The 57,671-nt window shown below is 60.1% G+C and carries 48 protein-coding genes and 5 pseudogenes (2 of these 53 only partly in view); 37 read left to right on the top strand and 16 right to left on the bottom strand.

Going from position 1 to position 57,671, the window contains the following annotated elements; all coding sequences use genetic code 11:
- Nucleotides 1-373, top strand: partial view of a LysR substrate-binding domain-containing protein gene (locus tag BSK43_RS09705; protein ID WP_077469600.1) — the final stretch only. 575 nt of this gene lie to the left of the window's left edge; only the last 373 of its 948 coding nucleotides appear in the window; the start codon falls outside the window, past its left edge; the stop codon is at nt 371-373.
- A 22-nt stretch (nt 374-395) separates the two neighbouring features.
- On the opposite strand, the gene BSK43_RS09700 is transcribed toward BSK43_RS09705, so the two are convergent.
- A complete protein-coding gene (locus BSK43_RS09700) occupies nt 396-1,205 on the bottom strand; it encodes a DeoR/GlpR family DNA-binding transcription regulator (RefSeq protein ID WP_077469601.1) in 810 nt (269 codons plus the stop codon).
- 315 nt (nt 1,206-1,520) lie between these two features.
- Between BSK43_RS09700 and BSK43_RS09695 the strand changes: the two genes are divergently transcribed.
- Both BSK43_RS09695 and BSK43_RS09690 read left to right on the top strand, forming a co-directional pair.
- Complete coding sequence (locus BSK43_RS09695) at nt 1,521-2,399, top strand: choline/ethanolamine kinase family protein (RefSeq protein WP_077469602.1); 879 nt, start codon at nt 1,521-1,523, stop codon at nt 2,397-2,399.
- A gap of 9 nt (nt 2,400-2,408) precedes the next feature.
- Complete coding sequence (locus BSK43_RS09690; RefSeq protein WP_077469603.1) at nt 2,409-4,856, top strand: FAD-dependent oxidoreductase; 2,448 nt, start codon at nt 2,409-2,411, stop codon at nt 4,854-4,856.
- 173 nt (nt 4,857-5,029) lie between these two features.
- Here the strand turns inward: BSK43_RS09690 and BSK43_RS09685 are convergent, their stop codons facing one another.
- Entirely contained in the window at nt 5,030-5,569 is a 540-nt protein-coding gene (locus BSK43_RS09685) for an AAA family ATPase (RefSeq protein ID WP_077469604.1), read from the bottom strand.
- Nucleotides 5,570-5,801: 232 nt separating this feature from the next.
- Between BSK43_RS09685 and ung the strand changes: the two genes are divergently transcribed.
- From ung to BSK43_RS09670, 3 genes are all read left to right on the top strand, one after another.
- Nucleotides 5,802-6,503, top strand: a complete 702-nt coding sequence (ung, locus tag BSK43_RS09680; RefSeq protein WP_077469605.1) for a uracil-DNA glycosylase — start codon at nt 5,802-5,804, stop codon at nt 6,501-6,503.
- Between the two features lie 144 nt (nt 6,504-6,647).
- Nucleotides 6,648-7,580 (top strand): VOC family protein, encoded by a 933-nt coding sequence (locus BSK43_RS09675; RefSeq protein WP_077469606.1) that lies wholly within the window; start codon nt 6,648-6,650, stop codon nt 7,578-7,580.
- Nucleotides 7,581-7,594: 14 nt separating this feature from the next.
- Nucleotides 7,595-8,206 carry an alpha/beta hydrolase gene (locus tag BSK43_RS09670; RefSeq protein WP_077469607.1) on the top strand — a complete coding sequence of 204 codons (612 nt, stop codon included), beginning with the start codon at nt 7,595-7,597 and terminating at the stop codon, nt 8,204-8,206.
- 50 nt (nt 8,207-8,256) lie between these two features.
- Here the strand turns inward: BSK43_RS09670 and BSK43_RS09665 are convergent, their stop codons facing one another.
- The gene (locus BSK43_RS09665; protein WP_077469608.1) at nt 8,257-8,682 is read right to left on the bottom strand and encodes a hypothetical protein; all 426 of its coding nucleotides are present in this window, start codon (nt 8,680-8,682) and stop codon (nt 8,257-8,259) included.
- A 246-nt stretch (nt 8,683-8,928) separates the two neighbouring features.
- Here BSK43_RS09665 and BSK43_RS09660 point away from each other — a divergent pair, with 246 nt between their 5' ends.
- The 5 genes from BSK43_RS09660 to BSK43_RS09640 all read left to right on the top strand — a co-directional run bounded on the left by BSK43_RS09660 (nt 8,929) and on the right by BSK43_RS09640 (nt 12,448).
- Nucleotides 8,929-9,828, top strand: a complete 900-nt coding sequence (locus BSK43_RS09660) for a DMT family transporter (RefSeq protein ID WP_068401567.1) — start codon at nt 8,929-8,931, stop codon at nt 9,826-9,828.
- Nucleotides 9,829-9,889: 61 nt separating this feature from the next.
- On the top strand, nt 9,890-10,279 hold the full coding sequence (locus BSK43_RS09655; RefSeq protein WP_077469609.1) for a RidA family protein: 390 nt from the start codon (nt 9,890-9,892) through the stop codon (nt 10,277-10,279).
- 17 nt (nt 10,280-10,296) lie between these two features.
- Nucleotides 10,297-10,785 carry a VOC family protein gene (locus BSK43_RS09650; RefSeq protein ID WP_077469703.1) on the top strand — a complete coding sequence of 163 codons (489 nt, stop codon included), beginning with the start codon at nt 10,297-10,299 and terminating at the stop codon, nt 10,783-10,785.
- Between the two features lie 128 nt (nt 10,786-10,913).
- The gene (locus BSK43_RS09645; RefSeq protein ID WP_077469610.1) at nt 10,914-11,642 is read left to right on the top strand and encodes a class I SAM-dependent methyltransferase; all 729 of its coding nucleotides are present in this window, start codon (nt 10,914-10,916) and stop codon (nt 11,640-11,642) included.
- A gap of 299 nt (nt 11,643-11,941) precedes the next feature.
- Nucleotides 11,942-12,448 carry a flavin reductase gene (locus tag BSK43_RS09640; protein ID WP_234906253.1) on the top strand — a complete coding sequence of 169 codons (507 nt, stop codon included), beginning with the start codon at nt 11,942-11,944 and terminating at the stop codon, nt 12,446-12,448.
- Between the two features lie 9 nt (nt 12,449-12,457).
- Here the strand turns inward: BSK43_RS09640 and BSK43_RS09635 are convergent, their stop codons facing one another.
- Together BSK43_RS09635 and BSK43_RS09630 are read right to left on the bottom strand one after the other, a co-directional pair.
- Nucleotides 12,458-13,462, bottom strand: a complete 1,005-nt coding sequence (locus tag BSK43_RS09635) for an NAD-dependent epimerase (RefSeq protein ID WP_077469704.1) — start codon at nt 13,460-13,462, stop codon at nt 12,458-12,460.
- A gap of 72 nt (nt 13,463-13,534) precedes the next feature.
- A complete protein-coding gene (locus tag BSK43_RS09630; RefSeq protein WP_077469612.1) occupies nt 13,535-14,857 on the bottom strand; it encodes a UDP-glucose/GDP-mannose dehydrogenase family protein in 1,323 nt (440 codons plus the stop codon).
- A gap of 327 nt (nt 14,858-15,184) precedes the next feature.
- Between BSK43_RS09630 and BSK43_RS09625 the strand changes: the two genes are divergently transcribed.
- The 4 genes and pseudogenes from BSK43_RS09625 (at nt 15,185) to BSK43_RS09610 (ending at nt 20,937) form a co-directional block, all read left to right on the top strand.
- Nucleotides 15,185-16,039, top strand: a complete 855-nt coding sequence (locus BSK43_RS09625) for a GNAT family N-acetyltransferase (RefSeq protein WP_077469613.1) — start codon at nt 15,185-15,187, stop codon at nt 16,037-16,039.
- A 191-nt stretch (nt 16,040-16,230) separates the two neighbouring features.
- Entirely contained in the window at nt 16,231-17,028 is a 798-nt protein-coding gene (locus BSK43_RS09620; protein ID WP_246662525.1) for a class I SAM-dependent methyltransferase, read from the top strand.
- Nucleotides 17,029-17,232: 204 nt separating this feature from the next.
- Complete coding sequence (locus BSK43_RS09615; RefSeq protein WP_077469615.1) at nt 17,233-18,528, top strand: adenylosuccinate synthase; 1,296 nt, start codon at nt 17,233-17,235, stop codon at nt 18,526-18,528.
- A gap of 61 nt (nt 18,529-18,589) precedes the next feature.
- Nucleotides 18,590-20,937 (top strand): annotated as a pseudogene (locus tag BSK43_RS09610) (hypothetical protein).
- 82 nt (nt 20,938-21,019) lie between these two features.
- On the opposite strand, the gene rpoH reads toward BSK43_RS09610, so the two are convergent.
- Nucleotides 21,020-21,928, bottom strand: a complete 909-nt coding sequence (gene rpoH, locus BSK43_RS09605) for an RNA polymerase sigma factor RpoH (protein ID WP_068401550.1) — start codon at nt 21,926-21,928, stop codon at nt 21,020-21,022.
- 370 nt (nt 21,929-22,298) lie between these two features.
- Entirely contained in the window at nt 22,299-23,324 is a 1,026-nt protein-coding gene (locus BSK43_RS09600) for an RluA family pseudouridine synthase (RefSeq protein WP_077469617.1), read from the bottom strand.
- A gap of 50 nt (nt 23,325-23,374) precedes the next feature.
- On the opposite strand from BSK43_RS09600, the gene BSK43_RS09595 reads away from it, so the two are divergent.
- Complete coding sequence (locus BSK43_RS09595; RefSeq protein WP_077469618.1) at nt 23,375-23,752, top strand: hypothetical protein; 378 nt, start codon at nt 23,375-23,377, stop codon at nt 23,750-23,752.
- 9 nt (nt 23,753-23,761) lie between these two features.
- Nucleotides 23,762-24,592: an RNA methyltransferase gene (locus tag BSK43_RS09590; RefSeq protein ID WP_077469619.1), complete on the top strand. Its 831-nt coding sequence runs from the start codon at nt 23,762-23,764 to the stop codon at nt 24,590-24,592.
- 21 nt (nt 24,593-24,613) lie between these two features.
- On the opposite strand, the gene BSK43_RS09585 is transcribed toward BSK43_RS09590, so the two are convergent.
- On the bottom strand, nt 24,614-25,807 hold the full coding sequence (locus BSK43_RS09585; RefSeq protein ID WP_077469620.1) for a hypothetical protein: 1,194 nt from the start codon (nt 25,805-25,807) through the stop codon (nt 24,614-24,616).
- A gap of 185 nt (nt 25,808-25,992) precedes the next feature.
- Nucleotides 25,993-26,604: an EipA family protein gene (locus BSK43_RS09580; protein WP_068401540.1), complete on the bottom strand. Its 612-nt coding sequence runs from the start codon at nt 26,602-26,604 to the stop codon at nt 25,993-25,995.
- Between the two features lie 305 nt (nt 26,605-26,909).
- On the opposite strand from BSK43_RS09580, the gene BSK43_RS09575 reads away from it, so the two are divergent.
- Together BSK43_RS09575 and BSK43_RS09570 are read left to right on the top strand one after the other, a co-directional pair.
- Complete coding sequence (locus BSK43_RS09575) at nt 26,910-27,557, top strand: histidine phosphotransferase family protein (protein WP_068401537.1); 648 nt, start codon at nt 26,910-26,912, stop codon at nt 27,555-27,557.
- Between the two features lie 204 nt (nt 27,558-27,761).
- Nucleotides 27,762-28,124 (top strand): response regulator, encoded by a 363-nt coding sequence (locus tag BSK43_RS09570; RefSeq protein ID WP_077469621.1) that lies wholly within the window; start codon nt 27,762-27,764, stop codon nt 28,122-28,124.
- Nucleotides 28,125-28,360: 236 nt separating this feature from the next.
- Here the strand turns inward: BSK43_RS09570 and ctrA are convergent, their stop codons facing one another.
- Nucleotides 28,361-29,062, bottom strand: a complete 702-nt coding sequence (ctrA, locus tag BSK43_RS09565) for a cell cycle two-component system response regulator CtrA (RefSeq protein ID WP_068401532.1) — start codon at nt 29,060-29,062, stop codon at nt 28,361-28,363.
- A 441-nt stretch (nt 29,063-29,503) separates the two neighbouring features.
- Between ctrA and BSK43_RS09560 the strand changes: the two genes are divergently transcribed.
- The gene (locus tag BSK43_RS09560) at nt 29,504-29,860 is read left to right on the top strand and encodes a flagellar export protein FliJ (protein WP_068401784.1); all 357 of its coding nucleotides are present in this window, start codon (nt 29,504-29,506) and stop codon (nt 29,858-29,860) included.
- 230 nt (nt 29,861-30,090) lie between these two features.
- Here the strand turns inward: BSK43_RS09560 and BSK43_RS09555 are convergent, their stop codons facing one another.
- The 4 genes and pseudogenes from BSK43_RS09555 to cysQ all read right to left on the bottom strand — a co-directional run bounded on the left by BSK43_RS09555 (nt 30,091) and on the right by cysQ (nt 32,583).
- Nucleotides 30,091-30,372 (bottom strand): GNAT family N-acetyltransferase, encoded by a 282-nt coding sequence (locus tag BSK43_RS09555; protein ID WP_068401529.1) that lies wholly within the window; start codon nt 30,370-30,372, stop codon nt 30,091-30,093.
- A 76-nt stretch (nt 30,373-30,448) separates the two neighbouring features.
- Nucleotides 30,449-31,015 (bottom strand): hypothetical protein, encoded by a 567-nt coding sequence (locus BSK43_RS09550; RefSeq protein WP_136686822.1) that lies wholly within the window; start codon nt 31,013-31,015, stop codon nt 30,449-30,451.
- A gap of 212 nt (nt 31,016-31,227) precedes the next feature.
- A complete protein-coding gene (locus BSK43_RS09545) occupies nt 31,228-31,503 on the bottom strand; it encodes a DUF1153 domain-containing protein (RefSeq protein WP_034476390.1) in 276 nt (91 codons plus the stop codon).
- A gap of 286 nt (nt 31,504-31,789) precedes the next feature.
- Nucleotides 31,790-32,583: pseudogene (gene cysQ / locus BSK43_RS09540) on the bottom strand (3'(2'),5'-bisphosphate nucleotidase CysQ).
- 330 nt (nt 32,584-32,913) lie between these two features.
- Between cysQ and BSK43_RS09535 the strand changes: the two are divergent.
- The 12 genes and pseudogenes from BSK43_RS09535 (at nt 32,914) to BSK43_RS09480 (ending at nt 47,654) form a co-directional block, all read left to right on the top strand.
- Nucleotides 32,914-34,164: a sarcosine oxidase subunit beta family protein gene (locus tag BSK43_RS09535; RefSeq protein ID WP_077469623.1), complete on the top strand. Its 1,251-nt coding sequence runs from the start codon at nt 32,914-32,916 to the stop codon at nt 34,162-34,164.
- A 13-nt stretch (nt 34,165-34,177) separates the two neighbouring features.
- Entirely contained in the window at nt 34,178-34,453 is a 276-nt protein-coding gene (locus tag BSK43_RS09530; protein ID WP_077469624.1) for a sarcosine oxidase subunit delta, read from the top strand.
- Nucleotides 34,450-37,406: pseudogene (locus tag BSK43_RS09525) on the top strand (sarcosine oxidase subunit alpha family protein). Before BSK43_RS09530 ends, BSK43_RS09525 begins: the two are co-directional and overlap by 4 nt.
- Before the next feature lie 7 nt (nt 37,407-37,413).
- Nucleotides 37,414-37,968, top strand: a complete 555-nt coding sequence (locus tag BSK43_RS09520; protein ID WP_068401522.1) for a sarcosine oxidase subunit gamma family protein — start codon at nt 37,414-37,416, stop codon at nt 37,966-37,968.
- A 218-nt stretch (nt 37,969-38,186) separates the two neighbouring features.
- Entirely contained in the window at nt 38,187-40,613 is a 2,427-nt protein-coding gene (locus tag BSK43_RS09515) for an FAD-dependent oxidoreductase (protein WP_077469625.1), read from the top strand.
- A 303-nt stretch (nt 40,614-40,916) separates the two neighbouring features.
- Nucleotides 40,917-41,819 carry a branched-chain amino acid ABC transporter permease gene (locus tag BSK43_RS09510; protein WP_068401518.1) on the top strand — a complete coding sequence of 301 codons (903 nt, stop codon included), beginning with the start codon at nt 40,917-40,919 and terminating at the stop codon, nt 41,817-41,819.
- 4 nt (nt 41,820-41,823) lie between these two features.
- Nucleotides 41,824-43,248, top strand: a complete 1,425-nt coding sequence (gene livM / locus BSK43_RS09505) for a high-affinity branched-chain amino acid ABC transporter permease LivM (RefSeq protein WP_077469626.1) — start codon at nt 41,824-41,826, stop codon at nt 43,246-43,248.
- The gene (locus BSK43_RS09500) at nt 43,248-44,120 is read left to right on the top strand and encodes an ABC transporter ATP-binding protein (RefSeq protein ID WP_068401515.1); all 873 of its coding nucleotides are present in this window, start codon (nt 43,248-43,250) and stop codon (nt 44,118-44,120) included. Before livM ends, BSK43_RS09500 begins: the two co-directional genes overlap by 1 nt.
- On the top strand, nt 44,120-44,848 hold the full coding sequence (locus tag BSK43_RS09495; protein WP_068401508.1) for an ABC transporter ATP-binding protein: 729 nt from the start codon (nt 44,120-44,122) through the stop codon (nt 44,846-44,848). The genes BSK43_RS09500 and BSK43_RS09495 overlap by 1 nt, the downstream gene beginning before the upstream one ends.
- Nucleotides 44,849-44,872: 24 nt before the next feature.
- A complete protein-coding gene (locus tag BSK43_RS09490) occupies nt 44,873-45,226 on the top strand; it encodes a DUF6867 family protein (protein WP_068401507.1) in 354 nt (117 codons plus the stop codon).
- A 184-nt stretch (nt 45,227-45,410) separates the two neighbouring features.
- Nucleotides 45,411-46,532 (top strand): branched-chain amino acid ABC transporter substrate-binding protein, encoded by a 1,122-nt coding sequence (locus BSK43_RS09485; protein ID WP_077469627.1) that lies wholly within the window; start codon nt 45,411-45,413, stop codon nt 46,530-46,532.
- Nucleotides 46,533-46,682: 150 nt separating this feature from the next.
- Nucleotides 46,683-47,654, top strand: coding sequence for a D-glycerate dehydrogenase (locus tag BSK43_RS09480; RefSeq protein ID WP_077469628.1), 972 nt, complete (start codon nt 46,683-46,685; stop codon nt 47,652-47,654).
- 43 nt (nt 47,655-47,697) lie between these two features.
- Here the strand turns inward: BSK43_RS09480 and BSK43_RS09475 are convergent, their stop codons facing one another.
- Together BSK43_RS09475 and BSK43_RS09470 are read right to left on the bottom strand one after the other, a co-directional pair.
- Entirely contained in the window at nt 47,698-48,621 is a 924-nt protein-coding gene (locus BSK43_RS09475; RefSeq protein ID WP_077469629.1) for a response regulator, read from the bottom strand.
- Nucleotides 48,614-52,002 (bottom strand): annotated as a pseudogene (locus tag BSK43_RS09470) (ATP-binding protein). The gene BSK43_RS09475 and the pseudogene BSK43_RS09470 overlap by 8 nt, the downstream one beginning before the upstream one ends.
- A 230-nt stretch (nt 52,003-52,232) precedes the next feature.
- Here BSK43_RS09470 and urtA point away from each other — a divergent pair.
- From urtA to urtE, 5 genes and pseudogenes are all read left to right on the top strand, one after another.
- Entirely contained in the window at nt 52,233-53,522 is a 1,290-nt protein-coding gene (gene urtA / locus BSK43_RS09465; protein ID WP_077469631.1) for an urea ABC transporter substrate-binding protein, read from the top strand.
- A 129-nt stretch (nt 53,523-53,651) separates the two neighbouring features.
- Complete coding sequence (urtB, locus tag BSK43_RS09460; protein ID WP_246662544.1) at nt 53,652-55,220, top strand: urea ABC transporter permease subunit UrtB; 1,569 nt, start codon at nt 53,652-53,654, stop codon at nt 55,218-55,220.
- Nucleotides 55,217-56,284 (top strand): annotated as a pseudogene (gene urtC / locus BSK43_RS09455) (urea ABC transporter permease subunit UrtC); the annotation flags it as partial. The gene urtB and the pseudogene urtC, both read left to right, overlap by 4 nt.
- A gap of 97 nt (nt 56,285-56,381) precedes the next feature.
- A complete protein-coding gene (gene urtD / locus BSK43_RS09450) occupies nt 56,382-57,137 on the top strand; it encodes an urea ABC transporter ATP-binding protein UrtD (protein ID WP_077469634.1) in 756 nt (251 codons plus the stop codon).
- Nucleotide 57,138: 1 nt separating this feature from the next.
- On the top strand, nt 57,139-57,671 hold the 5' portion of the coding sequence (gene urtE / locus BSK43_RS09445; protein WP_077469635.1) for an urea ABC transporter ATP-binding subunit UrtE. The gene runs 163 nt beyond the window's last position; 533 of the gene's 696 nt are visible here — the first part of the coding sequence; the start codon lies at nt 57,139-57,141; the stop codon falls past the right edge of the window.

Raw genomic sequence — 57,671 nt, 5'->3', positions numbered from 1 at the left:
GGTGATGCGCGAGGAGGGCTCGGGCACCCGCTCCGAATTCGAGAATGCGATTGCCAAGCTCGGCGCTCCGTCAGCCGATCTCAATGTTGCACTCGTTCTGCCGTCGAACGAAGCCGTGCTGTCGGCGGTATGCCTGGGCCAAAGCGCAGCCGCTATTTCCAGCGCGGCGGCGAAAGCCTATCTCGGGCAGGGATTGCTGGTTCAGGCCAGTTTCGATCTGCCGGCGCGCAGCTTCCGATTGCTGCGCCACAAGGAGCGCCACGCCAGCAAGGCGGCGCTGACCTTGGAGGCCATGTGCAAGAGCTATCGCAAATTCGCCAGTTTCGATCCGGATGAGCGGAGCGAACCGGCTGGCGCTGAGAATGCTGGGTAACCCCGATCTCCGATGAGTTCGCCTAGCGCCGCTCGACCCGTTGTCGGTTGGCGACGACGAGTTCGATCGCGTTGCGCTCCAGCATGGCGTTGATGTCGGCGGGTGGGGCCTCGTCGGTGACGAGGACGTCGAAGGTTTCCGGCTCGCTCAGAATGATCGGGGCGCTGCGCCCGAACTTGGCACTGTCGGCAACGATGATGCAGCGTTCAGCCCGGCTCACCGCTTCGCGCGAATATTCCGCCTCTTCGAGATCATGCAGCATGAAGCCTGAGGTGGCATTGATGGCGCCGACCGAGAGGATGGCATGGCGTATGTTGAAGCGCCGCAGAAAATTGGCAGCCTCCATGCCGAAGGCGCCACCATCATGACCGCGCAGTTCGCCGCCGGCGAAGAAGATGCGGTTACCGTTGCGGGTGGCGAGCGCATGGGCCACTGACAGGGCATTGGTGACGACGAAAAGGTTCTGGTGCTTCTGCAGCGCGACGGCGATGAAGGCGGTGGTAGAGCCGACATCGAGGAAGAGGGTATCGCCGTCTTCGATCATCGAGGCGACGGATGCGGCGATCATCCGCTTGGCCTCGGCATTCTCGTTCATGCGCAGGTGCAACGGCGGCTCGATCATCGAGTCCTTGATATGAACGCCGCCATGGACCTTGGTGACGAGACCGTTGGTTTCCAGGCTGCGGATATTACGGCGGATCGTCTCTTCCGAGACGCCGAGACGCTCGGCAAGAAATTGGATGCGGCTTGCGCCGCCGGCCAGCCGGAGTTCCTCCAGAATCTCGCGCTCGCGATGATTGGAGTGAAGCGGTGGCTGGGATATGCCCGACATGATCCTGATCCTATTGAGGGTATCGATCCCAAGATATGCAAATGGCTTCCGGATCGAGCAGGTGCCTGTGCCAAGGGGGCAGCAAGCTCTCTGCGAGATGAATCCGATCGCCTCACGCTGGAGTTTTTAAGACAAATCTCACCTACGGTGAAGCGCCGTGTTAGACTATCCATAGCTCATTCGATTGGGAATTATTCGCAAATCCAACAAAAAGCCAAAAATCTGTTTGATTTTGTGGATCGGTTCTTGACAGTTTTGCCTTTGTAAGGAACCTTTCCCGTCCAAAGGATGCTCGATAGAGGCACCGGAGGGGGAATGATCGTAACGCCGGAAGACAGGATACAGTCTCTCGATATTTGGCGCGGGCCGATCGATATCGCCCCGCTGGTGGGTGGCATTACCAATCGCAATTATCTGGTCGGCAATGGCGGCCGGCGCTTCGTGGTCAGGCTTGGGTCTGACATTCCGGTTCATCATATCAGCCGCGGCAATGAGGTGGCGGCGAGCAGGGCTGCGCACGCGGCTGGCCTTTCGCCAGCTGTCATTCATCATCAGCCCGGTATCATGGTGCTTGACTATATCGACGCGAAGCCGCTCTCCGCCGACGACATTCGCCAGCCGGCGACGATAGTGCGCGTCGTGCGCCTAGTCCGCTCCTGTCATCGCGATATTGGCAGGCATTTTCGCGGGCCGGTGGCGATTTTCTGGGTCTTTCATGTGATCAGAGACTATGCGGCCACGCTCGATGCCGGCGGCAGCCAGCACAAGCCGCTATTGGCTTCCTTTCTCGATATTGCCGAGCAGCTTGAGCGCGAAGCTGGGCCTTTCGAGATCGCCTTCGGCCACAATGATCTGCTGGCGGCGAATTTCCTCGATGATGGCAGGCGGCTCTGGCTGATCGATTGGGACTATGCCGGTTTCAACACGCCGCTCTTTGACCTCGGCGGCCTCGCCTCCAACAATGAATTTTCCGAGCAGCAGGAAGAGGCGATGCTGGAGGCCTATTTCGAGGCGCCGGCAAATGACGATCTGCGCCGCCGTTATCAGGCGATGAAATGCGCGTCTCTCCTGCGCGAGACGATGTGGAGCATGGTTTCGGAAATCCATTCCGACATCGAATTCGATTATTCTTCCTATACAGCTGAAAATCTCAGGCGTTTCGAGAGCGCCTGGCAGAGCTTTCGCAATTCTTGAGGTGACGCAATGAAGGACCTGCCTGCTACCGCAAAGACCGTCGTCATCGGCGGCGGCATCATCGGCTGCTCGACGGCCTACCATCTTGGCAAGCTCGGCTTCACCGATACGGTGCTGCTGGAGCGCAAGAAGCTGACCTCGGGCACGACGTTTCACGCCGCCGGTCTCGTCGGCCAGCTGCGCACCAGCGCCAATATCACCCAGATGCTCGGCTATTCCGTCGATCTCTACAAGAAGCTTGAGGCCGAGACGGGGCTTGCCACCGGCTGGAAGATGAATGGCGGGTTACGCCTTGCCTGCAACGAGGAGCGCTGGACAGAGGTCAAACGGCAGGCGACGACGGCGCAATCCTTCGGCCTGCAGATGCATCTGCTGACACCGAAGGAGGCTTTCGATCTCTGGCCGCTGATGGATGTCGACGATCTGGTCGGGGCTGCCTTTCTGCCGACCGACGGGCAGGCCAATCCTTCCGATATCACCCAAGCCTTGGCCAAGGGCGCGCGCATGAGCGGCGTCTCGATCTTTGAGGATACCGAGGTTCTGGATCTCGAAATCGACAAGGGTCGGATTCGCGCCGTCATCACCGATAGGGGACGCATCGAATGCGAGCGCGTCGTCGTCTGTGCCGGGCAATGGACGCGGACCTTTGCTGGCCGCTTCGGCGTCAACGTGCCGCTCGTCTCCGTCGAGCATCAATATCTGATCACCGAATCCTTCGGCGTCCCCTCCAACCTACCGACGCTGCGCGATCCCGACAGGCTGACCTATTACAAGGAAGAGGTCGGCGGGCTGGTCATGGGCGGCTATGAGCCGAACCCGATTCCCTGGGCGCTCGATGGCATCCCCAAGGATTTCCACTACACGCTGCTCGACAGCAATTTCGACCACTTCGAGCAGATCATGGAGCAGGCGCTGGTGCGCGTGCCGGCGCTGCAGACGGCCGGCGTCAAGCAGCTGCTGTGCGGCCCGGAGAGCTTTACGCCCGATGGCAACTTCATTCTCGGCGAAGCGCCGGAGCTGAAGAATTTCTTCGTCGGCGCCGGCTTCAACGCATTCGGCATTGCGTCTGCCGGTGGCGCGGGTATGGCGCTCGCCGAATGGGTCGCCAAGGGTGAGCCACCCTACGACCTGTGGCCTGTCGACGTCAGGCGCTTCGGCCGTCCGCATTTCGACACAGACTGGGTGCGGACCCGCACGTTGGAGGCCTACGGCAAGCACTACACCATGGCCTGGCCCTTCGAAGAGCACTCCAGCGGCCGACCCTGCCGCAAATCGCCACTCTACGACCGCCTGAAAGCTCAGGGCGCTTGCTTCGGTGAAAAGCTCGGCTGGGAGCGGCCGAACTGGTTTGCCGATCTCTTTGCCGGCGAGGAGCCGAAGGATATCTACACCTATGAGAGGCAAAACTGGTTCGGCGCCGTCGGCCGCGAGCACAAGGCCGTGCGCGAAGCGGCCGTCATCTTCGACCAGACCTCCTTTGCCAAGTTCTTGCTGAAAGGCCGGGATGCCGAGGCAGCGATCTCGTGGATCGCAGCCAACGACGTCGCCAAGCCCGTGGGCGCGCTAACATATACGCAAATGCTGAACGACCGGGGGGGCATCGAATGCGACGTCACCGTCGCCCGTGTCGCTGAAAACGAGTTCTACATCACCACCGGCACGGGCTTTGCCACCCACGATTTCGACTGGATCGCCCGCAATATTCCGGCCGACCTGCATGCCGAACTGGTTGATGTGACTTCAGCTTACTCGGTGCTATCGCTGATGGGGCCAAAATCGCGCGAGATATTGCAGGCGGTGACATCGGCTGACGTTTCGAATGGTGCGTTCCCCTTCGGCAAAGTGCGGACAGTCGGCATTGCCGGCTGCCCGGTGCGGGCGCTGCGCATCACCTATGTCGGCGAACTGGGCTATGAGCTGCATGTGCCGGTGGAATATGCCGGCACTGTCTATGACGTGCTGATGGCGGCCGGGCGCGAGCACGGCCTCATCAATGCCGGCTATCGCGCCATTGAAAGCTGCCGGCTGGAGAAGGGTTATCGCGCCTGGGGCTCCGATATCGGGCCGGATCATACGCCGGTCGAAGCCGGGCTCGCATGGGCGGTGAAGATGAAGAAGGACATTGCATTCCGTGGCCGCGAGGCGATCGAGCGGCAGCTGGCCTCCGGCGTCAAGAAGATGCTTGCCTGCTTCGTGCCGGACGACCCCGAGACCGTGCTGCTCGGCCGCGAGACGATCTATCGCGACGGCCAGCGCGTCGGCTGGCTTTCGAGTGGCGGTTACGGCTACACGATCGGCAAGGCCATCGGCTACGGCTATGTCCGCGATCCCAGCGGGGTGACCGCGGATTTTGTGCTCTCCGGCCGTTACGAACTCGATGTGGCGCAGCGGCGCGTGCCCTGCCAGGTGTCCCTGAAGCCGCTCTACGATCCGCAGATGATGCGGATCAAGGGGTGATTGCGGAGGACGATGATTTGAGAAAGGTGGCGCAGCTTGGCCAGCCGCCAATCTCATCACGGATGGATATAGTGGCCGGAGCTTTTGGCGAATAAACTGAAAAGCTGCAGCTAATGAGATCGGCGCAACGTGGGGGCCGATCGCAGAAGTCCGGTGCCATTCGCACAAAACCCCTATCGTCGGTCCGGCAAGTCCCACGCCCGATAGAGATTATTGAGCGCCTCCGCCGTATGACATTCTATGAGCGGCAGGCCGGATTCCTGGAGCATTTTTGCATATTTGACGCCGCTATTGCGGGTCTTCACCAGTATCCATTGAATCATTTCCCATTTGACGCTGTCCTTCGCACCTTCGAGATGTCCCGCGCGGTTCGAACGGTTGATGAGCGTGCGTTTGAGATAGCGGGAAAAGCGAAGCCAATGGTTGGAGCTTATGAGGATGGCACCGGTGGCCCGGGCGAAGCGCTGCGGCATCAGGCGCGAATAGTTGCCTTCTATAACCCACCGCTCTTCAAGAATAGCCGCATCATGGAGTGCGGCGAACTCAACTTCAGGGCGTTGCTCCCAGTCTGTATTTGGCAGGTGGTGAAGCTGATCGAGATGCACGGCCGGGAGGCCGAGTTTTTTGGAAAGGGCGACAGCAAGGGTTGACTTGCCGGCATTGGAAGGGCCGAGCACAACGATGCGCTCGCCAAGGGAATGCAAGGGAAGCATAGGGGCACCGGTCGGAAAATTGGGATGGCTTCCATTGGCCGAAGTAAACGAGATTGTCAACGATTGGGGTCGTTTGCTGCGGCCATTGCCGCCATTTCCCATATCAGCCTGGGCCAGGCAGCGCCGTTCTTCGAAAACTGTGATCTCCCCGCCGCTGCATCAGCCATTTTCTTGACACGCCGCCGCTTTCATCCTCAATCGGCATGCTGACAACAGACGGAGGCGAGAGACGATGGCGGAAGCGGGTATCAAGCTGGAAGAGAGCTGGAAAGAGGCGCTGTCTCCGGAATTCGAAAGCCCCTATATGCAGCAGCTCAAATCCTTTCTCGTCGAGGAGAAGCAGCGCGGCAAGGTGATCTTTCCGCGCGGCAGCGAATATTTCCGGGCGCTGGATCTGACGCCGCTCGATGAGGTTCAGGTCGTCATCCTCGGGCAGGACCCGTATCATGGCGTCGGCCAGGCGCATGGGCTCTGCTTCAGTGTTCGCCCCGGCGTGCGCATTCCGCCGTCGCTGGTCAATATCTACAAGGAGCTGGAAACGGATCTCGGCATTCCGCCGGCGCGTCATGGCTTCCTGGAAAGCTGGGCGAAACAGGGCGTGCTGTTGCTCAACAGCGTGCTGACCGTCGAAGAATCTCAAGCCGCCTCGCATCAGGGCAAAGGCTGGGAGAAATTTACCGACGCGGTCATCCGCAAGGTCAACGACGAATGCGATGGCGTCGTCTTCATGCTCTGGGGCTCCTACGCGCAGAAGAAAGCCGCCTTTGTTGATACCGAGCGCCATCTCGTGCTGAAATCGGTGCACCCATCGCCGCTGTCGGCTCATAACGGGTTCTTTGGCTCCAAGCATTTTTCTCAGGCCAATGCCTATCTTGCTGAGCAAGGACGAGAGCCGATCGACTGGGCACTGCCGAGCGATCCAGGTAATAGTTGACCTCATATTGAACGACATCCATCTGTCGTTCAATAATTGAAGACAATCCGTTTGGCACTTGAGGGCTATCGAAACAAGGCTTTGCGGACCATCTTCTGCCCATGAGAAACGCCTGCCGTTGCAAGCGAAACAAAGGGGTTAGAGATGCTCAACCAGATCAAGGGTCTTCACCACGTTACCTCGATGGCGGAAGACGCCCGTACCAACAATAAGTTCTTCACCGACACGCTCGGCCTGCGCCGCGTCAAGAAGACGGTCAATTTCGACGCGCCCGATGTCTACCACCTCTACTATGGGGATGAGATCGGCACGCCCGGCACGATCATGACCTATTTCCCGTTTCCGAAGATGGCTCGTGGCCGTCCGGGCACCGGCGAAGTCGGCAATACCGTCTACTCCGTTCCGGAAGGTGCGCTCGGCTACTGGACCGAGCGGCTCAGCAAGCAGGGCGTCGAAGGTCTGAAGGCCGACGAATCCTTCGGTCAGAAGCGCCTGCATTTCGCCGGCCCGGATGGCGATGGCTTCGCTCTCGTCGAGGTCAAGGATGACAAGCGTCAGCCCTGGACGCATGGCGGTGTGGATGCCGAGCATGCCATCAGGGGCTTCCATTCCGTCGCCATGCGGCTGCGGGACGAGGGTGCCACGGCAGAACTGTTGAAATATATGGGCTATGAGGTCGTCGATACACATGAAGGCGTCAAGCGGCTCGCCATTCCCGGTGGCAACGGTGCCGACTATGTCGACCTCGAAACCATGCCGAACATCAACCGCGCGCTTCCGGGCGCCGGCTCCGTCCACCATGTCGCCTTTGCCGTCGAGAACCGCGCAACACAGCTTGAAGTGCGCAAGGCGCTGATGGACACGGGATACCAGGTAACGCCGGTCATCGACCGCGATTACTTCTGGGCGATCTATTTCCGCACGCCGGGCGGCGTTCTGTTCGAAGTCGCCACCAATGAACCGGGCTTCAACCGCGATGAGGACACGGCGCATCTCGGCGAAGCGCTGAAACTGCCCGGCCAGCACGCGCATCTGCGCGAGCTGATCGAGCGGAACCTCGAGCCGCTGGAAGGCTAATCGGGAGAGGGATCATGATGGATACGAATTATGTGCACCGGCTGAAGGCCGGTGCACCGGGAAAACCCATTTTCTTCACCTTCCATGGCACCGGTGGTGACGAGAACCAGTTCTTCGATTTCGCTGCGCGGCTCTTGCCTGAAGCGACGATCGTGTCGCCGCGCGGCGATGTGTCGGAACATGGGGCGGCGCGATTCTTCCGCCGCACGGGTGAGGGTGTCTACGATATGGCCGATCTCGCCCGGGCGACGGACAAGATGGCTGCCTATGTCTCGGGGCTTGCGGCCGAGCACGGCGCGTCGCAGGTGCTTGGCCTCGGTTTTTCCAATGGGGCCAATATCCTTGCCAACGTGCTGATCGAGCATGGCAATCTCTTCGACGCAGCGGTGCTGATGCATCCGTTGATCCCGTTCCAGCCGAAGGATAATTCAAGGCTGGAGGGGAGGCGCGTGCTGATCACGGCGGGCGAACGCGACCCGATCTCGCCGGCTCCCGTTACCCAGGCGCTCGCCGATTATTTCGCACGGCAGGATGCGCAGGTGACGCTCGAATGGCATCCGGGCGGCCACGATATCAGGCCGAACGAGATCGAAGCGATCCGTACATTCCTCGCGCCCTACGCCTGAATTTGAACAGGACCTCGCCGCAGGGCCGCCATTGGCTGTTCTGCGGCCGGCTATTTGCCGATCAGGCGCAACATGGCCTTCGCCTGGGATGCGGCTGCAAGCTTGGCGTTGTCGTCGATATAATCATTCCCGCAGAAGCGGCTGAGATTGGTCGCGTCTGTACTGTCGGACTGAGCGTGTTTCGCATCGGCAATAACAATGCGCCATGCGCAGCCGAGCATCTTGTCGGGCTGGATCGCCATGTCGCAGCCTGTACTGAGGCACAGGGCGACATGTTTCTGGGCTCGATACCCGCCCGCGATGGCCTCCTCATACTCAGCCTTCCACGTCTCGCGGTTATGCTGGCAACGGGCTGGATTGCTGCTCTGGCTGCATTGCACTGTCGTGTCGACATAGGTTTGCGCCGGCGGCCACAGAGGGCCATCCACCAGGCTGACGCAGCCGCATGCGAACAAGGTGGCCGACAGCAGGCGCAACTGATTCTCCCTTAACCGAAATTCACGCGAACCGTAGAGCCGCGGAGAATATCTGCAAGACGAATGTCGCCGGAACTGCCTTCGGGGTGACTTCGATCATCCTTCGCTCAACCACGGGGCCTGGGGCGTGGCCTTCCTGCAACCCTCAGCATCTTCCGACGTCCACGACATGAGAGGGCGCAAGCTTTGCTTGTGGGTGGCATGGCCGCTCGCTATGGATCTGCCACAACAGGACGGGGGGAGTTGATGGTAACGCTGGCGGAACAGCAGCAATACAGGCTGGGCGTCACCTATGTGGCGCTTTCGGCGCTGGCCTGGTCGACCTCGGGCCTCTTCGTGCGGGCGATCCACGCCGACCTCATGACCATTCTCTTCTGCCGCGGGATCGTTTCCGGCCTCGGCGTCTTCACGCTGTTTTTCTACATCGAACGCCGCAATGCCTGGCGTATCCTGCGCTCTATGCGTGGGCCTTCGCTGGCGGCGACGGTCTTTTCGACGGCTTCAATGATCAGCGGTATCGGCTCGATCTATTATACGTCGGTTGCCGACGCCATGGTCATCTATGCGACGGTGCCGTTCGTCACCGCCGGCGTTGCCTTTCTCTTCATCGGTGAGCGTCCCAATATGAGGACGCTGATCGCCAGCGGCATCGCTTTCATCGGCGTGCTCGTCATGCTGTCCGGCCATTCAGGCGATGGTGGCAGCTGGCTCGGCAAAGGGCTGGCGGCGATCATGACGCTGACGGTGGCCGCACTCGCCGTCGTCATGCGCCAGCATCGCAATGTACCGATGCTGCCGGCGATGGCGCTGTCGGCGTGGCTCTGCTCCTTCATTACCTTCTGGTTTGCCTCGCCGCTTGCGATATCCGGCCAGGATCTTGGCCTGATCATCGCCTTCGGTATCATCCAGAACGCAATGGGCCTCAGCCTCTATACATTCGGCTCGCGGCTCGTTCCCGCCTCCGATGCAGCCCTGCTGACGGCGCTCGAAGTGCCGCTGACGCCGTTATGGGTGTGGATGGTTTTTGCCGAGCGGCCGTCGACGGCGACGCTGATCGGCGGACCGATCGTGCTTGCAGCACTTTTCGGGCACATCCTGTTGGAGGTGCGTCGAAATAGGGTGGTTACTTCAGCAAGAACGCATTGAACGGCTTGTCGGCCTGGCCTCAAAATGTTGAAATCGCTCCGATCACGAGGAGTCGATATTGATGAAGAAGGTATTCAATCCACCGTCTGTCCGACGCCCCTTCGGCAATTACAATCACGGCCTGCTGGTGCCGCCTGGCGCCAGTCTTCTGGTCACGTCGGGCCAGCTCGGCATCGGCCTCGATGACCGCATCCCGCACGATGTGACTGCCCAGGCAGAGATGTGTTTTCAGGCGATCAACGCCATTCTCGACGATGCCGGCATGAGCTTCGCCGATGTCATCCGCATCGCCGGTTTCGTCACCACGCGCGAGGATTTTCCTGCCTATATGGCGGTGCGCGACCGCTATACGCTTGATCCCAAACCGGTTTCGACGCTGTTGATCGTCAGCGGATTTACCCGGGCCGAATTTCTGGTCGAGGTCGAGGTCACGGCCGCGAAGGTGGTGTGATGATGACGGGCAGCCCGATGCAATCCGTCGATCCGCAAATGCCTGACATAACGGGGCTTTACGAAACGCATCTGACTGTTTCCGATCTTCAGCGCTCCATCGGATTTTATCGCGATATCCTGAAGCTCGAGGTTGCGATGATTATCGAGAGCAGGAATGTCGCCTTCCTTTGGATCGGGGACAAGCGCACGAGCATGCTGGGCCTCTGGGAAACGGGCAGCGCGCCTCTTCGCATGCGTCTTCATATCGCGTTGAGAACCTCTCTCGACGATGTCATTCGCTCCGCAGCCGCCTTGAAGGCTAACGGCGTGCAGCCGAAGGGCTTTCATGGCGAGCCGCTCGATGAGCCGGTCGTTGTCGGCTGGATGCCGGCAGTTTCGCAGTATTTTTCCGATCCTGACGGGCATTCGATCGAGTTCATCCATGTGCTTGAAGAGGCCGCCGATCCGGGCTTCGGCGTGAAGCCCTATTCGCAATGGCTGGCGCGGCCGAAGACGGCGGTTTGACAGCCGCCAGCCGTCTTACTTTCCTTCCCCCGACTTTGCGCCGGCTTCGTTATGGTCTATGCGGGGGAGATTCGACCGATATTGCCGATGCGGGTAGTCGCACACCGCGGAGAGCCTAGGAGACTGCCATGACCCAGAATATTTACGACGATCCAGGCTTTTTCGAAGGCTATAGCCGGCTTCAGCGGTCTGTCGAAGGGTTGGCGGGGGCAGCGGAATGGCCGGCGATACGGGCGTTGCTGCCGGATCTGCATGGCCTCGATGTCGTCGATCTCGGTTGCGGTTTTGGATGGTTCTGCCGCTGGGCGGCAGAGCAGGGTGCCGCCGGCGTGCTGGGGCTCGATGTGTCCGACAAGATGCTCGAGCGCGCCCGCGTCGAGACGAAGGATGAGCGTATCCGCTACGACAGGGCGGATCTGGAGAAGCTGGAGCTTCCCAAGGCGAGCTTCGATCTGGTCTACAGCTCCCTGGCTTTCCATTATATCGAGGACTTTGCCGGGCTTCTGGCGAATATCCGCCAGTCGTTGAAGTCCGGCGGCCGGCTGATCTTTTCGATCGAACATCCGATCTACATGGCGCCGCGTCAGCCGGAGTGGTTGACCGATGCGGACGGCGGCAAGACCTGGCCGCTCAGTGCCTATCAGATCGAGGGAAAGCGGTTGACCAACTGGCTCGCTGAAGGCGTCGTCAAACAGCATCGGACCATGAGCACGACCCTCAACCTGCTGATAAAATCGGGCTTCGCCATCGCCCATGTCGAGGAGTGGTCGCCGAGCGACGAGGATCTGGCCCTTCATCCGGATTGGGTGATCGAGCGCGAGCGCCCGATGTTTCTGCTGATCTCGACGCGGACCTAACGGCGGAAGCAGCGCCAACTCGTGCCGATGCCGTCAAGGAAACGTCCCGTCGTCTCGCCGATGGGACGGCCAACCTGATGCTTCGGATTCGGTCGGCAGTAATAGGCGCAAATACCCCAGATGCTCTCGGCCGGGATTGCTTTTCCTATTGTTGATAGATTTTATAGAAAACTAATTGCTCCCGGGATGCGGCTTTCGGGAAATGCCGTTGCTTGAGATCGTCGCTTCGACCCGATACGTTGGGTCATCCGGCTGAGCTTGTAGGGATAGTGGGAATGAATATGAAAACGTCCGTGGCGATGGAGAAGGCGGTGCCCGTCGCCGATCCCGATGCTGTGCGAACCGAATTTCGCAACGCCATGGCGCGTATGGCGGCAGCCGTGAATATCGTCACGACCAACGGTCCGGCAGGGCTTGCCGGTTTTGCCGCGACTGCTGTCTGCAGCGTCACCGACAACCCTCCGACCTTGCTCGTCTGTCTCAATCGCGGTGCTTCGGTTCATCCTGCCGTGACCGAGAATGGCGTGCTCTGCGTCAATGTTCTGTCCGAAGGTCACCAGGACCTGTCACGTCTCTTCGGCGGCAAGACGCCTGTCGCCGAGCGCTTCGCCGCGGCCGCATGGTCGGAACTGTCGACCGGTTCGCCTGCGCTCGAGGATGCACTTGTTTCGTTCGACTGCCGTATCGTGCGCCAGGCCGATGGCGGGACGCATGACATTTTGATGTGTGAGGTCGATGCCATCCGGCTGCGCGATGGCGGGCAGGGGCTCATCTATTTCGACCGGGCCTATCACCCGGCCGGATAACCCTTTTCCTCAGTAGTTTTCCTGATACCACTCGACGAAGCGGCGCACGCCGACATCGACGTCGATCTGCGGCTTGAAGCCGGTGAGCGCCACCAAGAGGTCCGGCACGGCATAGGTATTGTGAACATCGCCGGGCTGCATCGGCAGCATATGGCGGATCGCCTTCTTGCCGAGCATCGTCTCGATGGTTTCGACGAAGGTCATCAGCCCCACCGGCTGGCCGCCGCCGATATTGACCACGCGGAAGGGCGCGTTCTTCGACAGCGTATCGGTGATCGTCTCCGATACCACCCGGTTTTCTTCTGATGGAATGACGCCGATGAGCCTGATGATGCCTTCGACGAGATCGTCGATATAGGTGAAATCGCGGCTCATCTTGCCTTCGCCGTAGATCTCGATCGGCCTGTCATTCCTGATGGCATCGACGAATTTGAACAGCGCCATGTCCGGGCGGCCCCAGGGGCCGTAAACGGTGAAGAAGCGGAAGGCGGTCGTCGGGATATTGAAGAGATGGGCGTAGCTATGCGCCATCAGCTCCATGCTCTTCTTCGTCGCCGCATAGATCGTCATCTGCTCGTCGGCCTTGTCGCTTTCGGCGAAAGGGATCTTTTCGTTGGCGCCATAGACGGAGGAGGTGGAAGCCAGCAGCAGGTGCTTCGGCTGCAGGTTTCTCGCCAGTTCCAGGATATTGAATGAACCAATGAGATTGGAATCGACGTAGGAGCGCGGATTTTCGAGGCTGTAGCGAACGCCAGCCTGGGCCGCGAGATGGACGATCACGTCAGGCTCGGCAAGCTCGGCGGCGTGATCGAGCGCGGCCTTGTCTTCAAGCATCCCGGTGACAGCTTTGAAGCCGTTGGAACGCGCGAGAATGGCCGTGCGCTTCTCCTTGAGCCTGACGTCGTAATAGGGCGTCATGCCGTCGAAGCCGACGACGAAATGGCCCTCGTCTAGCAGGCGCCTGGCGAGGTGAAACCCGATGAAGCCGGCTGTGCCGGTGATGAGATAACGCAATGGATCGGCCTTTGCTTGAAGCATTTCCAGGAAAGTGCGCAGCGGTTTTCCGCCCGGAAATACGTAGACGTTCTAGAGTTCGGCGCCGTTCATCGGTCGGCCGATGCTGGTATAGGCAAAGCCGTGCTTTGTGACCTCGTCATGGCGATAGATGTTTCTGAGGTCGACAAGGACGGGCGATTTCATGACGGATTTCAGCCGCGCGAAATCCAGCGCGCGGAACTGGTTCCATTCGGTGACGATGACGAGGGCATCGGCGCCGCGAGCGGCGCCATAGGCGTCATCGGCATAGGTGATATCGTTCAGAACAAGCTGGGCATTGTCCATGCCCTCCGGATCATAGCCGCTGACGGTTGCGCCGGCGTCCTGCAGGGTCTGGATGACCGAGATCGCCGGGCTATCGCGCATGTCATCGGTGTTCGGCTTGAAGGTCAGGCCCAGGACCGCAATCGACTTGCCCCTGATATCGCCGCCCATCGCCGCGATCACCTTGCGGCCCATAGCGCGCTTGCGGTTGTCGTTGATGGAGATCGTGGTTTCGATCAGGCGCACGGGCGCGTCGAAATCCTGCGCGGTCTTTGCCAGCGCCAGCGTATCCTTCGGAAAACAGGAACCGCCATAACCGGGGCCGGCATGCAGGAATTTCGAGCCGATGCGGCCGTCAAGGCCGATGCCGCGCGATACCTCCTGCACATTGGCGCCGACCTTCTCGCAAAGATCGGCCATCTCGTTGATGAAGGTGATCTTCATAGCGAGGAAGGCGTTGGCGGCGTATTTGATCAGTTCCGACGTCCGGCGGGCGGTGAAGAGCAGCGGCGCCTGGTTGAGATAGAGCGGGCGGTAGACTTCGGTCATGACGCCGCGGGCGCGGTCGTCATTGAGGCCGATGACGATGCGGTCCGGACGCTTGAAGTCCTCGATGGCAGCACCCTCGCGCAGAAATTCCGGATTGGAAACGATGGCGACATCGGCCTGCGGATTGGTTTCGCGCACGATGCGCTCGACTTCGTCGCCGGTACCGACCGGGACGGTCGATTTCGTGACGATGACGGTGAAGCCCTTGACGTGCTCGGCGATTTCGCGGGCAGCGGCGTAGACATAGGATAGGTCGGCATGACCGTCGCCGCGCCTTGACGGCGTGCCGACGGCGATGAAAACGACATCGCTGTCGGCGACGCTCGTCTCGACATTTGTCGTGAAGGAGAGGCGGCCGGCGCGAACATTGTCTGCGACAAGCTGCTCCAGGCCGGGTTCGAAGATCGGGATCTCGCCGCGTTGCAGCGCCTCGATCTTGCTTGCGTCCTTGTCGACGCAGATGACGTCATGGCCGAAATCGGCAAAACAGACGCCGGACACGAGCCCTACATACCCGGAGCCGATCATCGTGATGCGCATGAAACTTCAATCCTCTTGCTGGCGCAGGCTCCGGCGTCGGGACGCGGAGCCTGCATGGGCGATCGCCTGCGCTTATACACAGGATCAATGGGCACGCCTATATCCGATGCTCCCGCCAAAGGAATTGCGACAGAAGTGTCATAAAGAGCTGATCGTGCCCGCGTCATTCTACTGCACCTTTACCTGTGCCCCAAATGAAACGAAGCCTTTGTACTTTAAGGCTATCATTGCCTATCGCTTGTGATTGGCATCATGTTGCCGCATGATGAATTGGGCGCAATCGTTCCTTTCGGAGCGGTTATATAATGGGTGGTTCGGGACTATTGCATGAAGTCGACTTTTGCCGTGCGTACAATGCGGGCCGGGGAATTGGAGCTCGCTCTCGAATGGGCTCGGCAGGAGGGATGGAATCCCGGCGTCGATGACGCCCATGCATTCTGGGAGGCGGATCCGTCAGGTTTCCTGATCGGCGCGATCGGCGAGGTGCCTGTGGGTTGTATCTCGGCGGTGCGCTACGGCGAGAGCTTTGCCTTCATCGGTCTTTACATGCTGCATCCGGAGTTTCGCGGCAAAGGATATGGCAAGCAGCTCTGGAACAAGGGCATGGCGCTTGCCGGCAATCGTACCGTCGGGTTGGACGGTGTCGCCGCGCAGCAGGGCTATTACCGCCAGCACGGCTTTGAGGTAGCCTACCGCACAGTGCGTTACGGCGGCATCCCCAAGGTGCTGGATGCAGGGGAGCAGGCGACACAGGTAACGCCGGTCACGCATGGCAAGCTTCAGGGACTATTGCAATACGATGCCACAATTTTCCCCGGTTTGCGGCACTCCTTCATCAGAGTCTGGTGCGATGCGCCGGAAAGACGCAAATCCTTCATGGTCGGCGGCGGCAGCAGAGTTCGTGGCTATGGCACCATCCGACGCTGTTTTCACGGTTACAAGGTCGGCCCGCTATTTGCCAACAAGCCGGAGATCGCGCGCGCTTTGCTGGCGCGCCTGGCCGCCGAGGCGAAGGGAGCCCCGATCTATCTGGATGTGCCGGTAGACAATCTTCACGCCGTCAGGCTTGCCGAGGAATTTGGCCTGTCGCCGGTGTTCGAGACGGCGCGGATGTATCGTGGTCAGGCGCCGGAAATACCACTTGATCGCGTGTTCGGCGTCACCACGCTGGAACTCGGCTAGTCGGGACCGCGCCGCGTTAGTCACGGGCGCGATTTTAACCTTAACAAACGATTAATCGCCAGATCAGGGCCTTAACCGGCCTCGTGATGCTGCATGTTCGACGCCGCCGTTATATAGATTATCCGGGGCGCCAAGGGGGAATTGAGCATTGAAATGCTCACTTTCTGTATTGGAGTCGGGTTATGCATGTAATGGAAACTATTAACCGCCAGACCTGGCGTAATCCTTGGGCTTTGCGGGATTATCGTCGCAGTAGCGGCTATCTCAACGAAGGCGAGCGTGCCGCCTTTGCTATCGCTGCTCCGCAAATGGGCAGGGGACGCATTCTCGATATTGGCGTCGGCGGGGGCCGTACAGCCGGTCTCTTGCGTGCGATTGCGAGTGACTATGTCGGTGTGGACTACACACCCGAGATGGTCGAGCTTTGCCGTCATAACCATCCGGATCTCCGTTTCGAGGTCATGGATGCGCGTGATCTGTCGGCTTTCGGGGACGCCAGCTTCGATCTGGTCGTCTTCAGCTATAACGGCATCGATTCCGTCGACGCATCCGGCCGGCTTGCCGTTTTGCGCGAGGCAGCGCGTGTGCTTGCCTCCGGCGGCGCCTTCGTCTTCTCGACATTTCATCGCAGCTGGCATGGTTTTGAACATCAGGTCGATTATCGCCGCCTGGAGTGGACACCTAATCCGGTGCGGCTCGGCCTCAGGACGCTCCGTTACGTTGAGGGCCGCATCTCCGGCACGCTGCGCCAGCGCCGCCTCAAACCTTTCGAGCAGCGTGACGGCGAGCATGCCGTTCTGTTGCACGGGGCTCATGATTTCGGTGTCATGGTCTATGCGACGACGCCATCACAGGTGCAGTCGCAACTGGCCGAGGCCGGCTTCGCCATGCCGGCATTGCTGCTCGATCTGGACGGAAACGCGATCGGCGATGTCGCATCGCCCGACCATGAATATTTCCATGTCGTCGCGCACAAGCCAGGTCCCTGAGAGGCGATCGATCCTGGCCGGGCAAAGCCAGTCCTTGGGCTTGTCCGGCCTCCTTGCGGGAAAAATCCTGTTGGGGGCGCTGATTCGTCATGCAAAAAGCCGATTCTCCTGAGACAACAGGGTCGCTTTCCCAAAAACAAAGCTTTATAGATGCGCGGGTTTGAGCAAGGCGCGCCTCCGTGCGCAGGAAGCGGGAATCGAGAAATGACGAATGTGGTAGTGATCGGCTCGCAATGGGGCGATGAAGGCAAGGGCAAGATTGTCGACTGGCTTTCGGAACGCGCCGATGTGATTGTACGCTTTCAGGGCGGCCATAATGCCGGTCATACGCTTGTCGTCGACGGCGTCAGCTACAAGCTCGCGTTGCTGCCCTCCGGGCTGGTGCGCGGCAAGTTGAGTGTCATCGGCAACGGCGTCGTGGTCGATCCGCATCATTTCGTTGCCGAGGTCGACAGGCTGCGTGCCCAGGGCATCGCCGTCACGCCTGACGTGCTGCGTATCGCCGAGAATGCGCCGCTCATTCTGTCGCTGCACCGCGATCTCGACGCCTTGCGCGAAGATGCGGCCTCCAACAGCGGCACCAAGATTGGCACGACGCGCCGCGGTATCGGCCCGGCCTACGAAGACAAGGTCGGCCGTCGCGCCATCCGCGTCGTCGATCTGACCGAGCCGGAAACGCTGCCTGCCAAGATCGATCGGCTTCTGACCCACCACAATGCCCTGCGTCGCGGCATGGGTCTGGATGAAATCTCGTTCGATGCCCTGCACAACGAGCTGACCTCGGTTGCGGAGCACATTCTTCCTTACGTCGATCAGGTTTGGCGGCTCCTCGACGAGCAGCGCAAGGCCGGCGCCCGCATTCTGTTCGAAGGTGCGCAGGGCGCATTGCTTGACAACGACCACGGCACCTATCCGTTCGTGACCTCTTCCAACACGGTTGCGGGCCAGGCTGCCGCCGGCTCCGGTCTCGGCCCGACGGCGCTCGGCTATGTGCTCGGCATCACCAAGGCCTATACGACCCGCGTCGGCGAGGGACCGTTCCCCTGCGAACTGCATGACGAAATCGGCAAGCATCTGTCGGTCGTCGGCCGCGAAGTCGGCGTCAACACCGGCCGTCCGCGCCGCTGCGGCTGGTTCGATGCCGTGCTGGTGCGCCAGACGGTCAAGACCTCGGGTATCACGGGCATTGCGCTTACCAAGCTCGACGTGCTCGATGGCCTTGACGAGCTGAAGATCTGCGTCGGCTACAAGCTCGACGGCAAGGAAATCGACTATCTTCCGTCCAGCCAGGCAGCTCAGGCGCGTGTCGAGCCGATCTACATCACGCTTGAAGGCTGGAAAGAGTCGACTGTCGGTGCGCGCAAATGGGCAGATTTGCCGGCGCAGGCGATCAAGTATGTCCGCCAGGTGGAAGAGCTGATCGGCGCGCCGGTGGCCATGCTTTCGACCAGTCCGGAGCGCGAGGACACCATACTTGTGACAGACCCCTTTGAGGGCTAAAGTCCCGAACCTATGACGAATCCCGGCCCGGCTGCCCGCCGGGCATCATGAGAAAGTACTGATGGCGGATTTTGTAGCAGTCATTCGACGGGCCGTTGACGGCCTGACGGAAAATAATCCCGAGATGCGGGTCAAGGTTTACGATCGAGCTCGTGGTGCCGTTCAGCGGCAGCTCGAGAGCATGAAGCCGCGCCCGCCCGAGGAAATGCTGCGCCGCCAGCTCGATAAGCTTGAAGCCGCGATCATCGAGGTTGAAGCCGAACATGCCGAGGCGCTGCCGGCGGGCGAGGAGCCCGTGGCCGAAGCGCCCGTCGTGCATGAGGAGATTGCTCCCGAGCCCATCCAGGAAGCTCATGTCGCCGAGGAGCATCATCCGGAACCACATGCGGAAGAGCCGGAGCCGGTTGCTGCCGAAGTTCATGTCCATGCGGAACCGGCCGTCGAGCAGAGCGTGCCATATGAGCACGCTCCCGCAGAGCAGTGGAGCGAGCCTTACCAGGACGAGCAGCACGCTCCGGCAGAGCATCATGCTGTTGCCGAACCTCATGTCGAGGTTCACGAGGCTGCCGCTCCCGAGGCTGCCTATCACGATGAGCCGCAACACCATCCGGAAGAGCCGCAGCATTATGCGGAGGAGGCGCCGGAGGTTGCCGCCGAGCCCGTCCATGCTGCGCCTGTGCGGCCAGCGGCAAGAGCGCCGGTTGACGATGTCATAAACCAGGTCGAACAGATCTGGGCCGAGGTTGACGCACCGGCTCGTCAGGCCGCGCCGGAGCCGGCGGTTTCATATCCCAACGAGCCGACAATGCCGGCCGCGGCCTTTGCCGAAACACCCTTCGGGCATGCCATCGAGACGCCCGAAACCACGAAGGCGCCAGCACCGGCGGCCAATAAGGGCTTCGTCTGGGATGCGGATGTCTTCGAAGAGATCCAGCCTGCGCCGTCTGTCTCGCAACCGGTGCAGCCCACGAGCCGGCAGATGCCGGACAATGCCTTTGAGGACGTCGATCTCTTCGCCGATGTCCATTCGTCGCGCAAGGCGGCACCCGAGGCCGATGCTGCCAATGACGGATGGCGCGAGCTTAAGGAACTTGCCGGTTTCGACAAGCGTGCTGACGATGGACGAAGCGGTGCGTCTTCCATTCCGCCCGATCTTGATCAGGCCATGGCCGCGAAGCTGCAGGGCAAAAGCTTCCGCATGGAGCCGAAGCGCCGCCGCGTCAATGTCGCCGGTATCGTCATTACGCTTGTGGTCCTGGCTATCGCCGGCGGTGGTGGCTATGCGGCATGGCTGAACCGCGAAGCGCTCAACAATATGGTGACGAAGCTCGTCAGCTCCGCGCCGAAGAGTGCAGCAACGCCTCCTGCTTCGGATACGGCAAGCAACAGCGCGGCGAAGACCGCCCCTGCCGCGGCTCCCGCCCAATCTTCGACGGCGCCGGCGCCGAACAACACGGCTGCCGCCCAGCCGCCGGCAGCTGGCAATACGGATGTTGCCGCGCTGAATAGCGATCCGAACACGGTCAATACGAAGTTCACCCAACGGCTTCGCGCGGATGGCACGGAAGAGGACGAAGGCCCCGCCGCAAACGGCCAGCCGGGTGTTGTTGAGGGCAAGTCCATAGCCGAACAGAATGTGGCTTCCACGGCCCCTGCAGCCGCAGCGGCGACGTCTCCGGCCGCCACACCTCCGCCTGCAAACAATGCAGCCGTGCCGCCGCAGGCCAGACACCTGCTGCGACGGCTCCGGCCTCGACGGCCCAACAACAGGCCCCGGCCGCCAATCAACAGCAAACTGCTGCCAATCAGCCGCCGCCCGCGACACAGCAGACGGCTCCGGTTACCGACGGCCAGAAGGTTTTCCTTTATGAGGAACGCCTTGGTCAGACGTCGCCGACCGCCTTCCAGGGTACGGTCAGCTGGTCGGTGCAGGAAGGCAAGGGTGCCGATGGGCGGCCTGAGCCCTCCGTTCAAGGTCTGATCAGCGTTCCTGAGCGCGGTTTGACGGCAACCATCACCGTTTCCAGAAACGGGGACCCCTCGCTTCCGGCGAGCCATCTGATCGAACTGGCTTTCCAGGTACCTCCGAATTTCGAGGGCGGCGCGATCGATAATGTCCAGCGCGTTGCGCTGAAGGCGACGGAACAGGATCGCGGTGATGCCCTCATTGCCGTCCCGGCCAAGGTCACCGACGATGTCTATATGGTCGCGCTCAACGATTTCCCGGATGCGCGCAAGACCAACCTTGATCTCCTGAAAACCCGCAACTGGATCGACATTCCGGTCGTCTATCGCAATGGCCGCCGCGCCTTGCTGACGATGGAGAAGGGCCAGACCGGCACGGATGCCTTCAACAAGGCCATCACCGAATGGCAGGCGCTAGGCGGGGTTGCTTCGAGCGGACAGTAAGATTTCCCTGACAGGGATACGAAAAAGGCGGGCTTGCGGCCCGCCTTTTTTATGTGTTTATCAATTTTAGAAATCGAGACCGTCAGGCTGTCGCTTCAACGACGCGGAGCGCCTTGGCGCGCTCCAGGGCGTCCTTCTGCACGGCCTCCTGGACCTTTTCGAAAGCACGGACCTCGATCTGGCGAACGCGTTCGCGGCTGATGTCGAACTCGGACGAAAGATCTTCCAGCGTGACCGGATCTTCGGCGAGGCGACGTGCCTCGAAGATGCGGCGTTCGCGGTCGTTCAGCACACCCAGCGCGCGAGAAAGCATCCGGCGGCGCGTGTCGAGTTCGTCCTGTTCGATCAGTACGTCTTCCTGGCTGTCGTGATCGTCGACAAGCCAATCCTGCCACTGGCCGGAATCGCCTTCGGAAGCCTTGATCGGCGCGTTCAGCGAAGCGTCGCCGGAGAGGCGGCGGTTCATCGAAACGACTTCCTCCTCCGAGACGTTCAGCTTGGTGGCGATCTCGGTGACATGTTCCGGCTTCAGGTCGCCGTCATCAATGGCCTGGATACGGCCCTTCAGCCGGCGCAGGTTGAAGAACAGGCGCTTCTGATTGGCGGTCGTACCCATTTTCACCAGCGACCAGGACCGCAGGATATATTCCTGGATCGAGGCCTTGATCCACCACATGGCATAGGTTGCCAGGCGGAAGCCGCGTTCCGGGTCAAACTTCTTGACAGCCTGCATCAGGCCGACATTGCCTTCGGATACGACTTCGCCGATCGGCAGGCCGTAGCCGCGATAGCCCATGGCAATCTTCGCCACGAGGCGCAGATGGCTTGTGACGAGCCTGTGCGCGGCCTGACGGTCGGCATGTTCCGCATAGCGCTTGGCGAGCATGTACTCTTCCTGCGGTTCCAGCATCGGGAACTTGCGGATCTCGTCCAGATAACGATTGAGGCCGGCTTCTCCGGCAGCGATGGACGGTAAGGTATTACGGGCCATGAATGTGCACCCTCCTATTCGAGATTTGGTACCTTCTGGGGGCGTATTGCGCCTTCTGCGAAGCGGACCAAGGCGTGCGAGCCACAAGGACCCCGCACTGAACCTATGTAAAGATAAGTACGGCGAAACGGTGATTCAAGGATATGGTCACGCAAGTGTTACGGCGACGTGACCTGATTGGCCCCGTCGTGAAATCGCCCTTGGGATTCTCCTCCCGAATAACCCCGTCCCACAAAGTCTGGCCATATCAGCCTCCAAAACGAATAAGCGTTTCGACAACTGAGGGCGCGCCGGGGGTTCGGACCTCTGGCTGACACTATAGGGCGATAAGGTACGGGCGTCCAGCAACCTTTGCCGGGGAGACGGTCGCCTATGCTCTCAAGGCTGCCGCCAATTCTTCCATATCATCGGGCAATGGCGCCTCGAAATGCATGACCTCGCCAGTGCGCGGATGCTCGAATTGCAGCATGTAGGCATGCAAGGCTTGGCGCGTGAAGCCATTGAGAACTTGCCTGGCCGCCTCGGGCAGGAGATTGGCCTTGGTCTTGAAGCCGCCGCCATAGACGGCGTCGCCGAGCAGCGGATGGCCGATATGGGCCATGTGCACGCGGATCTGGTGTGTGCGGCCGGTTTCAAGATGGCAGTCGACCAGCGAGGCCAGGGCAAGCGCGTCCTGCCCTTCGTTGAAGCGCTCCAGCACTTCATAATGCGTGATGGCTTCATCGGCGTCCTGTGAACCAGGACGCTTGACGGCGCGGCGTGTCCGGTCGGCGGTTGAGCGGCCGAGCGGTGCGTCGACGGTGCCGATGAGCTGGCGGGGGCGGCCCCAAACGATCGCCTGGTAGGCGCGTTCCAGCGATGTCGTCCGGCCGTGATCGGCAAATTGCAGAGACAGGTGACGGTGCGCGGCATCGTTCTTGGCAACGACCATCACGCCCGTCGTATCCTTGTCGAGCCGGTGGACGATGCCCGGTCGGCGTACGCCACCAATGCCGGAAAGGCTATCGCCGCAATGGTAGATCAGCGCGTTGACCAGAGTGCCCGTCCAATTGCCGGCAGCGGGATGGACGACGAGCCCGGCGGGCTTGTCGATGACGATCACGTCCTCGTCCTCGTAGAGCACGTCGAGCGGAATATCTTCGCCCTGTGGTGTCGGGTCCTCCGGCTCAGGCAGCGCGATCTCATAGACGTCGCCAGGGCGCACCTTTTTCTTGGCGTCGGTCACCGGCTCGCCGTTCAGCAGCACGGCTTCCGCTTTGATCAGCGCCTGGATGCGGCTGCGGGAAAATTCCGTCCCGAACTGTGCGGTCAACCATGCATCAAGCCGGCCTTCGGCGCTTTCGTCAGCGGTTAGGACTTTTCTATTGCTCTCGGCTTCTTTAAAGGGGTCGCTCAAACGTATTTCTCCGGCGCCTCTGGGCGCGCTCAATCAGCAAGGACGCATCGATGACAAATCTCGAGCCAGACGATCAAGAGGAAAAGCCCCTCGATCCGGCCCTGGAGAAAGTCCGACGCAAGATGATCCGCCTGCAGATCGTCTCCGCGGCCGTCATGGTGGTGAGCCTTATGGCCGTCTTCGGTGCTGTTGTCTACAAGACGATGAAACCATCGGCAAAGCCGGCAGGGCAGGCGACCGCCAACATTCCTTCGGATGCACCGGTTGCCGTGACGGCTCTGCTGCCGGCGGGCTTTATCGTTCAGTCCACCGCCTTGTCGGGAAATCAGGTGCTGTTCTACGGCACGCTCGCCAGCGGTCAGCGGCAGGCTATCGTCTTCGACTACGGTATCGGCCGTATCGTGGCGACCATATCGCTGCCGAACTGACGCCTGACGATGACGAGCGATCGGCTCATCGAGATCACGCATCCCGACGATCCGCGCATCGCCGAGTTTCGTGATATCCGCGAACGTGACCTGACGGGCCGCGAGAGCCGTTTCATCGCCGAAGGCACCGTCGTGTTGCGACTTCTTGCCGGCGCACATGCGGTAGGGGGCGATTTTATCGCCGAGAAAGTGCTATTGCTGCAGAACCGCGTTGCCGGACTGAGGGATATCGTGGACGCGTTACCAGCCGATGTTCCGATCTATGTCGCGACATCGGAGGTGCTTGACGGCATCGTCGGGTTTCATCTGCATCGCGGCGTTCTGGCACTCGGTCGCCGTAAGGCGGAAGCCGAACTCAGCGCCTTCCTCGACCGCCTGCCGCAACAGGCACTCGTGCTTGCCGGGTGCGGCATCTCCAATCATGACAATATGGGGTCGATGTTCCGCAATGCGGCCGCCTTCGGAGCCGATGCGGTGCTGCTCGACGAGAGCTGCTGCGATCCGCTCTATCGAAAATCGCTGCGCGTTTCCGTCGGTTCGGTTTTGACCATGCCCTATTGCCGGCAATCGCGTGATGTCGACCTGCTTGCGGCGCTCGCCGATCGCGGTTTTGCGATCTGGAGCCTGTCGCCGCGTGGAAAGGTGGATATTCGCGATGTCGAGGCATCGGACCGCATGGCGCTGGTCGTGGGTACGGAGGGAGACGGGCTGCCGCAAAATATCCTGTCCGCCTTCAACAGCGTGCGGATCCCGCAGGCTCCGGGCCTCGACAGCCTGAACGTCGCAACCGCCAGCGGCATTGCACTTTTCGAGATGGCTGCAAGGATCAAGCGCGTCTGAATAAAGCGCTTGCGGTGCTAATCAGGGATGCTTCGGCAGCAATGACGCCACCCGGTCGGCAAGGCTGATGCGGGCTGCTTGCTCGGCGGGATCTTTATTCCCCTGCAGAAGATCGGCTATCGGTGAGGCATTGCCTTCTTTGAGTGCTGTCAGCGCCACCATGTTGGCAGCAATCGTCGCGATCTCCTCCCGCATTGCCTCATCATGTGCGGGCGAGCGGGCTTTCAGAAGGCGATCCGAGAGGGCCGCGGCCCGATTGCGGACCTCCTCCGTCATTTTTACGATGTCATCTTCCACTGTGCGTTCCGGTTTGGCTGCGTTCGTCTGATCGTCGGCGGCAGCCGGAATCATGGATACTGCGGAGAGTTTCGGCGTCTTGGCCGGCTTTTTCGGTGGCGCGATGCCAGCGGCGCGCAGCGCCTTGCCGGCCTCTCTCGATTCCTTGACGGCGGCTTCCAGCCGTTCCCTCAGGCGGACAACGTCCTGAGCGTGCCGTTCTATCGCGGTTTCCTTGTCGGCGTTGCCGGCGATCTCGCGGTCCAGCCGTTCTTCCAGCCGCTTGTTCTTGTCGCTTTCCTGTCGATGAGACTGCTCTGCATCCACCGCTCGCAGGCTGGCGGCATTGAGGTCCTCACGAAGCGTCTCGCGCTCGTCCCGCAATGTGTTGATGCGCAGCTTCAGGCTCTCGATCTCCGTCTCCCGGGTCGCAAGGTCGATCTTGAGGTTGTCCGCATCGGCGGCCATCTTGGTCATGCGCTTGCGCAGGCCGTCGATATCGGCTTCCTTCTCCAGGCTAGCCTGTTCGGCAGAATGGATGCTGGATTTGAGCTGGCTTATATAGCTTTCCTCGCGCCGCAAGCGTGAGCGCAGTTCTCCCGCTTCGACTTCGAGATCGTCGATGCGCGTCTGCTGCTCGGTATTGCCGGCGACAAGCCGGCTGGCCTCCTGCTGAAGCTTGCCGTTGTGGATCTGCAGCGCCACGGTCTTGTCGCGCTCCTGGGTCAGAGCCTGCTCGGCCCGGGCGTTTTCCGCGGCAAACAGTGCGCGTGCCATATCCTTCTGTGCCCGCACTTCCTGCGGGCTTAGCGGCATGGTCGCCTTCAGGCGCTTTTCGGTGAACCAGACGATACGGCGATGGATTGCTGGCGCTATCATGAAGATCAGAAGCGCGGCAGTCAGAAAGCCCAATCCGAACAAGAGAGCAAATTGAATCACGACGCGGCCAGTATCCTGGGGTTATTTTCGATCTCGATGAAATGAATAATCATGGGTCGGGCATGCGAGCAAGTGTTTAAATCGGATATGGTTTACCGGCGCGGGCCGGATTTACTGAAAGAAAAGGCCCGCAATTTGAGCGGGCCAAGTCAGTAGCTGCCTGGGAGGCGATGTGAACAGCAGGCTTAGAAGGGATTCCAGGTCGCGTTGGGTGTGACCTTCAGGTAGCCCATGTTGACGCCGAGACGGGCGCCAAGGCCGGTGCGGATCGGCACAAGGACGATATTGTTGTTCTTCAGGACGGTCATGCCGAAACCTGCAACGACGAAAGCCTGACCGCTAACACCGCCAAAGCGGGTATAGACGCTATCGATGCTCGGCAGATCGTAGACCAGCATCATGACGCGCGTGCCCTGGCCGCCATAGTCGAAACCGAGCGATGGGCCCTGCCAATAAAGCGGGTGCTCGCCGGCATTCTTGGTGTTCAACTGACCTTCGCCATAGGTGAGGCCGGCGAGAAAGGCGCCTGAGCCTTCCTGGCCGAGAATATAGCCGTTTGGCAGGCCATATTGCTGGAAGGCGCGCTCGATAACCTTGGCAAGGCCGCCACTGGCGGAGCCGAAGAAGGAATGGCCGGCATCGACGATTTCCTGCGCCGAATATTGATTGTTCGGCGCGGCGGCAGCCTGGCGGACCGGCAATATGAAGCTTGCGAATGCAACAATGGCCAGGATCAGGCCGAGGCCAAGCGTCCTGGTGCCGGGGCTTGGCATTCTCTTCAGGAATTCATAGCGCATCAAAGTCATCCGTTCATCATGGTCGGTGCGATAGGGAGCGGATGTGCAACACATTCGTCTGAACGCGCCACACTCGGCTCGCCCCCTTTTTCAGACCGTTTTGCCCATCCATCGCAGCACGATTCGCGTGCGAAAAGGTCTGATGGTGATGAATGCATTTTGCGTCGATGGTCTTAACAATCGGTTTACCAAATATGGTGTCTTTATGGCGTGCGGTACACCGCCTGAGACAATCCTCGGGCAACCTTGCCGTGGCAACGTGGAATCTACTGCGTTTCGCCTTGTCAGCATTCAGGAGACAATGAATGTCGAAGAATCCGAACCTCACTCTAACCGGGCCTGATCTGGCCGCGCTGCTATGCAGCCGCGTCTGCCATGATGTGATCTCGCCGGTCGGAGCGATCAATAACGGCCTGGAGCTGCTCGACGAGGGCGGCGCCGACGCCGACGCCATGGATCTGATCCGCACCAGCGCGCTCAATGCGTCCGTCCGCCTGAAATTCGCCCGTCTTGCCTTCGGTGCTTCCGGCTCAGTCGGCGCATCGATCGATACGGGCGAGGCCGAGCGGGCAGCGAAGGATTTCGCCGCTGCCGAGAAGAAGACCGAGGTCAGCTGGGTCGGACCGCGCGCCATCATCGCGAAGAACCGGGTCAAGCTGTTGCTCAACCTTTTCCTCGTCGCCTACGGGGCCATTCCACGTGGCGGCAATATCGAGGTGACCCTGGAAAATCCCGAACTCGACGCCAAGTTCACGATCGCCGTCAAAGGGCGGCTGATGCGTGTGCCCCCGAAATTCGCCGAGATCTGCTCCGGTGCCCTGGAAGAGGCGATCGACGCCCATACGATCCAGCCCTATTACACCGTTCTTCTTGCTGAAGAGAGCGGTATGGAGCTCTCCTACAATGTGACGCCGGAAGAGCTGACCTTCGTCGCAGAGATACCGACCAAATAGACGGATTGAGCTTTTTGTGTCTTTCAGCCCGCGGTCACCCCATGGCCGCGGGATTATTTTTTCGTGTGTGTCGATAATTTGCAATCTTATGGTTGTCCGCTCAATTGATAATGTAGCGGTAACGAATCCTTAGCATGCTGGTCCTATCGTTCCAATTTGATGTCGCCGTTGCAATACGGGCGGCGGGTGCCAGGGAGTTCGCGGATGCAGCGGTTCATGATTACGGATAGTTCGGATGTCGTGCGCAAGGTCGGCAAGCGAATCCTGTCCGAGCTGGATTTCCTCGTGAGCGAAGCCGGTGATGCCCAGGAGGCGCTGGTGCGCTGCCAGGCCGAGATCCCGGACTATCTGATCGTCGATGCCGGCATGGAGGGGGCACTCGAACTGATTGCCAATATCCGTGCCCTGCCGAACGGTAAGGATGTGAAGATCTATTATTGCGTCGTGGAGGCCGATCTCCGCAAGCTGATGGCCGGAAAGCGGGCTGGCGCCACCGACTTTCTGCTGAAGCCCTTCGATCGCAAGATCCTGACGGCCATCTTCGGCAATCGCGCCGTCGCTGCCTGATTTCATTAGAGCATTTTCACTTTTCCTCGAATTGCGAAAGCGCTCTATCTCCTTGTTCTTACGCATTCCAGACGGAAAACCGCTGCGCACCTTTCCTGGAAATGCTCCCTGAATTCTCGAGAAAATAACAGCCGCCCTTTTGGAGCGTCTGTTATTTTTTGCGGTTCCACCAACAAAAAATCCCGCCGGCGACGGCGGGATTTCTATGTATGGGCGGTAATGGCGGGCAGGCGGCTTTAAGCGCTTTCGGCGAACTCGTTATTGTCGGGTTCGCGCAGCACGTAGCCACGGCCCCAAACAGTCTCGATGTAGTTCGCGCCGCCGGCGGCATTGGCCAGCTTCTTGCGCAGCTTGCAGATGAAGACGTCGATGATCTTCAGTTCAGGCTCGTCCATGCCACCATAGAGATGGTTCAGGAACATTTCCTTGGTGAGCGTCGTACCCTTGCGGAGCGAAAGCAGCTCCAGCATCTGGTATTCCTTGCCGGTCAGGTGCACGCGCTGGCCGCCGACTTCGACGGTCTTGGCGTCGAGGTTGACGATAAGCTCGCCGGTCATGATCACCGACTGGGCATGACCCTTGGAGCGGCGGACGATGGCGTGGATACGGGCAACCAGCTCATCCTTGTGGAACGGCTTGGTCATGTAGTCGTCGGCACCGAAGCCGAGGCCGCGAACCTTGTCCTCGATGCCGGCCATGCCGGAGAGGATGAGGATCGGCGTCTTGACCTTCGAAAGGCGCAGCGTGCGCAGCACTTCGTAGCCCGACATATCCGGAAGGTTGAGATCCAGAAGGATGATATCGTAGTCGTAAAGCTTTCCGAGATCGACGCCTTCTTCACCGAGGTCGGTGGTATAGACGTTGAAACTTTCGGACTTGAGCATCAATTCGATGCTCTGCGCTGTCGCGCTGTCGTCTTCAATTAATAGAACCCGCATAATTGTCCCCTTTACCGCCGCCGAAAGGTCGTCAGCCCCCTTACGCGATACCGATCAAATCACTGCTTGATTTGGAAGCTGCCATGTAATGGTTAACAAATTCTGATTCACTCTGGCAAGTCGTATCGAATTTATTAAATAATTTTTCCATTGCACTGTTTTCCAACGACAATCAGTAAAATCGACTCCTAAAGTATCGCGTTAAGAACTCACGCCAAGTGATTCATCTGACTCATCAATGCAAACATGTCGAATTCCGACCGAAACATTTACTGAGCCTTAAATCATTACGCCTATCATTAACGATGCCCGTAAACGAAAGGTTACCAGCGGTAGGCTTTTATTAAGATCGCTGTAATTTTTTTTAACCAAGCCGTGTCAAAGCGGCTCGGCGGGCGGAGATATCGAGAGCCGGGGTCTCGCATCACGGGAGTAATGCGTATGAAGTCACGTGAGAGCCTAGTTCGCCTGAAAGAGTTTCAGGTGAACGAAAAACGCCGTCAGCTGCAGCAATTGCAGATGATGATGGCGGAATTTGACCGTATGACAAAGGATCTGGAAAGCCAGATCGTGCTGGAAGAAAAGAAGTCCGGCATTGCCGACCCTAACCACTTCGCTTACCCGACCTTTGCCAAGGCCGCGCGCCAGCGCGCGGACAACTTGCAGGTGTCGATCCGCGAGCTGCAGGTTCAGGAAGAGGCTTTGGAACACTCGCTGGAAGACATGCAGGCGGAATATGCCAAGGCCGCAGCGCTCGAAGAGCGTGATGGTTCAGGTCCTGCAAGGGCGCGCGCCTGAGGTCGTAAACGCGTCGTCTTGTTTCGATCCGCGTCATTCCATTCCGACACAAAGCTCAGCTTCGGAATGTGCGGGATGACGAAAACGACACGAAAGCCGCGCATGACTGGCCGTGACAGGGCCGGTCATGCGGGGCTTTTGCATCTGCGGGTATCAGTTGGATCGAAGGAACCGGCGTTCCCGCGCCGGACGGCTTTGTGCCTAGGCGATGTCGCGTTTGTGTTTAGTGCTTACGAGTTGATGACGTCGCGCCAATCGTCGTGACGTTGCGCCTGGGCCTTGAAAAACGGGCAGAGCGGAATGATTTTCCAGCCGCCGCGCCGCGCTTCCTCGACGGCGTGAGCGGCCAGTGCCTGGCCGACTCCCTTGCCGCGCAAAGCGTCAGGCACTCCGGTATGATCGATGATGATCAGCTTCGGGGAGGTACGGGAAAATGTCATTTCCGCCTCATGACCCTCGACGGTTGCGACATACCGGCCGCCGGATGCGTTGTTTTCATTGCGAATATCCATGATCTCGCTCCCTAACCTTGTTTCATGCGCTAAGGATTGCATTTGCTCGGCAACCTGCCAACTGCTCTATTTCACATCATGCGGCATAGTGCCGGCGAATTTCGATCAATGGGCGATCGTCCCAGACCTGCACCTCGATGAAGGCATTCGGTCCTCGGCGCTCTCTCGGCAAGGCTGGATCGGGAAAGCCGTATCGGGCAACCATTTCGGTAATCTCCGCGAATGTGAAGACCCGCCCATGCCAAGGGTTGCCAGAGCCATCCGCCGGATTGTTTGCCGGACAGCTTTCCATACTGTCGGGGAATGTGAATGTGATCGCATCGACGTCGAACAAGGCAAGAGGGAGAACGATCGAAGCCGGGCGGGATTTGTCCCATCCATTGGCCATATCGCCGAGGAAGAAATAAAGGGGGCGCGCGAGCTGCGTCTTGCCGATTTTTCGGTTGCGTTCAGCGATGAGCCAATCTTCGGTGCGCAATCGCCGTGCCAGATAATTTGCCTTGAGATAGGCATGCCCGCCGCTGCGTATCGAGGCGATGATCCGCTCCGCATCCTCGCTTGGCAGGCAGCAGATATTTTGCAGCAGACCCCGATCTGGGTCGAAGTTGTGGGTGATCACCGTCGGCAAAGTGTGAAGTAGCAATGGCCCGAATCCCCGTATCCGGCCGGCTACCTCTAGCACGCGAGAGCCTAGGCGAAAATTCTGGAGTTGATGGAGGCTGCCGCATGCCATCTCGCCACAAGTGCGTAGATCTGGCTTGAGGCGCAGCTCCTCAAGCAATTCGGGCCTCTGTCCCGTATGGGGAGAAGAGGCCCGAATACAAGTTCAAACAAAATGGAGTGCTGTTGCTACTGTCAGTGGCGATACTGCTGTATGCGGGTCGTCCGCAGCCCGGCCAGGCCATGGCTGCTGATGGACGACTGCCAGGAGAGGAACTCTTCGACGGTCAACGTATAACGTTCGCAGGCTTCTTCCAAGCTGAGCAAACCACCACGCACGGCGGCGACAACCTCTGCCTTACGACGAATGACCCAGCGGCGCGTATTCGGCGGCGGAAGGTCTGCTATCGTCAGCGGGCTGCCATCGGGGCCGATGACATACTTCACTCGGGGACGTATCATTTCGGTCATTGGACTCTCTACACACACTCAAGACCACGAGAGGCACTCTATCTTGCCACATTTAAAAATTGCCTAAGCACATAGTAAGACTTTGCTAAGAATTTTAAGGAGTGTGGCCGGCAACTGATTTGCTTTTGATGCAACCGGATAAAATGCCGGCTAACCGCCACGATTTCAGGGGGATGCGGCAGCCGTCCTATAAGTTTTTGTCAGTGAAAACTTACGCTTTCGGGGCGAGAATCCCGATGTCTTTCCCGCCAGACGAGAAGATTACCCCACTTCTCGACAGTCGTTTCTATGCGGGAAGGCCGATTTTCTTTCCGCCCCAACAGATGAAATGCGGGTTTGCGAAGTCGCTATCCCCGGTCTGGTCGATCTTGCCGTAAGCAAGCGGCGCGCGTCGACGGTCACGGTAGCGCCACCGGCAGCACGCAATACGGCATCACCGGCGGCCGTGTCCCATTCCATGGTGCGGGCGAAACGCGGATAGACATCGGCCTTGCCTTCGGCAAGCAGGCAGAATTTCAATGAGGAACCGATCGATGTGCAGGCGGAGACTGCATTATCGCTCAGAAAACTCTCCGTCTTCGCGTTGCTGTTGCAACGGCTGGCAAGCGCGGTCAAATTGACCGGCCGCTCGCGCACGGCGATGGTGGTGCGGTCTGTCACGACAAAACGGTCGTCGACAACAAGCTTGCGGGCTCTGCCCGGCTCGCCGGTAAAGGCTATTCCGAGGGCTGGGGCATAGACGATGCCGGCGACGGGAATGCCATTCTCGATATAGGCGATGTTGACGGTGAATTCGTCTCGATGCTCGATGAATTCGCGCGTGCCATCCATGGGGTCGACCAGGAAGAACGAGTGGCCGCGAATATCCGGAACCCTGCCGGCGGACACAGATTCCTCGGCAATAACAGGAATATTCGGGAAATCCCGCGCAAGGTGTTCGAGAATGATATGTTCGGCGCGCTCGTCGGCGAGGGTGACGGGGCTCATGTCCTGCTTCACGGCAACAGCGTAGCCGGCGCGGTAGACCTCCAATATGGCCTTCCCCGCTTCGAGCGCCGCCTTTTCAAATGTCGCAAGCATTGCCTGTTCGTCTTCCGCGCCACATTCGCGCTTCAAGTCTCCGGACATTATAGATAGGAATTCGCGAAGGTGGAGTTTAGAGCTCAAATAATCCGGCTGCTTCCGGCTTAGCGCCAGAACAGAAATTTCGCAACCAGGCTCTGCATCCCTGCATTGTCTTGGGTACCTTCCGCGGGCATGGCGTGTCGTTTGAGAGACAATCTCAGGGCCTGTCACATCAGCGCATTCGGAAAAGAACATGTTCTGTTTGCGAAGCTTTTTCGTCCTTAAAGGGCTTGTCGTTTTTATTGCATATGCGAATGTGCGGCCGGGTAGTATCGGGATGAATGCATGCGATATTCGGCATATCAGCTTCTAAAACAGGCGTTTTCGGGCAACCGCAATTGGCAACCGGTATGGCGGACGCCAGAGCCGAAATCGCATTATGACGTGATCATCGTCGGCGCCGGCGGGCATGGGCTGGCGACAGCCTATTATCTCGCCAAGGAATTCGGCATCACCAATGTCGCGGTGCTGGAGAAGAACTATATCGGCTCCGGCAATGTCGGCCGCAACACGACCATCATCCGCTCCAACTATCTGCTGCCGGGCAACGAACCTTTCTACGAGTTCTCGATGAAGCTCTGGGAAGGATTGGAGCAGGATTTCAACTATAATGCCATGGTTTCGCAGCGCGGTATTGTCAACCTGTTCCATTCCGATGGTCAGCGCGATGCCTATGCGCGGCGCGGCAATGCCATGCGCATGCACGGCGTCGATGCGGAATTGCTCAATCGCGAGCAGGTTCGCCGGATGATGCCGTACCTCAATTTCGATCATGCCCGCTTTCCGATCCTCGGCGGCCTGTTGCAGCGTCGTGGCGGTACGGCAAGGCACGATGCCGTCGCGTGGGGCTATGCGCGCGGCGCCGATAGTCGCGGCGTCGATCTTATCCAGCAATGTGAGGTAATCGGCATCCGCCGCGAAAACGGCGTCGTCACCGGCGTTGAGACTAATCGCGGTTTCATCGGCTGCAACAAGCTGGCGTTGGCGGCGGCCGGTCACACTTCGATCCTGGGCAATATGGCCGATCTCGAACTGCCGATCGAAACCCATGTGCTGCAGGCCTTCGTCTCCGAGGGGCTGAAGCCTATCATCGACAATGTGATTACCTACGGCGCGGGACACTTCTATATCTCGCAGTCGGACAAGGGCGGCTTGGTCTTCGGGGCCGATATCGACTACTACAGCTCCTATGCGCAACGCGGAAACCTCGCCACCGTCGAGCATACGATGGAAGAGGGCGTGTCGCTCATTCCCGGCCTGTCGCGGACGCGCGTCCTGCGCACCTGGGGCGGCGTCATGGATATGAGCATGGATGGCTCGCCGATCATCGACCGCACGCCGATCGACAATCTCTATCTGAATTGCGGCTGGAACTACGGCGGCTTCAAAGCGACGCCGGCCTCCGGCTTCTGCTTTGCGCATCTGATCGCCAAGGACGAAAGCCACGATGTCAGCCGTCTCCTGCGTCTTGACCGTTTCGAGCGCGGTTTCGCGATTGACGAAAGCGGCAAGGGTCCGCAGCCGAACCTGCATTGAGGGCACGATACCAATGGCAAGCTTGATCAACTGCCCGCATTGCGGCGTGCGACCGAAGGAAGAATTCTCCATTCGCGGCGCGTCGGTCACCCGTCCTGCTCCGTCGGCTCCGGATGAGGATTGGCATCGTTACGTCCATATCCGCGACAACGAGCGCGGCCGGATTCTGGAGTATTGGCACCACGCGGCCGGCTGCCGCCGCTGGCTGGTGGTCGATCGCAGCAATGTCACCCACGAGGTCTTTTCCGTCACCGATGCCGAAGACAAGGCGAAGGAGGCGGCACAATGACAGCCTATCGTCTTTCGACCGGCGGCCTCGTCAATCGCAGCCGCCCGCTTTCCTTCAAGTTCGACGGCAAGGATATGAAGGGCCTGGAGGGCGATACGCTCGCCGCCGCTCTGCTTGCGAACGACCAGCTGCTCGTTGGTCGCAGCTTCAAATACCATCGTCCGCGCGGCATTCTGACAGCGGGTTCGGCCGAGCCCAACGCGCTTGTCACCATCGGCAAGGATGGCCGCACCGAGCCGAATACGCGCGCCACCGTCGCCGAGCTCTATCAGGGCCTGAGCGCCGTCAGCCAGAACCGCTGGCCATCGCTGAAATACGATCTCGGCTCCGTCAATGGTCTGTTGTCGCCATTCCTTGGCGCCGGTTTCTACTACAAGACGTTCATGTGGCCTGCTGCCTTCTGGGAGAAGGTCTATGAGCCGGTAATCAGGCGTGCCGCCGGTCTCGGCAAGGCCGTCATGCAGGCTGATCCGGATCGCTATGAGAAGGCCTGGGCGCATTGCGATCTGCTTGTTGTCGGTTCCGGTCGGCCGGATTGATGGCGGCGTTGACTGCGGCGCGTGCCGGTCTGCGCGTCGTCCTCGCCGATGAGGGCTTCCGTCTCGGCGGTTCGTTATTGTCGGAAAAGATCTCGATCGACGGCGTGTCAGCCGATATCTTCGTGCAGGCGACGCTGGAGGAATTGCAGAGCTTTGAAAACGTCACGGTGATGCCGCGTACGACCGTGTTCGGCTGGTATGACGGCAATGTCTTCGGCGCGGTCGAGAAGGTGCAGAAGCATGTGGCGATGCCGTCGCCAGACCTGCCAGTTGAGCGTCTGTGGCGTATCGCCGCCAAGCGCGCAATTCTTGCTTCCGGCGCAGAGGAACGTCCGCTCGTTTTTGGCGGCAACGATCTGCCGGGCGTGATGATAGCCGGCGCCATGCGCAGCTATCTCAATCGCTACGGCGTCGTCGCCGGTCAAAAGGTGGCCGTTTTCACCAATGGCGGCTCGGGCTATCGCACCGCTCTCGATCTTGCGGCTGCGGGCGTCGAGGTTTCGGCGATCCTGGACACGCGGCCTGCGTCTTCCGATGCCGCGCCGCAGGATGTCCGCGTTGTGCACGGCGCGAGCGTTCACGCGACCAAGGGCAAATACCGCATCAGCGGCGTCCTTGCCGATCGCGGTGGCCTTGATGAATTAGTTACCTGCGATGCGCTTGCCATATCCGGTGGCTGGTCGCCGATCATTCATCTTGCTTGCCAGCGCGGCGCAAAGCCGGTCTGGTCGGACGAGAGCCAGGCATTCATGGCACCGACCGTCGGCGGCGAGCTGGAGATCGCCGGGGCGGCCGCGGGCATCGATAGCATCTCCGGCTGTCTCGCAGATGGGGCGGCAAAAGCAAAACGGGTCGTGGAAAGTCTCGGCAAAACCGTTCATGCCGCCGATGTGCCTGAGGTCGAAGGAGATTATGATCCGTCCTTCGCTGCGATCTGGCATGTGCCCGGCGCCAAGGACAAGGCGTTCGTGGACTATCAGAACGACGTCCACACCAAGGATCTGGGCCTTGCCCTGCGCGAAGGCTTCGGCCATGTCGAGCACGCCAAGCGCTATACGACCAGCGGCATGGCGACCGACCAGGGCAAGCTCGGCAATGTGAATGCCGCCGGCATTATCGCCGGCATGCGCGGCGTCAGCCCCGCAGCCGTCGGTACGACGACATTTCGGCCGTTCTACACGCCCGTTTCTTTCGGTGCACTTGCCGGCACGGCGCGCGACAAGCACGCGCAGCCGGTGCGGGAATCGCCGCTGCATGGCTGGGCGAAGAAGAATGGAGCGAGCTTCGTCGAGGCCGGTCTCTGGTATCGCTCGTCCTGGTTCGCGCGGCCGGGCGAGAAGGGCTGGCGCGACAGCGTCGATCGCGAGGTTCTGAACGTCCGTAACAATGTCGGCCTTTGTGACGTGTCGACGCTCGGCAAGATCGAGGTTTTCGGCAAGGACGCTGCCGAATTTCTCAATCGCCTCTATTCCAATGCCTTCCTGAAACTGCCGATCGGCAAGGCGCGCTACGGGCTGATGCTGCGCGAGGATGGCATCGTTTTCGATGACGGCACCACCAGCAAGCTGACGCCCGATCATTTCTTCCTCACCACCACGACGGCGATGGCCGGCGAGGTGATGACGCATATGGAATTCTGCGCTCAGACCCTCTGGCCGCAGCTCGACGTTCGCTTCGTCTCCTCCTCGGATCAATGGGCACAGATGGCGATTGCCGGCCCGAAGGCGCGGCTGGTGCTGGAACAGATTATCGAAGACGATATTTCCGATGCGTTCTTCCCGTTCCTCGCTGCCGCCGAAGTCATGCTGAAGGGTGGCCTCAAGGCGCGCCTGTTCCGCATATCCTTCTCGGGCGAGCTTGCCTATGAGCTGGCGGTTCCCGCCGGCTACGGCGAGGCCGTGGCGGATGCGATCATGGAGGCGGGCAGGGCACATGGTATCTGCGCCTATGGCGTCGAAGCCCTCAACGTGCTGCGCATCGAGAAGGGCCATGTCACCCATAACGAGCTGGATGGCCGCACGACGCCCGACGATGTCGGCCTTGGAAAAATGATGTCGGCTCAGAAGTCTGACTTTATCGGCAAACGGCTGTCCACACGTTTCGGCCTCACGGCCGCCGATCGTGGGCAGCTCGTCGGACTGAAGCCGCTGGATACGACGAAGGAAATCCATGCCGGTGCGCATCTGCTGAAGGAGGGCGCAAGATCGTCGACAGTGAACGATCAGGGCCATGTTTCCTCGGCCTGCTTCTCGCCCACCCTCGGCCATTCCATCGCGCTGGCTTTCCTGAAGTCGGGCCGGGAGCGGATCGGCGAACATGTGGTCGTGTGGGACGGATTGCGCGGCGAGGAAGTCGCGGCGGAGGTCTGCAGCCCCGTTTTCGTCGATCCAGACAACAAGAAGCTTCTCGGGTGAGGGATTGATGAGCGTGGCATATCAAAACAGGCATGTGCTGGAAGATCACATTTCCGGCTTCGAGGCTGCCGCCAATCCGAATCATCTCGCTGTCGTGCGCAAACCGGCCATCTTTTCGGTACTCGGGAAAGCCGGCGAGGAGGGATGGGTTCTGGCTGGCCTGAAGGCGATCGACGATGTTTCGGTTCGAAGCGTCGGGCCGCGGGAATGGCTTGTCGTGTCCGAGACGCTTGGCGCCGACAGCGTGGCGCGCGATCTCTTTCTGCTCGACGCTGCCCGTGTTTCCTTTTTCGAGCAGAGCGATGGTCGCGTGCTGCTTCGTATTTCCGGTCCCAGCGTTCGTCGTATTCTGGCGAAATGCGTGGCCGTCGACCTGCATCCTCAGGTCTTCGCCGAAGGGCAATCGGCGAGCATGCTCTGCTGCCATGTCAGCGCCAATGTCACCCGCACCGGTGCTGACAGCTTCGAAATCATAGTGCCGCGCTCCTATGCCGGCAGCGTGTTCGAGGAGATCATGGAGATGGGGCGCGAGTTTGCCCTGACTGCCGGTTTCGCCGACTGAAAGCCTTATGCTGCCGTACCTCCAATGATTGGCCGACCGGCTTGCGCCGCCAATAGGCGATGGCGCGATCCGAACAATTGCGATGGCGCAAACAGACATATCGGTTTCGCAGTTCGGGCTATTTGGTCACCCGGATAGTCTCTAGGTTCGGTCTCAAATGCGGTCGGTCGCGCGGGAAGACACTCGGCGGCTTCGTACCGAAAACAGGGGATTCCTAGATGAAAAGCCATGCCAAGGTCGTCGTCATCGGTGGCGGTGTCGTCGGATGTTCGGTGCTCTATCACCTGACGAAATTCGGCTGGAAAGATGTGGTGCTGCTGGAGCGCTCCGAACTGACATCCGGATCGACCTGGCACGCCGCCGGTGGCATGCATACGATCAACGGCGATCCGAACGTTGCCAAGCTGCAAAAATACACGGTCGAGCTCTATAAGGAGATCGAGGAGTATTCCGGCCAGGACATCGGCTTGCATTTGACCTCCGGCCTGATGCTGGCGGCAACGCCTCAGCGCTTCGACTGGCTGAAGTCGATCCTCGCCAAGGGCCGCTACAATGGTCTTGAAGCGACGCTGCTGACGCCGAAGGAAGCGCATGAGATGATGCCGCTTCTCGACCCTGATCAGTTCGTCGGCGCTCTCTACGACCCCGTCGAAGGCCATCTCGATCCCTACGGCACCACGCATGCCTATGCCCGCTCGGCGAAGAAGAACGGCGCCGATATCTATCTGCATACAAAGGTAGAGGAACTGGTGCAGCGCGAGGACGGTTCCTGGCGCGTCATCACCAATCAGGGCGAGATCATTGCCGAGCATGTCGTCAACGCCGCCGGCCTCTGGGCGCGTGAAGTCGGCCGCATGGTCGGGCTCGAGCTGCCTGTGCTTGCCATGGAGCACATGTATCTGATCACCGAGGACATGCCCGAGGTCATCGACTTTAACAAGACGACGGGCAAGGAGCTGATGCACTGCGTCGACTTCGATGGCGAGATCTACCTGCGCCAGGAGCGGCAAGGCATGCTGATGGGCACCTATGAAAAGGCATGTCGCCCCTGGTCGCCGGTGACGACGCCGTGGGATTTCGGCCATGAGCTGCTGGCCGAAGACATCGAGCGCATCACGCCCGAGCTGGAAGTCGGCTTCCGCCATTTCCCGGCCTTCAACAATGCCGGCATCAAGAAGATCATCAACGGGCCCTTCACCTTCTCGCCTGACGGTAACCCGCTCGTCGGCCCGGTGCGCGGCTTGAGGAATTATTGGTCGGCCTGCGCGGTCATGGCCGGGTTCAGCCAGGGCGGCGGCGTCGGATTGGCGCTCGCCAATTGGATGATCTACGGCGATCCGGGCTTCGACGTCTTCGCCATGGACGTCTCGCGCTATGGCGACTATGCGACCCTTGCCTATACCAATGCCAAGGTGCGCGAAAACTATGCGCGGCGCTTCTCGATCCGCTATCCGAACGAGGAATTGCCGGCCGCCCGTCCGCTGCTGACGACGCCGATCTACGACAAGCTCAAGGAGGCCGGCGGCGTTTTCGGCGCCTACTACGGTCTTGAGCAGGCGCTGTGGTTCGCTCCGAAAGGCGAAGAGGATCAATTCTCCTGGCGCCGCTCCAATGACTTCGATGTCGTCGGTGCCGAGGCGAAGGCAGTGCGTGACAGCTTGGGCTTGATGGAGACCTCGGGCTTTGCCAAATACTCGGTCAAGGGACCGGGCGCGGAAGCTTTCCTCGACAATCTGCTGACCTGCCGCATTCCCGCCATCGGCCGCATGACGCTGGCGCCGATGCTGAAGCATGATGGCAAGCTCATCGGCGATTTCACGCTGGCGAAGCTCGGCGAGGGTGATTTCCTGCTCATCGGCTCCGGCATCGCGGAAGCCTATCATATGCGCTGGTTCGAAAGCCTGCTGCCCAAGGATGGCTCGGTCGAGCTTCAGGCGCTGGGCCTTTCGCTTCTCGGCCTGTCGATCGCCGGTCCCAATGCCCGCAAGCTGATGCAGAAGCTGACACATCAGGATCTTTCGACCGAGGCTTTCCCCTTCATGTCCATCCGGCGCATAGATCTCGGCATGGCGTCGGCGATCGTCGGACGCGTCTCCTATACCGGCGACCTGGGATATGAAATCTGGATGAAGCCCGAACATCAGCGCTACATCTTCGACCTGCTGATGGAAGAGGGTGCGGAGTTCGGCATAAGGCTCTTCGGCCTCCGGGCGCTGAATGCGCTGCGGCTCGATAAATCCTATGGCAGCTGGTCTCGTGAGTACCGGCCGCTCTACGGGCCGCTGGAGGCCGGGCTTGGCCGATTCGTGGCGTTGTCCAAGCCTGCCGATTTCATCGGCAAGGCAGCGGCGGCCAAGGAGAAGGCGGAAGGCGGCGCGCTGCGGCTGCGCACCTTCATTCTGGCGGCGAAGGATGCCGATGTCATCGGCGATGAGCCGATCTATCACAACGGCGCGGTCTGCGGCTGGGTGACATCGGGCGGTTATGCCCATGCCTCCGGGCTTTCGGTTGCCGTCGGCTACGTGCCGAAGGAAATCGCCGATGAGGCACAGGGCTGGTCGATAGAACTGCTCGGCGAGATCCTGCCGGCAAGGCCGCAGGTCGACCCGCTGTTCGACGCAGATGGCGCGCGCATGCGCGCCTGAGTGCCGTTCGAGAGGAGCTGGCAGGCCCCGGAGAGGGCCTGCCACTGAGAAAAACTCTTCAGTGCAAAATCCTGCTCAATTATTTTGGCTATTTTTGAGCCAGTGGATGCCGTTTTTCTGTCATTTTTGGCCGGATTTAGGTCAGCGCACGGCGATTTGAAAAGAATTTGTCAATTTCTTGCCTTTTTGGCTTCACATTTCTTTCGAAAGCGGTATGGAATCTCGCCCACGGGCCCTCTTGAAGGAGACCCTAAAGTAATAAGAGATGTGGTCGATTGACGCCACATCCAGGGGAAATGACATATGGATTATTTTATCCAGCAGCTCCTAAACGGGCTGACTCTCGGGTCTATCTATGGCCTGATCGCCATTGGCTACACCATGGTTTACGGCATCGTCGGCATGATCAATTTTGCTCATGGTGATGTCTTCATGCTCGGCGGCTTCGCCGCTCTCATCACCTATCTGGTTCTCGTCTCGCTCTTCGCCGGCTTGCCGGTGGCGGTATTGCTTCTGGTGATGCTCATCGTCGCGATGCTGATGACGAGCCTCTGGAACTGGGTGATCGAACGCATTGCCTATCGGCCGCTGCGCGGATCATTCCGGCTGGCGCCGCTGATCACTGCAATCGGCATGTCGATCGTGCTGTCGAACTTCATTCAGGTCGCTCAGGGCCCGCGCAACAAGCCGATCCCGACGCTCGTGGGTGATGTCTACAACTTCGGCGCCGTCTCGCTGTCGCTGAAGCAGATCATCATCTTCATCATCACCGTCGTTCTGCTGGCCGCCTTCTGGTATCTGGTCAACAAGACGGCGCTTGGCCGCGCCCAGCGCGCGACCGAGCAGGATCGCAAGATGGCGGCGCTCCTCGGCATCAATGTCGACCGCACCATTTCCGTCACTTTCATCATGGGCGCCGCACTCGCTGCCGTCGCCGGCACGATGTATCTGATGTATTATGGCGTCGCCAACTTCACGGATGGCTTCACGCCGGGCGTGAAGGCGTTCACCGCAGCCGTTCTCGGCGGCATCGGTTCGCTGCCGGGCGCGGTCCTTGGCGGCTTGATGATCGGCTTCATCGAGTCGTTCTGGTCAGGCAATTTCCCCATCGCGTATAAGGACGTCGCGACTTTCGGCATCCTTGCTTTCGTTCTGATCTTCAAGCCAACCGGCATTCTCGGGCGGCCGGAAGTCGAAAAGGTATAACGCCATGGCAGATTCAAACGTCGTTGCAGGCAAGGCCGCTCCCGGTCTTGTCCAGAAGGGGATTACGGACGCCTTCTGGACCGCGCTTATCGCCTTTGGCATGTTCGTTCTCTATATCGGATTGAAGACCGATCAGAACATCGACAACAAGCTGATCATCGTTCAACGCTGGGGTCTTCTGGCCTCCATCGTCGCCATCGCAGCGGTCGGACGCTTCGCGATGACGGTCTTCCTCCAGCCCATTCTGGACGCGAGAAAGGCCGAGAAGGCGAAATCCGCGCCGGTTGTGGCCGAGCGGGGCTTTGTCGGCAAGAATTTCAACGTGATGGCACTGGTTTTCCTGCTCATCTATCCGATGCTGGCGCTGGCGCTTTTCGGCCCGCAGGGATCGCTGACATACGTTGACAACTTCGGTATCCAGATTCTCATCTATGTGATGCTTGCCTGGGGACTGAATATCGTCGTCGGTCTGGCGGGGCTGCTCGACCTCGGCTATGTCGCCTTCTATGCCGTCGGCGCCTATTCCTACGCGCTGCTGTCGTCGCATTTCGGTCTGTCGTTCTGGATCCTGCTGCCGCTGTCGGGTATTTTTGCCGGTGTTTGGGGCATGGTCCTCGGCTTCCCGGTGCTGCGTCTGCGCGGAGACTATCTGGCGATCGTGACGTTGGCCTTCGGTGAAATCATCCGTATCGTCCTGACAAACTGGACTGACGTGACGAAGGGCAGCTTCGGGATTTCCAACATCACCAAGGCATCGCTGTTCGGCATCTATACGTTCGATATGAAGGATCCGCACAATTTCGTCCGGAGCTTCGGCCTGCCGATCTCGTCGGCCTGGTACAAGATCTTCCTTTTCTACGTCATCCTGGCGCTCTGCATGCTGACGGCCTATGTGACGATCCGGCTGCGCCGCATGCCGATCGGACGCGCCTGGGAGGCGTTGCGTGAAGACGAGATCGCCTGCCGCTCGCTCGGCATCAATACGGTGACGACGAAGTTGACGGCTTTCGCCACTGGCGCGATGTTCGGCGGCTTTGCCGGCTCCTTCTTCGCAGCCCGTCAGGGCTTCGTATCACCGGAATCCTTCGTCTTCCTGGAGTCGGCGGTCATTCTTGCCATCGTCGTTCTCGGCGGCATGGGATCGCTGAAGGGCATCGCCATTGCCGCGATCGCCATGGTCGGCGGCACCGAATTGCTGCGCGACATGGATTTCCTGAAAACCGGTCTGGTCTTCGGCAATACGACGATCATCCCCGGCTTCGGGCCGGATTTCACGCCGGAACTCTATCGCATGCTGATCTTCGGGCTCGCCATGGTGGTCGTGATGATCATCAAGCCGCGCGGTTTCGTTGGCACGCGTGAGCCGACCGCCTTCCTCAAGGAGCGAAAAACCGTCTCCGGCAGCTTTACCAAGGAGGGCCACGGCTGATGAACGCTGTGACCACACCCCCCAGCGACACCTTGCTGAAGGTCGATCACCTGTCGATGCGGTTCGGCGGCCTGATGGCGATCAACGATCTCTCCTTTTCGGCGAAGCGTGGCGATATCACCGCGTTGATCGGACCGAATGGCGCAGGCAAGACGACCGTGTTCAACTGCATCACCGGCTTCTACAAGCCGACGATGGGCATGATCACGCTCAACCAGAACAGCGGCAAGGATTATCTCCTGGAGCGCCTTCCCGACTTCCGGATCACCCGCGAAGCCAAGGTTGCGCGTACCTTCCAGAACATCCGCCTGTTTTCGGGCCTCACCGTGCTCGAGAACCTGCTGGTCGCGCAGCACAACAAGCTGATGCGCGCGTCCGGCTATACGATCCTCGGGCTGCTCGGCATTGGTCGTTATCGCTCTGAGGCCAAGAATGCCATCGAACTGGCGCGCTTCTGGCTCGAAAAGGCCGACCTTATCGACCGGGCCGACGATCCGGCCGGCGATCTTTCCTATGGTGCCCAGCGCCGTCTGGAAATCGCCCGCGCCATGTGCACAGGCCCGGAGCTGCTCTGCCTGGACGAGCCGGCTGCCGGTCTCAACCCACGCGAATCTCTTGTTCTCAACGAGTTTCTGCGCAGCATCCGCAAGGATACCGGTACGTCGATCCTGCTGATCGAGCATGACATGTCGGTGGTCATGGAAATCTCCGACCATGTCATCGTGCTCGAATATGGGCAGAAGATCTCCGATGGTACGCCCGATGAGGTGAAGAACGATCCGAAGGTGATCGCGGCCTATCTGGGTGTCGAGGATGAAGAAGTGGAAGAGGTGATTGCCGAAGTCGAACACCTCCAAGAGGGTGAACATTGATGGCGGGCGAACCACTTCTGAAAGTCGCGGGTGTTGAGACCTATTACGGCAATATCCGCGCGCTTGCCGGTGTCGATATCGAAGTCAACAGCGGCGAGATCGTCAGCCTGATCGGTGCGAACGGTGCCGGCAAGTCGACGCTGATGATGACGATTTGCGGCACGCCGCAGGCGCGCAGCGGCACCGTCACATTCGACGGACGCGATATTACGCGCATGCCGACGCACGAGATTGCCCGGCTTCGCATCGCCCAGTCACCCGAAGGCCGTCGCATCTTTCCGCGCATGACCGTCTATGAAAACCTGCAGATGGGCGCGAGCCTCGACAAGCTCAAATATTTCAACGAGGACGTCGAGAAGATCTTCACGCTGTTCCCGCGCCTGAAGGAGCGCCAGTCGCAGCGCGGCGGCACGCTTTCGGGCGGCGAGCAACAGATGCTGTCGATCGGCCGTGCGCTGATGGCGCGTCCGAAGCTGCTGTTGCTGGATGAGCCGTCATTGGGTCTTGCGCCGCTGATCATCAAGGGCATCTTCGAGGCGATCAAGGTCTTGAACAAGACCCAGGGACTGACGGTGTTCCTGGTCGAGCAGAATGCCTTTGCGGCGCTGAAGCTTTCCGACCGCGCCTATGTGATGGTCAACGGCCGGGTGACGATGAGCGGCTCGGGCAGGGAATTGCTTGCCAATCCGGAAGTGCGCGCCGCCTATCTTGAAGGCGGGCATCATTGAGCCCCGTTCCGCGGAGAATTTGACATGCAGGGACTTCTCTTCGACAGCGATACCGGCGGCCGTCTGGTCATCCGCGCGATCATCGTCATCCTCGGATTCTGGACCGCTTGGCGAGCAGGGCGCGCCGTGGCATCCAATTGGGACTCCTATCCGCTGGTTGTCATCTATAGCTTCCTGATCGGCCTTGGTCTGCAATTCCTGCACCATGCGCTGTTCAACGGGCCGGTGTTCGACTTGACGATCTACATTATCGACGTCGTTCTTCTGCTCGTTTTCGCGACGGCGGCATATCGGTATCGACGTACCGATCAGATGGTGAATAATTATTACTGGCTCTATGAAAAGACCTCGGCCTTTTCGTGGAAGAAGAAGAATTGACAGTCTGCTTAAACTAGGCACAGTCTGCATTCAGAAGTGGCATCATCCTGTCTTATAAAAACAAAAAGCCTATGACATGATCATGCCTCCAAGCTTCGGAATACAAGCGTTACCGGCGTGATGATTGGTGGGTATCGCGCAGGGTAAATCAAAAGGAACCCGCTTAAAAATTGGGAGTAACAATATGAAGAAGTATCTTCTGTCGGCAGTGGCTTTGTCGGCGATGATCGCATTCGCTGGCGTTGCGAAGGCCGACATCATTATCGGCGTTGGTGGTCCCTTGACGGGCGCGAATGCTACATTTGGTGCCCAGCTTCAGAAGGGTGCCGAACAGGCTGCCGCCGATATCAACGCAGCCGGCGGCATCAACGGGGAAAAGATCAAGATCGAACTCGGCGACGACGTCTCTGACGCCAAGCAGGGCGTTTCCGTCGCCAACAAATTCGTCGCCGACGGCGTCAAGTTTGTTGTCGGTCACTTCAACTCGGGCGTTTCCATCCCGGCTTCGGAAGTCTACGCCGAAAACGGCATCCTGCAGGTTACCCCGGCTTCCACCAATCCGCAGTTTACCGAGCGCGGCCTCTGGAACACCTTCCGTACCTGCGGTCGTGACGACCAGCAGGGTGCAGTTGCCGGCAAGTACATCGCCGATAACTTCAAGGGCGCCAAGGTTGCCGTCGTTCACGACAAGACTCCTTATGGCCAGGGCCTTGCCGACGAAACCAAGAAGAACCTCAACGCCGCTGGCGTGACGGAAGTTCTCTATGAAGGCATCACCCCCGGCGACAAGGACTACTCGGCCCTCATCGCGAAGATGAAGCAGGCTGGCGTCGACTTCGTCTATTACGGCGGTCTGCATACCGAAGCCGGCCTGATCATGCGTCAGATGGCCGACCAGGGCGTCAAGGCACACTTCATGTCTGGCGACGGTATCGTCTCGAACGAACTTGCTTCGATCGCTGGCGACGCAGTCGACGGCACGCTGATGACCTTCTCTCCGGATCCGCGCAAGAACCCGGCTTCTGCCGATCTGGTCGCCAAGTTCCGTGCAGCCGGTTATGAGCCGGAAGGCTACACGCTGTATTCGTACTCTGCTCTGCAGGTCATTGCCGCTGCTGCCAAGGCTGCCGGCTCCAATGATCCGATGGCAGTTGCCGATGCGCTGAAGGCAAAGGGCCCGTTCAAGACCGCCATTGGCGATCTCGGCTTCGATGCAAAGGGCGACATCACCCGTCCGGACTATGTCATGTACAAGTGGTCCAAGGGTTCCGACGGCAAGTACAACTACGCCGAAATCAGCAAGTAATCGTCGCGTTGCCGATTTGTCGGCGACCATGTGATACAGGAAGCCCGGCCATTGGCCGGGCTTTTTCATATGTGCTGGCCGCGGATCGTCATTTCCTTCGCGGCAGACCTGCTTTAAATCTGCCCGGTATTCGGCAGGAGGATGAGCAGCATGAGCAGACCCCGTATTCTCGTAACCCGTCGCTGGCCCGATGCTGTCGAGGCGGCGCTTTCCGAGCGTTTCGATGTCACGCTGAACCAGGACGATGCCGCGCTTGATTTGGCAAAGCTACGCGAAGCGCTGCTGACCTACGATGCGGTCCTGCCGACTGTCTCCGACAAGCTTCCGGCATCGCTTTTCGATGGCGATACGATCAGGACGAAGATCCTCGGCAATTTCGGTGTCGGTTTCAACCACATCGACGTCGCCTCGGCCAAGGCGAAAGGCATCGTCGTCACCAACACGCCGGGCGTACTCACCGATTGCACCGCCGATATCGCCATGCTGCTCTTGCTGTCCGTCGCGCGGCGCGGCGGCGAAGGCGAGCGGGAGTTGCGCGCCGGCTCGTGGACCGGATGGCGGCCGACGCATCTGGTGGGCACCAAGGTCACCGGCAAGACCGTCGGCATCATCGGCTTTGGCCGCATCGGCAGGGCGTTCGCCCAGCGCTGCCACTTCGGCTTCGGCATGGATGTCGTCTTCTACAATCGCTCCGCCATTGATCCGATGGAAGCCGCGCGCTATGGCGCCATGCAGCTGCAGACCGTGGAGGAGGTGCTTGAGGTTTCCGATTTCGTCTCCCTGCATTGCCCCGGCGGCGCGGAAAACCGGCATCTAATGAATGCCGCCCGTCTTTCCAAAATGAAGCAGGGCGCCTTCCTGATCAACACGGCGCGCGGCGATGTCGTGGATGAGACGGCGCTGATATCGGCGCTGGAGCAGGGTACGATCCGCGGCGCCGGCCTTGACGTCTACGAGGCGGAGCCGCATGTGCCGGAGCGGCTGCGGGCGCTTGATAATGTCGTGCTTCTGCCGCATCTCGGCAGCGCGACGGAAGAGACGCGTACGGCCATGGGTATGAAGGTGGTGGACAATATTACCGCCTTCTTCGCGGGACGCGAGCCGCCGGACCGGGTGGTCTGAATTCGGTCGTCCTTCAGCGGCTTAGCAGCAAGTGGTTGACGGCTTAGACTTCATGCAACGCATGGGCCGCCTTGACCGCGGCGGATGCGCGGTTTTCGACGCCGAGCTTCACATAGATCTGCTCGAGATGCTTGTTCACCGTGCGGGCGGACAGGCCGAGGATTTCGCCGATATCGCGGTTGGACTTGCCCTTGGCGATCCATAGCAGCACCTCGGATTCGCGCTGCGTCAGCGAGAAATGCTGACGCAGGATTTCGTCGTCGGCACGTTGGTTGGTGGCCGTCAGGCGAAACAGGTATTCGTCGGCGCCGATGGCACCAAGGAAGGTAAATTGCAGGGCGGCCTGACTGCCATTGCTGATGGAGACGATATTGTCGCGCGCCGGACCCAGCCGCTCGCGCTCGAGCATGAAGGCCGCAATGTGCTTCGAGGCAAGATCGAGGCCATCGTCGCTGCCGGTAGCTGCGTTGATGAGGCGCGTTGCCTGCGGCGTCGACCAGTGGATCGCGCCATTGCCCTTGACCGCGAGAAGATGGCGGCCGGCGGCATCGAGCGCCACGCGTGCACTCTGGGCGGAGCGGGCATTGCGCAGGTGAACGCGGATACGGGCGCGCAGCTCGTCGATGTTGATCGGCTTGGTGAGGTAGTCGACGCCACCCGATTCCAGCGCATGCACGACATGCTCGGTCTCGGTCAGGCCCGTCATGAAGACGACGGGGATCTGGGCGATCCCGGCATTGGCCTTCAGCCGGCGGCAGGTCTCGAAACCATCCATCGACGGCATGACGGCATCGAGCAGGATGAGGTCCGGCGTGATGCGTTCGACAATATTCAGCGCCGCCGATCCCGAGGTGGCGATCAGTACTGAGAAGCCGGATTGTTCGAGCGCATCAGTCAGGAAGCCGAGCGCTTCCGGCGAATCGTCCACCAGCAAGACTATATCGCGGGGCAGGGTGGTCTCAGCCAATCTGGTCTACCTTTTCAGTGTCGAAGGCGTGCAGTGCATTCAGGAAGCCGCCGAGATCGAAGGCCTGGACATGAGCGCGCATAGCGTCGGTGAAGGGCTGATTTTCATCCAGCTTGGCGAGATCGGCAAGCTTGGCCTCTATGCCCCTGATATAGCCGATCTCTCCGAGCCGCATCAATTCGCGTACATGCTCTATCCCCGGGCTCTTCAGCGGTGGCGGCGGTTTCGGTGCTACCGGTGCGGAAGCGTCGGCATAGGTCCATTTCAGGCCGAGATGGAGTGCAAGCTTGTCGCGAAGCTGGCGGATGTCGATCGGCTTGGAGATGGCGTCGTTGTGGCTGTCGTCGCTGTCGGTCGCGGCGGCGGCATCGCCGATATTGGCCGACAGCATCAGGATCGGCGCCTTCTGGCCGCTTTCTCTCAGCCGCGACACGAGCTGCCAGCCGTTCATGCCAGGCATGGAGATATCGACCAGAAAGAGATCCGGCTTGATGCCCTCAATCAAGGTCAGGCAATCGGGGCCACCGGCAGCCGTCAGCACGATGAAATCGAGTGGCGACAGCACTTCGCGCATCAACTCGCGATGATCCTCATTGTCGTCGACGACGACGACGGTGCGGCGCGGCCCTTCGTAGCCGACGACGCGCTGCTCCTGCGGCGGCGGCTTCATCGGGCGAAGCACGGCCGGACAGCATCAGCGCACCTGAAGGTCGAGCCCTTGTCCTTTTCGCTCGCGACGGAGATTTCGCCGCCGAGCGTGTTGGTGAGCAGTCGCGTGATGGTCAGGCCGAGGCCGAGGCCGGGCATGGGTCTGATGCTATCGGCCTCGCCGCGCTGGAAGGGCTCGTAGATGCGGGTGAGATCCTTTTCGGCAATGCCGCGTCCGGTGTCCGAAACGGTGAAGGTCGCCACCTGATTGCGATAGCCGATCTCGAAGCGGACGCTGCCGGCATCGGTGAACTTGATGGCGTTGGACAGCAGGTTGACGAGGATCTGCCGCAGCCGTTTCTCGTCGGTGCGGACATAGTCTGGCAGGGCGGCGGCGCGTTCGTGGATGAAGGCCAGTCCCTTCGCCTGCGCCTGCGGATCGAACATGTCGACGATCTGGTCGAGGAAGTCGTGGATGTTGATTTCGTTGGAATAGACCTGCAGGCGGCCGGCCTCGATCTTCGATATATCCAGCAGCCCGTCGATCAGGCCGGACAGATGTTCGGCGCTGCGGCGAATGACCTTCAAAGAGGATTGGCGTGGCGCAGGAATGGTCTCGTCGCGCTCTAGGATCTGCGCGTAGCCGAGCACAGCATTGAGCGGCGTGCGCAATTCATGGCTGAGGCCGACGACATAGCGGCTCTTGGCGCGGTTTGCCGCTTCGGCCACTTCTTTGGCACTCTGCAAGGCGGCGTCCGTCTTCTTGTGCGCGGAGATTTCCTTCAAGAGAAGCGTGTTCTGGCGTGAGGATTCCTCTTCGGCGACGACGCGGCTGTCATGGGCTAGCACATAGAACCAGCAGACGACGCCGGCGATGACGGCAAAGACGGCAAAGACGATGAAGATGGTGCGGTTGACCACGGCTGCCGTTTCAGGCGACGCGGCACCGACCTGATGGGCGATCATTGCGAGGATGGCGCCGACGGCCGTCAACGAGATGGCGACGGCGATGCCATACCGACCGAGCCGCGTGGCGAGCTTTGCGACGATGGTCTCGGGCAGCAAGGCCTTGGCGACCGTGCCGACCTGCGTATTGAGCCGGGCCTTCGGCTTGCACATGTCGTGGCAGCGGCTGTCGAGCGAGCAACAGAGCGAGCAGATCGGCGCGGCATAGGCCGGGCACCACGCCATGTCCTCCGGCTCGAAGGGGTGTTCGCAGATCGAGCAGGTGATGGTGGTGAGGTTCTTCCAGCTCTGGCGCGGCTTGCGGGCAAGATAGTATTTGCCCTTGGTGGCCCAAGCGAGAGCAGGCGAGGCGATCAGCGCGACGATCAGGGTGATGTAGGGCGCAAGCGAGGCGGCAACCGCACCGAAGGCGCCGAAATGGGCGATCAGCGAGATTGTCGCCGATAGCGCCATGGCGCCGAGGCCGACAGGATTGATGTCGTACAGATGGGCGCGTTTGAATTCGATGCCGGGAGGTGCGAGCCCCAGCGGCTTGTTGATGAAGAGATCGGCTGAAATCGTGCAGAGCCAGGCCATGGCGATGATCGAGAAGATGCCGAGCGTCTCTTCCAGCAGCCGGTAGATGCCAAGCTCCATCAGCAGCAGAGCGATGGCGACGTTGAAGACGAGCCAGATGACGCGGCCGGGATGGCTGTGCGTCAGCCGCGAAAAGAAGTTCGACCAGGCAAGCGATCCGGCATAGGCATTCATGACGTTGATCTTCAGCTGCGAGATCATCACGAAGGCAGCCATCAGGAGCAGCGCTGCATTGTGCCAGGGGATCATGTAGCCGAAGGCGGTCAGATACATCTGGGCGGGATCGGCGGCGTGACCGGCCGGCACGCCGGAGGTCAGCGTCAGGACGACGAGGAAGGAGCCGGCGAGCAGCTTCGGCGCGCCGATGACGACCCAACCCGGTCCTGCCAGAAAGATCGCCAGGCGATGGCGCCATTTGCGATGGCCATCCGGCGGCAGGAAGCGCAGGAAATCGGCCTGTTCGCCGATCTGCGACATCAGCGCCAGGATGACGGCGGAAGCCGCGCCGAATTCGACGAGATCGAAGGGGGCGGCGCTGCCCGGCGCACTCGATGCGTGATGGATGCCGGCGAAGGCCCGCCAGAGATCGAATTTGCCCCAGTCGGAAAAGGCGATGAAGACGAAGGGCAGGATGTTGAGAACGATCCAGAAGGGCTGCGTCAACAGCTGAAACCGGCTGATGAGGCGCACGCCGTGGGTGACCAGCGGAATGACCATGACGGCGCTGATGATATAGCCGATCCAGACGGGTATGCCGAGCGTCAGCTCTAGCGCGCCCGACATGATCGATGCCTCGATCGCGAACAGCATGAAAGTGAAGCTGGCATAGATCAGCGAAGTAATGGTCGAGCCGATATAGCCGAAGCTCGCGCCGCGCGTCAGGAGATCGATATCGACGCCGTGGCGGATGGCATAACGGCTGATCGGCAGCCCGATCGCCAGCATGACGACACTGGCGACGATGATCGCATAGAAGGCATTGGTGGTGCCGTAGGAAAGCGTGATCGTGCCGCCGATCGCTTCCAGCGCCAGGAAGGAAATGGCGCCGATCGCGGTTTGCGAGATGCGTTGCGAGGAGAATTGCCGCGCGCTCTTGGCGGTAAAACGCAGGGCGTAGTCTTCCAGCGTCTGGTTCGCGACCCAGCGATTATACTCGCGTCTCACAGGAATGATGCGTTGCCGCGCGGCCATGCTTACCCTTCAACCGTCCTGCCATAGCCATTCCGGCAGTCCGGCAATGTCGTAACATGGATCGATACGGTGCTTAAGGGCATGAGGGTGCCCAAAGCTGCACATTTCGCCCCGGCGTCTACGTCATATTACGTATGTGGTTTCCCCAAGGGCTGCCGGATAGTCGCTGCAGGCAACGGTTAATCTTCGTTTACCGGCCGTTGCAGCAGATAAAAAGAGGGGAACTACGGATGAAATTCAAGACTCTCGTCTCCAGCGCGCTGCTTGGCGCCATCATGTCCACGACCGCATTCCACGGCGCGTTTGCTGCCGACGACACCATCAAGGTCGGCGTGCTTCATTCGCTTTCCGGCACCATGGCGATTTCGGAAACGACGCTCAAGGATGCCATGCTGATGCTCATCGACGAGCAGAACAAAAAGGGCGGCGTTCTCGGCAAGAAGCTCGAGCCTGTCGTCGTCGACCCCGCGTCCGACTGGCCGCTCTTTGCCGAAAAGGCCCGCGAGCTGATCCAGAAGGACAAGGTTTCGGCCGTATTCGGCTGCTGGACCTCGGTGTCGCGCAAGTCGGTTCTGCCTGTGTTCAAGGAACTGAACTCGATCCTGTTCTATCCGGTGCAGTTCGAAGGTGAAGAGTCCGAGCGCAACGTCTTCTACACGGGTGCTGCTCCGAACCAGCAGGCTATCCCCGCCGTTGACTATCTGATGAAGAACGAAGGCGTGCAGCGCTGGGTGCTCGAAGGCACCGACTATGTCTATCCGCGCACGACCAACAAGATCCTCGAAGCCTATCTGAAGTCGAAGGGTGTCAAGGACGAAGACATCATCATCAACTACACGCCATTCGGTTTCTCCGACTGGCAGACGGAAGTCTCCAAGATCAAGGCCTTCGGCGCCGCTGGCAAGAAGACGGCCGTCGTCTCCACCATCAACGGCGACGCCAACGTTCCCTTCTACAAGGAACTCGGTAACCAGGGCGTCAAGGCGGAAGACATTCCGGTCGTGGCTTTCTCGGTCGGCGAAGAAGAACTGGCCGGCGTCGACACCAAGCCGCTTGTGGGACATCTCGCCGCCTGGAACTACTTCCAGTCCGTCGACACACCAGCCAATGCCGCCTTCATCAAGGAATGGCACGCCTACACGAAGAACGACAAGCGCGTGACCAACGATCCGATGGAAGCCGCCTATATCGGCTTCAACATGTGGGTGAAAGCCGTCGAAAAAGCCGGGACGACCGATCCGGACAAGGTCATCGACGCACTCGTCGGCGTTTCCGTTCCGAACCTAACCGGCGGCTATGCCACCATGATGCCGAACCACTACATCACCAAGCCGGTCCTGATCGGCGAAGTGCAGGAGAACGGTCAGTTCGACGTCGTCTCGCAGACCCCTGCCGTGGTCGGCAAGGAATGGTCGGATTACCTGCCCGACAGCAAGGACCTGATCTCGGATTGGCGCATGCCGATGAACTGCGGCAACTTCAACGTCACCACCGGCAAGTGCGGCGGCAAGGGTTCCTGATATCAGCCGATTGAATGCAAGACCGCCGCGGGCAGGCTTTTCTGCCCGCGGCAGCTTGAGGGGACAAGCCCAATGTTCGACAAATTCACTTACCGCATAACCATGGCGCTCGTCGCCGGCTTCTGTCTCATGTTAGCGCTGACGACCACGGGCCTGCGCGCCCAGGAAGATGCTCACGGCCTCGTCAACTCGCTCGGCCAGGCCAATTTCCAGCAGGCCGCTGCGATCGTCCAGAGCCTTGCCAAGGCCGGCGACCCCAAGGTCGTGCCGGCACTGCAGGCCTTCGCCGATGGCGATCTTTATGTCCGCAAGTCCGACAACCAGGTCTTCATCGCCAAGTCCTCGGGCGATGCGATGGCCCTGGTTGACCCACTGACGGGGCAGGCGGCCGGGCAGGAAGCCCAGGACAATCTCGGCAAGATCAAGATCAACAACAGTTTGCGCCGCGCCGTTCGTACGGCTCTCGGCAGTTTGACGCTGATGAGCCCGGATCGCGGCGTCCGGCTCGAGGCAGCGCAATCGGTGCTGAAATCGCCGAGCGCGGATTCGCTGGAGGCCGTCGAGACGGTGCTGCAGAACGAGAAAGACGGAGAAATTCGCACTGTCCTCGAACGGGCTCGAGCTGTTGCCGTGCTCGGCTCCGACCGCCCCTTGGAAGACAAGAAGGCGGCGATCGAGACGATCAAGGTCGAGGGCGGTCGCGATGCCATCGGTATTCTCTCTTCTGTCTCCGTTGACGATAGTCTCAAGCCGGATGTCGCCGCCGCCATTGCCGGCATTCAGGACCAGTTGAAGTTCTGGGATGCGGTGCAGAATGTCTGGTACGGCCTGTCGCTTGGCTCGGTGCTGCTTCTAGCCGCCATCGGCCTTGCCATCACCTTCGGCGTCATGGGCATCATCAACATGGCGCATGGCGAGATGGTAATGCTCGGCGCCTATTCCACCTTCATGGTCCAGAGCGTCATCCGCAGTTCCTATCCCGAGCTTTTCGACTGGTCCTTGGCGATCGCCTTGCCTGTCGCCTTCATCGTCACCGGTGCGGTCGGCCTCGTCATCGAGCGCGGCGTCATTCGCTTTCTCTACGGTAGGCCGCTGGAGACGCTGCTTGCCACCTGGGGTATCTCGCTGATCCTGCAGCAGGCGGTGCGCTCGATCTTCGGGCCGACCAACCAGGAAGTCGGCAATCCCTCGTGGATGTCCGGCTCCTTCGATCTCGGCTACCTCTCCATCACCTGGAACCGCCTCTGGATCATCGTCTTCGCACTCGGCGTGTTCGTTACGCTGTTGTTGCTGCTGAAGCGCTCCGCCTTCGGCCTGCAGATGCGAGCGGTGACGCAGAACCGGCGCATGGCTTCCTCGATGGGCATCCGCACGCCCTGGGTCGATGCCTTCACCTTTGCGCTCGGATCGGGCATCGCCGGCATGGCTGGTGTCGCGCTCTCGCAGATCGACAACGTCTCGCCGAACCTCGGCCAGAGCTACATCATCGACAGCTTCATGGTCGTGGTCTTCGGTGGTGTCGGCAATCTCTGGGGCACGCTGGTCGGCGCCTTCTCGCTCGGCATTCTCAACAAGTTCCTTGAGCCCTATGCGGGGGCGGTGCTCGGCAAGATCCTAGTGCTCGTTCTCATCATCCTCTTCATTCAGAAACGTCCGCGCGGTCTCTTCGCGCTCAAGGGAAGGGCGGTGGAAGCATGATCACCGCCTTCATCTTGCGCTCGCTTGACCGCCGCATCAGCATCGCCATCGCGATATTGCTCGCCGCCGCCTTTCTCGTGCCGCTGTCGAACCTGACTCTGCCGGAAACCAGCGCGCTGCATGTGCCGACCTATCTGATGTCGCTGTTCGGCAAGTACCTGACCTATGCATTGCTCGCATTGGCGCTTGATCTGGTCTGGGGCTATTGTGGCATTCTCTCGCTCGGCCACGGCGCCTTTTTTGCGCTCGGCGGCTATGCGATGGGCATGTATCTGATGCGGCAGATCGGTTCGCGCGGCACCTACGGCAATCCGATATTGCCCGATTTCATGGTGTTCCTGAACTGGAAGGATTTGCCCTGGTTCTGGTACGGCTTCGATAATTTCTGGTTTGCGATGCTGATGGTGCTCGTCGCACCTGGCCTGCTTGCCTTTATCTTCGGCTGGTTCGCCTTCCGCTCACGTGTCAATGGTGTCTACCTGTCGATCATAACGCAGGCGATGACCTATGCGCTGCTGCTTGCCTTCTTCCGCAACGATATGGGCTTTGGCGGCAACAACGGCCTGACAGACTTCAAGGATATCCTCGGCTTCAACATCCAGGCCGATGGTACGCGCGCCGTGCTCTTTGCCATCACTGCGCTGATCCTGGCGCTGGCGCTGATGCTGTCCTCAGCCATCGTGCGGTCGAAATTCGGCAAGGTGCTTGTGGGAGTGCGCGACGCGGAAAGCCGCACGCGCTTCCTTGGCTATCGCGTCGAGCATGTGAAGCTGTTCGTCTTCGTGGTGTCGGCGATGATGGCGGGTATTGCCGGCGCGCTCTACGTGCCGCAGATCGGCATCATCAACCCCGGCGAATTCGCCCCGGCCAACTCGATCGAAGTGGTGATCTGGACGGCGGTCGGTGGCCGGGCAACGCTGATCGGCCCGATCATCGGCGCCATCCTCGTCAATGGCGGCAAGACTGTTTTCACCGGCTTGTTTCCCAGCTTCTGGCTGTTTGCGCTTGGCGGCCTGTTCGTCGCGGTGACGCTGTTCCTGCCCAAGGGCATCGTCGGAACGATCGGTCCTTATATAGCCAGGAAACCCAAGCCGGCCAGCCCGCAGCCCAAGGCCGCGGAAGATGAAGCCAGCAAGCCCGTACAAGCGGCGGAGTGAGACCATGATCCCGGATATCAAGCCCAACAGCATGCTCTATCTCAACAATGTCTCGGTCTCCTTCGACGGCTTCAAGGCCTTGAATTCACTGTCCATGGTCATCGAGCCGGGCGAGCTTCGCGCCATCATCGGCCCGAATGGAGCCGGCAAGACGACGATGATGGATATCATCACCGGCAAGACCCGGCCCGACGAGGGCGAGGTGTTCTTCAATGGCCAGATCGACCTCACCAAGAGGGATGAGGCCGATATCGCCCAGCTGGGCATCGGCCGGAAATTCCAGAAGCCGACCGTCTTCGAGAGCCATACCGTCTGGGATAATCTCGAGTTGGCGCTCAACCGCAATCGCGGCGTCTTCGCAACGCTGTTCTATCGGCTGACACCTGATGATCGTGACCGCATCGATGAAATCCTCGAAACGGTGCGCCTGTCGCATCGTCGCGACGAGCTGGCGGCCAATCTTTCCCACGGCCAGAAGCAGTGGCTGGAGATCGGCATGCTGCTAGCGCAGGAGCCAAAGCTGCTGCTGGTGGACGAACCCGTTGCCGGCATGACGGATGCGGAGACGGTGGAGACGGCTCTGTTGCTGAAGGAGATCGCCAAGACGCGTTCCGTTGTCGTGGTGGAACACGATATGGGCTTCATTCGCGACCTCGGCGTCAAGGTGACATGCCTGGCCGAAGGCTCGGTGCTGGCGGAGGGGTCGATCGATTTCGTCAGCAGCGATCCGAAGGTGATCGAGAATTATCTGGGGCGATGAGATGCTGACAGTCGAAAACGCAAATCTGCATTATGGTGCCGCACAGGCGCTGCGCGGCATCTCCATCAAGGCCGAGATGGGCAAGATTACCTGCGTGCTCGGACGCAACGGCGTCGGCAAGAGTTCGCTTCTGCGTGCCGTCACCGGCCAGCATGCGCTGTCGGCGGGAACAGTCGCCTTCAACGGCGTGACACTAAATGGCATGGCACCATTTGCCCGCGCCAAGCAGGGTATCGGCTATGTGCCGCAGGGCCGTGAGATCTTTCCTTTGCTCACGGTGAAGGAGAATCTGGAAAGTGGTTATGCACCGCTCTCGCGCCGCGACCGGACGATCCCCGATGATATCTACAGCCTGTTTCCGGTGCTGAAATCCATGCTGTCGCGACGCGGCGGCGATCTGTCGGGCGGCCAGCAACAGCAGCTGGCAATCGGGCGGGCGATGGTGACGCGGCCGAAGATCCTGGTGCTGGACGAGCCGACCGAGGGCATCCAGCCCTCGATCATCAAGGATATCGGCCGGGCAATCCGTTATCT

It is taken from the genome of Rhizobium sp. P44RR-XXIV (genome assembly GCF_001999485.2).
GTDB lineage: Bacteria > Pseudomonadota > Alphaproteobacteria > Rhizobiales > Rhizobiaceae > Rhizobium.
The sequence above is the reverse complement of the archived record's forward strand: the minus strand, read 5'-3'. Positions and strand labels throughout refer to the sequence as shown.

Bases quoted from the DNA above. Each gene is read 5' to 3' on its own strand.
- BSK43_RS09510 (WP_068401518.1), top strand. From the start codon at position 40,917: ATGGATTATTTTATCCAGCAGCTCCTAAACGGGCTGACTCTCGGGTCT.
- BSK43_RS09595 (WP_077469618.1), top strand. From the start codon at position 23,375: ATGACAAATCTCGAGCCAGACGATCAAGAGGAAAAGCCCCTCGATCCG.
- BSK43_RS09490 (WP_068401507.1), top strand. From the start codon at position 44,873: ATGCAGGGACTTCTCTTCGACAGCGATACCGGCGGCCGTCTGGTCATC.
- rpoH (WP_068401550.1), bottom strand. From the start codon at position 21,928: ATGGCCCGTAATACCTTACCGTCCATCGCTGCCGGAGAAGCCGGCCTC.
- BSK43_RS09675 (WP_077469606.1), top strand. From the start codon at position 6,648: ATGCTCAACCAGATCAAGGGTCTTCACCACGTTACCTCGATGGCGGAA.
- BSK43_RS09580 (WP_068401540.1), bottom strand. From the start codon at position 26,604: ATGCGCTATGAATTCCTGAAGAGAATGCCAAGCCCCGGCACCAGGACG.
- BSK43_RS09615 (WP_077469615.1), top strand. From the start codon at position 17,233: ATGACGAATGTGGTAGTGATCGGCTCGCAATGGGGCGATGAAGGCAAG.
- BSK43_RS09575 (WP_068401537.1), top strand. From the start codon at position 26,910: ATGTCGAAGAATCCGAACCTCACTCTAACCGGGCCTGATCTGGCCGCG.
- livM (WP_077469626.1), top strand. From the start codon at position 41,824: ATGGCAGATTCAAACGTCGTTGCAGGCAAGGCCGCTCCCGGTCTTGTC.
- BSK43_RS09485 (WP_077469627.1), top strand. From the start codon at position 45,411: ATGAAGAAGTATCTTCTGTCGGCAGTGGCTTTGTCGGCGATGATCGCA.
- BSK43_RS09560 (WP_068401784.1), top strand. From the start codon at position 29,504: ATGAAGTCACGTGAGAGCCTAGTTCGCCTGAAAGAGTTTCAGGTGAAC.
- ctrA (WP_068401532.1), bottom strand. From the start codon at position 29,062: ATGCGGGTTCTATTAATTGAAGACGACAGCGCGACAGCGCAGAGCATC.
- BSK43_RS09685 (WP_077469604.1), bottom strand. From the start codon at position 5,569: ATGCTTCCCTTGCATTCCCTTGGCGAGCGCATCGTTGTGCTCGGCCCT.
- BSK43_RS09655 (WP_077469609.1), top strand. From the start codon at position 9,890: ATGAAGAAGGTATTCAATCCACCGTCTGTCCGACGCCCCTTCGGCAAT.
- ung (WP_077469605.1), top strand. From the start codon at position 5,802: ATGGCGGAAGCGGGTATCAAGCTGGAAGAGAGCTGGAAAGAGGCGCTG.
- BSK43_RS09695 (WP_077469602.1), top strand. From the start codon at position 1,521: ATGATCGTAACGCCGGAAGACAGGATACAGTCTCTCGATATTTGGCGC.
- BSK43_RS09690 (WP_077469603.1), top strand. From the start codon at position 2,409: ATGAAGGACCTGCCTGCTACCGCAAAGACCGTCGTCATCGGCGGCGGC.
- BSK43_RS09630 (WP_077469612.1), bottom strand. From the start codon at position 14,857: ATGCGCATCACGATGATCGGCTCCGGGTATGTAGGGCTCGTGTCCGGC.
- BSK43_RS09570 (WP_077469621.1), top strand. From the start codon at position 27,762: ATGCAGCGGTTCATGATTACGGATAGTTCGGATGTCGTGCGCAAGGTC.
- urtB (WP_246662544.1), top strand. From the start codon at position 53,652: ATGTTAGCGCTGACGACCACGGGCCTGCGCGCCCAGGAAGATGCTCAC.
- BSK43_RS09625 (WP_077469613.1), top strand. From the start codon at position 15,185: ATGAAGTCGACTTTTGCCGTGCGTACAATGCGGGCCGGGGAATTGGAG.
- BSK43_RS09520 (WP_068401522.1), top strand. From the start codon at position 37,414: ATGAGCGTGGCATATCAAAACAGGCATGTGCTGGAAGATCACATTTCC.
- urtA (WP_077469631.1), top strand. From the start codon at position 52,233: ATGAAATTCAAGACTCTCGTCTCCAGCGCGCTGCTTGGCGCCATCATG.
- BSK43_RS09530 (WP_077469624.1), top strand. From the start codon at position 34,178: ATGGCAAGCTTGATCAACTGCCCGCATTGCGGCGTGCGACCGAAGGAA.
- BSK43_RS09640 (WP_234906253.1), top strand. From the start codon at position 11,942: ATGGAGAAGGCGGTGCCCGTCGCCGATCCCGATGCTGTGCGAACCGAA.
- BSK43_RS09545 (WP_034476390.1), bottom strand. From the start codon at position 31,503: ATGACCGAAATGATACGTCCCCGAGTGAAGTATGTCATCGGCCCCGAT.
- BSK43_RS09670 (WP_077469607.1), top strand. From the start codon at position 7,595: ATGATGGATACGAATTATGTGCACCGGCTGAAGGCCGGTGCACCGGGA.
- BSK43_RS09620 (WP_246662525.1), top strand. From the start codon at position 16,231: ATGGAAACTATTAACCGCCAGACCTGGCGTAATCCTTGGGCTTTGCGG.
- BSK43_RS09500 (WP_068401515.1), top strand. From the start codon at position 43,248: ATGAACGCTGTGACCACACCCCCCAGCGACACCTTGCTGAAGGTCGAT.
- BSK43_RS09535 (WP_077469623.1), top strand. From the start codon at position 32,914: ATGCGATATTCGGCATATCAGCTTCTAAAACAGGCGTTTTCGGGCAAC.
- BSK43_RS09650 (WP_077469703.1), top strand. From the start codon at position 10,297: ATGCAATCCGTCGATCCGCAAATGCCTGACATAACGGGGCTTTACGAA.
- BSK43_RS09700 (WP_077469601.1), bottom strand. From the start codon at position 1,205: ATGTCGGGCATATCCCAGCCACCGCTTCACTCCAATCATCGCGAGCGC.
- BSK43_RS09495 (WP_068401508.1), top strand. From the start codon at position 44,120: ATGGCGGGCGAACCACTTCTGAAAGTCGCGGGTGTTGAGACCTATTAC.
- BSK43_RS09660 (WP_068401567.1), top strand. From the start codon at position 8,929: ATGGTAACGCTGGCGGAACAGCAGCAATACAGGCTGGGCGTCACCTAT.
- BSK43_RS09555 (WP_068401529.1), bottom strand. From the start codon at position 30,372: ATGGATATTCGCAATGAAAACAACGCATCCGGCGGCCGGTATGTCGCA.
- BSK43_RS09590 (WP_077469619.1), top strand. From the start codon at position 23,762: ATGACGAGCGATCGGCTCATCGAGATCACGCATCCCGACGATCCGCGC.
- BSK43_RS09480 (WP_077469628.1), top strand. From the start codon at position 46,683: ATGAGCAGACCCCGTATTCTCGTAACCCGTCGCTGGCCCGATGCTGTC.
- BSK43_RS09645 (WP_077469610.1), top strand. From the start codon at position 10,914: ATGACCCAGAATATTTACGACGATCCAGGCTTTTTCGAAGGCTATAGC.
- BSK43_RS09515 (WP_077469625.1), top strand. From the start codon at position 38,187: ATGAAAAGCCATGCCAAGGTCGTCGTCATCGGTGGCGGTGTCGTCGGA.
- urtD (WP_077469634.1), top strand. From the start codon at position 56,382: ATGATCCCGGATATCAAGCCCAACAGCATGCTCTATCTCAACAATGTC.